Here is a 57,671-nt window from a genome sequence, read left to right as displayed (position 1 = left end):
AAATGTTTCGTTAAACATTGACTAGCTACTCTCCATGATGAAACAGAAAATTTCTCTTACTTGTTCAAATTGAACAACAATCGAAAGGATGATTCAATCATGCCGATTAATCAACAACATCAATTAGAAATCTTAAAAGATATTTTAATCAATCACCAAAGTGATTGCTGTGGAACAGTTTCTGAGTGCGAACAATTAGAACGGCTCATTCAATCATTGCTTGCAAATGATACTATAAACAGCGATGTAAAAGCAATGCTAAATGATGTATATTATTATAGTCAATCGGGTAAATATTCTCCTGATTTAGACAATCATATTTCTAATAATCAAGAGCAACTCACACAATGGATTTCTGGAATGGACAATTTTTCTTAATTCCTTACTCTGAAGCAAGTAGTTGCTGTAAATATTGATGCCAATATTCAGCTTCTGCTTGCTGTTTTTTTGTTGTATGCCATTGAACAGATAAAATAGTTTGCGCTATTACATACCACTTCATACGCTGAACCAATGATTCATTCATTGTAATCCCATAATACGCTAACCACTCGTCCCATTCGTGACGCGGAACATACCAATGTAATAACATGCCAAGATCGAGGGCAGGATCTGCAATAACAGCTCCGTCCCAATCAATTAAAAATAATTCATCTTCATCCGATAATAACCAATTGTTATGATTCACGTCACAATGACATACAACAAATTCATCATATTCAATATCCTTCAGTGTAGCTTTTAAATACCCCAGCCCTGTCTGAATTGTTTCATCCGTTCTTATGTCTCCTCTTAAAATAAAATACAATTGTTCTAATAACTCCTGTGCATGCAGTGGCTGCTTTCCAAGCCTTTGAATCATCTGTACAAGAGCTTTAGAAGAATGTATTTTCTTTAAAAGCTTCGCAACACGCTCTAATTTCATATCTTCTGGCTCTAGCTTCTGTCCGGGAAGCCATTTTTGGGCTGAAATTACATCACCGTTCGTTACCCTTCTTGTCCAAAGTAATTTTGGAACAATTCCCTCTGCTGACAATACCGCTAAAAAAGGCGATGTATTCCGCTTTAAAAATAGCTTTTGTTGTCCATTCTGCGCAATATATGCATCGCCCGTTGCTCCACCAGCTGGTATAAGACTCCACTCTTTTCCTAATAATTGTTCCAACCATTCCATATCCATTACCCGTTAACAAATCCTTATCTTTTATAGTTATGAAAAGAAAAACCGCAACATATTTTGAACATGTTGTGGATTCATATAAAAACGCCCATCACTTCGTTCCTTTATATTTTAAAGTGCGGGTTTCTCGTGCATCTTCACGAGCAGAGTTGACACAGTTTCCTACTGGTACAACCTCTTTATTCCATTGGCAAGCGCCTTTGGAACTACTTTTTAATCTATTCTACAAAGGCGATTACAATCCATTCATCTTCATCCTCAAAGACATGCTGAACATAGCCCTTGAGGACGATATCTTCTTGCTTGTTTTTTGGTAAAATAAAACTTGGCATAGGCCAAGAAATCAGGACAAATCATTTATCCATTCTTTTATATTTTACAAAACCAATCATACAATGACAACTTATCAAAATCGTCACCTTTGTCAATTCTACATTTATTACATTCTCATCGTCAAGTAGCGATTTGTCACATTATCGCCAATATATACGAGCTAATTGGGGCCATTTGGAATTCCCTTCCTTGAAACGAGGAAATTGGCTTTATATTTGCTTGTTCACTATCTGCTAATATGTGCCACATTTCATCTTTTGGCAGTGAAACCGTCTCACGTTGCAAGCCGTTATGAAATAAAACAACAATTTCTTTCCACTGGCCGAACTCTCCCACATTTTGCAAATGATAAGCAACAACAGTAGGAGGTGTTTGTAAAAATGTCATATGCTTCTTTATAAGGTCAGTTGCTGGTAAGCGAAACGCTCTATGCGTCTTACGAATTGCAATTAAGCCTTGTATATAAGCGATTGTTTCCATTTCCTTCTCTTTTTGATCCCAATCAAGTTGATTAATTTCATCAGGCGCATTATAACTATTTTCATTTCCTTTTTTCGAACGGTAAAACTCTTGTCCTGCATGTAAAAATGGAATCCCTTGCGAGAACAATGTCATTGCCGTCGCTAATCGATGACGCCTTTTTTGCACTTCTTCTGCTTCCTGGTTGCTACGCACGAGTTTATCCCACATCGTCATATTGTCATGACATTCCACATAGTTAATACTTTGAATTGGTTCTAAAAATAACCCTTCTCCTTTTTCATTTATAAGACTTCCTGCTAACACATATTGTAAATGTTTCAAATCTATACTTTCTCCAAAGGCAAAACCACGTCTACTTACATCGAACGTGCTACCTTTTATCGCATCACGAAATTGATCATTGAACTGGGCGATTCGTGGCATTTTATGTGCATTATGAAGCGTTGCTTTCTTGTCTACTGAAAGTGGTGTTTGCAAATCCCATCCTTCACCTAGTAGCAATGCATCATGCTTTATTTTTTTTACTTCCTTCTCTAGCTCATTCACCGTTTCAACATCTAAAACTCCCATTAAATCAAACCGAAATCCATCAACATTATATTCAGTAAGCCAATATAATACCGAATCGATTATAAATTTCCGCATCATTTTTCGCTCTGATGCTATATCGTTTCCAACTCCTGTTCCATTTGATGGCATACCATTCTCATCATGTCTGAAATAATATCCTGGTACAAGCTTTTCAAAAGATGATGTTTCTCTTTCATATACATGATTGTATACAACGTCCAAAATCACACGAAGTCCATGCTCATGAAACGTTTCAATACATTGTTTGCACTCCTTAATTCGGTTGTAGGGATCAGTAGGGTTACTTGCATATACTCCTGTTGGAGCGTTGTAATATAATGGGTTATAACCCCAGTTATACATTTCCAAAGGCTTCATTTCATCTACACCAGCAAAATGATGCAAGGGCAAAATTTCAACATGTGTAATTCCTAATTCTTTTATATAAGAAAAGGCCGTTTCCGTTCCAAGCTTCCCCTTCGTGTGCTCTTCTGTTAACCCCGCATATGTTCCCTTTTTTGTTACACCACTATTTGGATGTATGGTCGCATCACGAATATGAACTTCATACAAGATTGCATCCGTAACAGAATCTAATTTTGGTAACATATTTTGCCGCTTTATATATGTCTTTGCAGGATCAACTACAATTCCATATTTCCCATTCACTGATACAGATTTTACATATGGATCTACAGCTTCGTTCCATATTAAATTAATACAAACGAGAAATGTGTACTGTGCCCTTTCAAAATCTCCTTGTAAAACAGAGGACCAAACGCCATTCTCTCCTCTTTTCATCTCATGATCCGTATACTCTTTATCATTTTTATAAATTCTTACTTTGGCAAGCCTTGCAGTTGGTGCCCACATTTTAAACGTTGTTTTTTCCTTTTCATAACAAGCACCTAAATCGCTACCATCATAATAATATTTTTCATCAAATACATTCGTTCGAATAACCGCCCCAATTTGTAAATCGGTTTCCTCATTCCGCTCATCTCGCACTGTATAATACTTCCCCACATCAAGTGGATCTTCCATATAACATTCATACTTCATTGCATCTGGAAGAGAAATGATTTGAGCAATCTTAAGCTCCCATACATGATTCCCTTCCCGTATAAAAAAGGTCCGGCTTGTTCCATACGTATGCGGGAGCAAAATTGTAATTTTATTCATTTCATCTAAATAGGCTTCAAATGGACGCTTTACTTTCAGCATAAAAAATCACCATCATTCTCGAAATTAAAATGAAACTACACACAAGCTTACTACTTTTTATAGTATATTCACATTCATTAAGAAACGTTTTTACACTTTAAAGTTCTGTAACTTTATTTCATAAATTGGCTTATATTTTGGAGTTTGATGGACATGAGACTCGTACAATGTAATGGTATCAGCCTGAAACAATACTGTTTCCAATTGCTTCAGATTTTTAAGGTTAAATTTTTCTTCCCCAACCCACTTACGAGCAACGGTAATATGCGGATGATAAGGACGTGTTTCAAGCGAAAAACCGTTTCTTTCACAAATCGCATGCACTTGTTTCTGTACAGAAACTAATGCTTGATTTTCTTTTAATCCTGCCCAAAATATACGAGGGCTCTCTATTAGACCGAATGTAGAAAAATTGTGCAGCGCGAGATTTAATTCTGGTATATTCACAAGGAGTTGTAATTCTTTCTCTATTCCTTGCAATTGTTCCTGCGTCGCACTCCCTAAAAATGCAAGTGTAATATGATAGTCTTCCTTATGTACCCACGAGCGAAATGGTAACTTGTCCTTCATTACCTCTTTATAATTTGCCAGTATTTCTTTTACATGATTCGGCAAGGTAACTGCTAAAAAATAATGTGGTACCATTTACATCCGCTCCTTTTTTATTATTGTTGCTTTTCTTCTGTATCTCATTCCAATAATATAAAGAAATCCGCCCTCCCAATGGAGAGCGGTCACATATCATCATGCAATCAACCTATTTCGCTAATTCATAAATTGCCTGTGCGTAAATTGCTGTTGCTTTTAATAAATCTTCAATTTCAATATACTCATCTTTTTGATGGGCAAGTTCTTCTTTACCAGGGAATAGCGGTCCGAATGCTACACCAGCTTGTAACGAACGAGCATATGTACCACCGCCGATTGCTAATAGCTCTGCTTTTTCTCCTGTTTGTTCTTCATACACACGTTGTAATGTACGAATTAAAACATGATCTTTATCAACATGATGTGGACGTGAGTTAGAGTAATCAGCGACTTGGAATCCTTTTGCTCCAACATAATCTTTTAATTTTTGCACTGTTTCTTCAAAATTCGTCGTTACCGGATAACGTACATTTAATCCTAGATTTCCACCTTCCGCTTTCGTATAAGAAAGGCGACCTACATTGATTGTTAATGGTCCGCTAATTTCATCTTTATAAGCGATTCCTGCTTTTTCTCCAAGCGTATCGTTCGTAAATGTTTCTGTAACAAATGCTGCAAATGAAGCACCTTTATCATCAAGAGCGATCGTTGTTAAGAAGTTTGCTAGCAAGAGACCCGCATTTTCACCTTTTTCAGGAGTAGAACCGTGAGCAGAAACTCCTTCTACTTGTAACGTCACAGTATTTCCTTCTACATTTGCTTTACCTGTTCTCTTCTCAGCTTGTAAGTATTGTTCATATGTATTTTTAATCTTCCCTGCTTCTTCAGTCATAAGTACTGCTTCTGCAAAATCAGGAACCATATTTAAACGGCGACCTGAAGAGAATGAAACAAGCTCATATTCTCCGCCTTTTGTTTCGCTATTTTGTTGTACAACTTGTATATCAGAGATTCCTTTTTCCGCATTAATAATAGGAAAATCAGCATCTGGTGCAAACCCAAGCGTTGGCATTTCTTCATTTTTAAAGTAGTGATCAACACATTTCCAGTTACTTTCTTCATCCGTTCCTAAAATCATACGAACGCGTTTGGAAAGTGGTAATCCTAATTCCTTTACAATTTTCATTGCGTAATAAGCTGCCATCGTTGGTCCTTTATCATCAATCGCACCACGTGCAAAAATCTTTCCATCACGAATATCAGCGCTATATGCAGGAGTTGTCCAACCATCTCCTTCTGGTACAACATCAACGTGGCAAAGAATACCAACTAACTCTTCTCCTTGTCCCATTTCCAGATGCCCTGCATACCCTTCTAAATTTTTCGAAGTAAATCCGTCTACTTCCCCTTTCTGTAACATGAAGGATAATGCTTTTGCTACACCCTCTCCAAATGGTGCACCTTCTTTTGCCGTCTCTTCTTCCCATACACTTTTAATTTGCAAGAATTGCTGCGCGTCACGAATTAATTCATCTTTTCTTTTCTCAACTTCTTCTGTCCAATTAATTGCTGACATAACTCATTCACCTCTTCTATATTCTCTCTTTCATCATAGCAAACGAAAATCCGATATGCCAACAAGATCATACTCAATAACGAACAATTTTAATATTTCAGATAGTTCATATTAGTTTTTCTTTTATTTTTCTAAAAAAATTTGCAGGAATTTGGCGTTTTACGTAGAAATTTATGTGGTAGTTGATAGAAGAGACATAAAGAGTGTCAACTACCAATATTTTTCTATTTTATTATTTGTTAAACTTTTGTAAAATTTAACTAGGTTAAAGCATGAAATTTGTCAAGTGGAGTACAATGGAAGTAAGGACCTTCTTTCCTGAATGGGGTCAAAAAAACTAGTAGAGGAGTGGTTTTCTCTTGAAACCTACGACTACTCGTATGCTAACACGCATTAAATCAATTTATATGTACATCAATGAGAATGGTACGGTAACGACGAAAGACCTTGTAGATGAGTTCGGGATCACACCGCGAACAATACAACGTGATCTGAATGTGTTGCAGTTTAATGAACTCGTGTATAGCCCTTGCCGCGGTAAGTGGACAACAACAGGAAAGAAAGTGAGAATGACCTCATAACAACAAACAATTGTATCTAAAATATAATACATACCCCTTTCTGTGAAATCAGAAAGGGGTTCTTTCTATTTTTGGAATCGGCCTCAATCTTAATTATCCGTTTGAACTTGATATGTTTTTAACATTTCCACTTCTTCATCTGTTAATTCACGGTATTGACCAAGTTCTAATTCTTCATCTAACACTAAAGGTCCCATTTCTGTTCTCTTTAAGTAGACAACTTTTTTCTCTACCGCTTCAAACATACGCTTTACTTGATGGAATTTTCCTTCTGTAATGACAAGCTCAATTTCAGACACATCATCGCTTTTCAAAATCGTAAGCGCACCTGGCTTCGTTTCATAGCCATCATCTAAAATAACACCTTTTGCAAATTCTTCTACATCTTTCTCTGTTACAATACCAGCTACCTGTGCATAATATTTTTTCGGCACGTGTTTTTTCGGAGATAATAACTGATGCGCTAGTTTCCCATCGTTTGTTAGTAACAAGAATCCTTCCGTATCAATATCAAGTCTCCCAACTGGGAATGGATCAAAGATTGCATCTTCTAATTCTAATAAATCAACAACTGTTTCATGATTATCATCTTCCGTTGCCGAAATGACACCTTGTGGTTTATGCATCATTAAATATACAAATTCCTTATATTCAACAATCTCACCGTGAATCATAACCTCTTGTTCTTCTACATTCACATGGAATTTTGCATCTTTAACTGGCGTCCCATCAATTTTCACAACGCCGTCCTTTAATAATTTCTTTACTTCTTTTCTACTTCCATATCCCATATTTGCTAATAACTTATCTAATCTCATTCTTTCACCTTCTTGTATTTATCATAGAAAAGGGGACGTGTATTACGCCCCTTTTGATTTCATCTTTATTTTTAGCTTACCACCAAGCTTACGCTGAATCTTCTCTAAAGCTTCTCCGCCAAATACTCTTTCAAGTACACCTGTGCGCATTGCTAAAATTCCGTAAGTAAGGCCACCAATCCCTGCACAAACCGCAACTGTAATGAGTGCGCCAAAACGACTATCAGGCGAAATTACAAAGGATAGAAGTCCTTCTGTTAGTTTTACTACAACTACCATCACAAGTGTTAATACAGCAATTTGGAACGTTCTCTTATATACGACATCGAATGAATAGTGTGCATGTTTACGAATTTGTCTATTCGTATACCAAACGGAAGCTAAGAAACCGACAGCAGTTGCTAAAACGGCTCCAATTGTACCGAAGTAACGAATAAAGATTACGTTACATAAGAATTTCAAAATAACGCCCATACCAAGCGCAATAATTGCATGCTTTTGTTGGTTAATTCCTTGTAAGATTGCCGCAGTTACTGTAAATAAAGCAAATAACAATGCAACTGGCGCATACCACATAAGAATTTGTCCACCTAATGGATCCTTTTCATAAAACGCTGTATAAATTGGATACGCAAGCGTAGAAATACCAACTACCGCTGGTAATGTTAAAAACATATTTGCCTGGAATGTTTGCGTAATTTGTAGTTTTAAATAACGAAATTGTTTTTCTGTAAATGATTTTGTGATTGCTGGAACAAGCGTTAAACTAAACGCCGTTGCAAGCGACACAGGAATCATAATCAACTTATGCGTCCACATCGTAAAAATACCAAGTGCTCGCTCTGCAATATCTCCTTGTCCAATTGCTTGCATGATAGAGTTAAATGTTAATGTATCAATTTGTTGATATAACGGAATTGTTAATCCAATCACAACATAAGGAATGGCATATGCAAATAATTCTTTAAATAACTGAATTGTACTTACTGTTGATTCTGGAACAGTTTGTTCAATTACGTATTGATCGAGATGCTTTTTGCGTTTAAACCAGTACCAAATGAGTACACCGAGCGCTCCTACAGCTGAAACAAATGCTGCAAAAGTTGCCACTCCAACTGCTTCTGCTACTGATCCTCCTATTACTTTAATGACAATAAAACTACCCGCTAGTAAAAAGACAATGCGAATAATTTGTTCAATAATTTGCGAAACTGTCGTTGGTCCCATTGATTGATGACCTTGGAAGAAACCACGAATTAAACTCGCTGCAGGTACAACAATAAGCGCAAAACTTACAAGGCGAATAATCTGTGTAACTTCTTCTATATTATTGTGTACACTTTGTTTTCCAAGCATTGCTTCTGCAAATAATGGCGCAGACATGTAAAGAACTAGGAAGGAAAGGATTCCTGATATAATCATCATAACCATTCCCGAGCGGAACATTCTCCTACTCGTCTTATAATCTCCAAGCGCATTATATTTAGAAACAAATTTTGAAACAGCAAGCGGCACCCCTGCCGTTGCAATACTTAAAAAGATCGTATATGGAATATATCCATACGTATAGAGCGTTCCGCCTTCTGTGCCAACTAAGGCATGAAATGGAAAGACATAAATCATGCCTAAGAACTTAACTAAAAAAGTCCCTAACGTCACAATAAGCGTTCCGCGCAGAAATTTTGAATCGGACATAGATGATCCTCCTACATAATATAACGCTGAACTCTAACCTTTGTATTGTACCACAATTCTTTAGAGAAACAGTAACTCACTGAATTTTTCTTTTCTATGAAAACATGCTATTCTTTTAGGCAGGAAATGTAGAAAATGAGGTCGATATACTATGCATTATGATGTTATTGTCATCGGAGGAGGCCCTTCAGGATTAATGGCCGCAATCGGTGCTGCTGAAGAAGGCGCGCGCGTTTTACTTCTTGATAAAGGAAATAAACTTGGACGTAAACTTGCCATTTCTGGAGGCGGCCGCTGTAACGTAACAAACCGCTTACCGCTTGATGAAATTGTCAAACATATACCAGGAAACGGTCGCTTTTTATACAGCGCGTTTTCTATCTTTAATAATGAAGATATTATTACATTCTTCGAAAAACTTGGCGTGAAGTTAAAAGAAGAAGACCATGGCCGGATGTTCCCTGTCTCTAATAAAGCACAATCAGTTGTAGATGCTTTATTAACGAGACTAAACGAACTAGGCGTTAAAATCCGTACGAATACACCTGTTGAAACGATTGAATATGCAGATGGTCAAACAAAAGCAGTTGTCCTTCAAACAGGTGAGGTTTTGGAAACAAATCATGTCGTGATTGCTGTTGGCGGGAAATCTGTTCCTCACACCGGCTCGACTGGAGACGGTTACGCTTGGGCTGAAAAAGCTGGGCATACCATTACTGAACTTTTCCCAACAGAAGTTCCAATTACTTCAAGCGAACCATTTATTCGTGATCGTACACTACAAGGACTTGCTTTACGCGATGTAAACTTAAGCGTATTAAATCCAAAAGGTAAAGTTGTCATTTCTCATAAGATGGACATGCTCTTTACCCACTTTGGTATTTCTGGTCCCGCTGCTCTTCGTTGTAGTCAATTCGTTGTAAAAACGATGAAAAAATTTAAAATGCGCGCGGTAGAAATGAGCATCGATGCACTGCCAGAAGAAAATGGCGAACAACTCTTCCAGCACATGATGAAACAAATGAAAGAAGAACCGAAAAAAGGAATCAAAAATGTGTTAAAAGGATATGTTCCTGAGCGTTACTTCCTATTCTTATTAGAAAGAAACGGAATTGACGGTAGCGAGCAAGCTGGACAAGTTTCTCACGAAAAGATTCGTGCACTTGTGAAAGACTTCAAAGAGTTTAAAATAACAGTAAACGGTACGCAACCACTCGAAAAAGCATTCGTTACAGGCGGTGGTGTTTCTGTTAAAGAAATTTATCCGAAAGAAATGGCTTCTAAATTCATGAACGGCCTATACTTCTGCGGAGAAGTTCTTGATATTCACGGTTACACGGGCGGCTATAATATTACTTCTGCTCTTGTTACAGGCCGAATTGCTGGAACAACCGCAGGACAAAACGCGAAAATGCAGTACTAAAAAAAGAAGCACGAGTGGATTCTTTCCACTCCTGTTTCTTTTTTATTGCTTTATATAGCTTAGTAGCTTTATATTTTATAATGTTGAACAATCGAAACAAAGGGGAAAACATATGCGAAAAAAAGTCATGATATCTTTAATGTTAATGACGTTCCTTTCTGCTGTAGAAGGAACGATTGTTAGTACAGCAATCCCTCGTATAACGAGCGATTTAGCTGGCGTTGAACTTGTTAGCTGGGTATATGCAATTTATATGCTCGCAACAGCAGTCTCAACTCCAATCTATGGCAAATTAGCCGATTTATTTGGTCGTAAAAAAGTATTGCTCATCGGCGCAGCCATCTTTTTAATCGGTTCTGCACTATGTGGAGTCGTGACATCGATGGAACAATTAATTGTATTTCGTGCTCTTCAAGGTCTAGGCGCAGGCGCTGTTATGCCAATTACAATGACGATTATCGGAGACTTATACAGTGAAGCAAAAGATCGCGCAAAAGCGCAAGGCTGGATGAGTGCTGTCTGGGGCGTTTCAGGCGTTATCGGCCCACTAGTAGGTGGATTTTTAGTAGATTCACTTTCTTGGCGCTACATCTTTTTCTTAAACGTTCCATTTGGAATTCTTGCTTGCGCGATGATTGCCATTTCGTATAAAGAATCAATCAAACCAGCGAAACATCATATCGATTATCCTGGTGCAATTATTTTCTCACTAAGTACAATCGCGTTACTCTATGCACTTTTAACAGGAAGCAGTAAGCAAAACTGGGGAGATATTACAATTATTGGCCTCTTAATCTTTGCGGCTGTTTCATTCATTATTTTCTTATTCGTAGAGAAGAAATCTCCGGAGCCATTAATTCCGTTAGCACTTTTCTCTAACCGTACATTATCAACTGTAAATATTTTAACACTGATCGCTGGTGCAATGATTATTAGTATTACAATGTACCTGCCGATTTGGAGCCAAGGTGTATTAGGTAAAAATGCAACAGAAGCCGGACTTATTCTCATGCCAATTCCTGTTATGTGGACATTCGGTGCAATTTTCTCTGGGAATTTAGTTGGTAAGTTACAAACGAAACAAATCATTTTACTTGGAGCTAGCATTTTATCAGTCGCTACCTTCTTATTATTCATCTTATCAACTCATTCACCAGCATTTCTTATTTATATTGCAGTTGGACTCTTCGGCTTAGGAATGGGGCTCATTACACCAATTTATATGGTAACCATTCAAGCAGCTGTCCCTGCCCATACGCGCGGTACAGCAGTCGGCTTAAACACATTTATTAATACATTTAGCCAAACATTAGGTGCAGCTATCTTCGGAACAATCTTTAATACGATGATCCACGCACAAGGCATTAAAAATCTCGATTTAGTCTCCTCAGGCGGACACGGTGCAGCAACTAATGTAGTAACAGAATCTCAAGAGGCATTGGCTTCGAGCGTTCATGTTATTTATATGAGTACATTTGCGCTTGCACTTCTTACGCTATTTATTGGATGGCTTCTATTAAAGCCAGCTAAGCAGACCGCTGAACAGTAAAAAAAGAGGCTGATCGCTTATAGCGATCAGCCTTTTCAGCATATTGGGAAACAAGAGTCAGTAGACTCTTGTTTTTTTGTCATTATTTGTTGAAAGGTCGATATCTTTTGTCGAATCGTCGATATATTCTAATTTGCGCCGATATATGGTGAGAAATGGTCGATATATTGGAAAAATCGCTGATATAATTTCATTTACCAATTTACACCTTCACATTCCTCATATATATAACAACACTTACTTCTCATTCTCCACCACATATTTCAGCATAGACAATTTATTATTCCAAAACTGCTCATAATACGAAAGCCATTGTTGTAATTCCGCTAACGGCTCAGGCTGTAAGCAATATATCTTTTCTCTTCCAACCTTTCTTCCGCTTACTAATTTCGCTTCTGAAAGAATGTGAAGATGCTTCGCTACTGCTGTACGACTCATCGGAAAATGATCTGTTATTTTAGAAATCGGTAATTCTTGTTCTGTTAATAACCGGAGTACTTCTCGGCGCGTTGGATCAGCAATTGCTTGAAAGACGTCATATTTTGCTGCTGATGAGGACACTTAGCCTTCAACAACCTTTTTCAATTTTTCATTTACGATTGCTACCCAGCCGCCTGCCATTCTATCGCGAATGACAGAAGCTTTCTCGTTCGCTTTCGAAATCTTCTCATCAGACTGTTTCCATCCGCCGTGAATAAGGGTGAACTCCGTTTTGTCACCTAAATCCTTTAAAATGAACGAAACAACCCAGCCATCAGTATCCCACGAAAAAGATAGACGATGAGGCTCATCAATTTCTAACACTTTACATGGAGATGGTCCAAAAGGTGATTGTACATGAAACTCATGCCCTACCTTCGGCTCAAAGTCATTTGGCATAAACCAAGATGCAATTCCTTCCGCAGTAGATACTGTATTCCATACCTTTTGAATAGGCGCTTCAAAAACAACTGTTTGTGTAATATCTTGTAATGTATTTTGCTCGTTCATATTATGTCTCCTTTATTAGGCGTTAAAATACAATACCTTTTGGTTTCGCTTTTCATAATATAACACCTTTTGGTTTTATGTCAACTTATGTAATCCCTACTTAAAAACATAAAAAAGAGCTGACTCAGCAGCTCTTTTTTATGTTTTATATATAACCATCGCCGAAAAACAATAAATTTGATTTTCATCATCATTAATGGATACACCAACTTGATATTTAATATCTACAAATTGATTTTCATCAAGCTTCTTCAAAAACACATTTACGGAGTCTTCTAAGTCCTTCTCATGACTTTCATCGAACACCTTAACGCGAATCATGTTAACACCATCCTAGATCGCATGATTATTGCCACGGTGCGTATCTATGATGCGATAAAACTTACCATCTTCATATATATATCCGTCTTCTAACACATATTTCTTATCTTCAGTATAGACATAAAACTTACCTATCATAAATTTACTCGTATATAATTCTAAATAATTTGATTTGAATTTTGCTACTACCTTATTTGTAATATCAATTTTTATTGTGCGCCCCACCTTCTCTCCCTCCTTTAAAAAGAACGGATTTAGGTATATTGTATTAGCGATTTTACATTTTATGATTAAAAATAAGTGGATATGCTTTGCATTTTTCACCGAAAGCCCCTCAACTTCCCCTTAAAAAACACTTTATTTTTTTTAAGGGAAATGAGATAAAAATTTCACCTTAAAAATTATTGACACGGATATATATCGTATGTTAATATAATAAATTTGATATTTTTCTCCATATGTGTTATCATTAAGTGTAGTTACCACATATGGAGGTGGATGATTTGTTTCAAATTGGTGATAAAATTGTTTACCCTATGCACGGAGCAGGAATAATCGAAGCAATTGAGGATAAAGAAGTGTTAGGAAAAACACGTCAGTATTGTGTAATACACATGGTGATTAGCGATATGCAAGTGATGATTCCTATGGACAAAGTAGCAACTTCAGGCATACGTTATATTGTCGATAAAAACACATTAAACGATGTATTAGTTGGCTTCCATAATGGTGAAGCTGACTCCTCACTCTCATGGAAACAAAGATATACCATGAATATGGAGAAAATGAAAAATGGGGATCTCTCAGACGGCGCTGAAGTTGTTCGTGATTTAATTCGCCGCAATAAAGAAAGAGCATTAAATGCGAGTGAAAAGCAAATGCTAGATAACGCACGCAGAATTTTAATTAGTGAAGTTGCACTTGTGCAAAATGTTTCAGAAAATCAAGCAACAGATTTCTTGCAAGATACGATCAATCATTAATATGAAACTTATATATTCAAATTTAAAATAGCTGACGGCTATTTTTTTTTGCATACAAATTGAAGAGCTAATATACACCCTTTCTTTTTGATGGAAGAGAGGCTCCAGCCATGCGTGGAAGCGGTCAGATTCTCAAACCAATATAAACAACAGCATGACCCTAGTATAAAAACTAGAATCATGCTGCTTTGTTTTTCTCTCCTTTTAAGAAACAGTACAATCATTTCCTCTATTTATGATTCAACATCATTAACAGCTTCTCTTGACTATACATCCACACTGTAATAATTAAACATGCAAGCGCTACTTCTGACAGTGCCATAAATCCAATCGCATAATGGCCTGTTAGCTGGAATAGTAACGTTAAAATTAACGGCGGGAAAAATCCTCCTAAACCACCTAAAGCTGCAACGAGTCCGTTTACGACCCCTGCTTGCTCGGAAAAGTACATCGGTACAAGTTTGAAGATTGTTCCATTTCCAATCCCAGCGCAAAATGCGACGAGTAAACATCCAAATGTATATACATTCATGCTTGGCATAAACGATAAAATAATACCAGATAGTGTTAAACCGATGAATACAAAGATTAAAATTTTAAATGGATTAAATTTATCACCTAGCCAACCACCAATTGGGCGCATAATTGTTGCTAAGACGATGAATCCAGCTGTTCTCATACCTGCATCTACTTTTTCTAACCCAAAGTGAGATACTAAGAAGTTTGGTAAGTATACCGTAAAGGCTACGAATGAACCGAAAGTTAAGAAATAGAAAATACACAAGAACCAAAGTTTTTCATTTTTGTATACACCTTTTAACTGTTCCATTAATGGTGTGTTCACTTTTCTCTCATTACGATCACCTAGTAAAAAATTCAATAGTGCAAAAATAGCAAGTAAGATTAAAAAGGATTGAACAGTTGCTCTCCATCCAAATGAAGTCGCAATGACAGGTGCTAAGAAAGATGTAACTGCTGTTCCTACATTACCTGCCCCGTAAATACCATTTACAAAACCGTGACGCTCTTTCGGATAATACTTCGGTAAAGACGTTACACCTACAGAGAATACTGCTCCGCCAATCCCTGCAAATAAGCCACCAATAATTAAATCCATCATCGAATTCGCAATACTAATATAAAAGACAGGGAATAGTAAAATAATAAAACTTATAAAGAATAATTTTCTCGCTCCGTAACGATTGGTCCAATAACCAATTGGTATTCGAAGCACCGACCCTAAAATAACGGGTACTGCTGTAACAAGGGAAATTTGTCCTGCTGTTAACGCAATGTCTGCTTTAATAAATGGCATTAACGAAGATAAAATCACCCAAACCATAAAGCCAATAATAAGATTAGAAGTTTGTAAACCTAACTGAAAATTCGTACTTTTCATCCTTCTCGCCTCCTATTTTGTTCAATGTTTCACAATATATGTTAATTCCCTCCAGTCTAATCACGTACTTCCGTGATTAGACTGGAAAAAATCAACCACCGCTCACTGGCGGAATCAATGCAACAACATCACCAGATTGTATTTTGTCATCTGCATTTGCATATTCTTCATTAATAGCCACCATAAGTTGATCAGAAACTGCGATATGATGTTCTTTCTGGATCATATCCTTTAATTCTGCAACGGTAATATTTTCACAGTCTATTTTTAGCTCGTTTGTTCCGGCTTCTTCTTGTAAATGCGCAAATAATAATACTTGAATCATTTTCCCATCTCCTTTCCAGGTTCTCCATTTGGATAAGGTGTTTTTTCTAATTGATCACCAATCCATGAGTCTCCATCTTCCCAAAATTCTTTTTTCCAAATCGGAACAATTTGTTTAATGCGTTCCATGATGTATTCATTCGCTTCATACGCCGATTTCCTATGTGGCGTTGATACAGCAACAATAACGGCGATATCAGAAATTTGAAGTGTACCGATGCGATGTGTGATTGCAACATGTGTCTCAGGCCACTTCTCTTTCACTTCCTCCCCGATTTTGGCGAGCATTTTCTCAGCCATTGTCTTATAAGCTGCATATTCTAAATATAGTGTGCGGCGCCCTTTCGTAAACTCTCTTACCGTACCAATAAAAGTTGTCACAGCACCACATTCGCGGCGAATGACTTTCTTTGTAACCTCTTCAATCGAAATTGGTGTATCTATTACTTCATAATACGTCTGCGTCATCTTGCACCCCTTACTGTTTGTACAAAGTATTCCATATAAGCTTCTTCCTCTGTTATATGAAATGTTTTGTATGTTTCTTGTAAACTTTGCACAGCATCATTCCACGTAATAACCGCTATCACATTCTCTACTTTATCTAATAAAGTAATATCTTCATTTGACCGAAGCAAAACCACTTTTGGATAATTTTCGGCTTTATATCCTTCAATTAAAACCATGTCTACTTCAAAAAAATTATATAAGCGAATGATTTCCTGTAAAGGCCACTCCTTCCGAACAGAAGAGAGTGATAATAAACCTGCTCCTTCTACAGCGCTCACTACAGCACCAGCTTGCCTATGCCGTTCACTATCTTTTTGTGGTACTTCTGGATAGCCACCATGTCCGTGATGCTTAATTGTGGCAACTTTCATTCCTTCCCCTGAAAAAGCTTGAATCAGTTTCTCCGTAAGCGTCGTTTTACCGCTATTTTGATAACCAACTATTTGTAAGATTGGAGTGGTTCTGCCCACGGCCACTCACTTCCTTCGTTCGATTCTAGCAATAACACGGAAACCGTCATTCCCGCTTCGAATCCTCTCGTTCCTCCTGGTAGAACAATAAAAGCATTGCTATCTGCAAGAGAAGAAATCGCACTCGATTTATCAAGTCCTACTGGCATAACTTGCAATTGTCCATTAACAAACTCTACTTTTCCTCTTACAAATCGCGTAAATGGATTTGCCTTTGGAAAGTCTTTCTGTAAAATTGCATCTGCCCGATATGCATGTGGTTCTTTCACATGAAGGAACGTTTGAATAACTGGATGAACAAGTAACTCAAAACCGACATAACAAGCAGACGGGTTACCTGATAATCCAAATAACAATTTCCCATTTACTTCAGCTACTGTTGTGACACTCCCTGGCCGCATCGCAATTTTATTAAAAAGAACATTCGCCTGTAATTTTTCGTAAATCGCAGGTAAGTAATCGTAATCACCTACCGAAACACCACCTGTTGTGATTAAAATATCCACTTCATTCATCACTGTTTTCACTGCTTCATAGCAAGCTTCTAAATCATCAGCCAGCTGCCCATAATACTTAACGATTCCGCCTACTCTAGCAATTTGGGCTGCAATCATATAGGAATTACTATTTCTAATCTTTCCTGGCTGAAGAGGCTCATGTACTTCTAGCAGTTCACTTCCCGTCGTTACAATTCCGACAACAGGCGGTTTCACAACCTTTACTGAATTGTAACCAAACGTCGCTAATAGTGCTGCTACACCTGGATTAATCTTCGTCCCTTTATTCACAAGGATTTGATTTTGTTTCACATCTTCACCTGTAAACGAAACATTATCACCTGCTTGAAGGGAGCGCTTTAACTTCATATACGTTTTACCGCTAAGCTCAAATCCTTCCGTCAGTTCTAACATGACAACTGCATCACAACCTTTTGGAATGGCTGCGCCTGTCATAATTCGAATAGCCTCAAAAGCCTTTACTTCTTCTGTAAAGACTGAACCAGCTCCAATTTCTCCGACTACTTCAAACTCAACTGGATTGTTCTGACTTGCCTCTTTTGTATCTTCCGCTCGAATTGCAAATCCGTCATATGGAGAGCGGTCAAAGTGCGGTACATCATGATCTGCTACAACATCTTCTCCAAGAATTCTTCCGTAGCTTTCTGTAATAGAAACTGTTTCTATTTCTCCTTGCTGGGCGTATTTCATCACCCTTGCTACTGCTTCAGCAACTGGAATTGGTACTCGTTTTTCTAACATTGTTTTCACCCCATATTTGCAAAATATCACATCTTGGTTAAACTTTATATTGTACAATGCTAATCATAATAGCAATGACTTCAAGGAGGTACTCTATGTCTTCATTTACTCACTTCAATGACCAAGGCCGTGCAAAAATGGTCGATATTAGCGATAAGAAAACTACTGTGCGAACAGCAATTGCTTGCTCTAGCATCTTAGTTACGAAAGAAATTTATGATAAAATCTCTCACAACGAAATTGGTAAGGGCGATGTATTAGCCGTTGCACAAATCGCTGGTATTATGGCCGCTAAACGCACTTCTGATATTATTCCAATGTGCCACCCCTTACTTCTAAAAGGAGTAGATGTCTCCTTTGACTGGGAAACAGCGAAAGAACAATATCGTTTACTAATTGAAGTAAAAGTCAAAACAGAAGGTAGCACCGGCGTTGAAATGGAAGCTTTAACAGCAGCTTCTGCAACTGCTCTTACCGTGTACGATATGTGTAAAGCTGTTGATAAAGGTATGATTATTGGCGAAACATATTTACTTGAAAAAACAGGCGGGAAAAGCGGAGACTACGTTAGACATCCACAGTCCTAATCCCTTGAACCTAAAGGCTTTCCTTTAGGTTCAACCTATATATCTCGCATACAACCCTTTCGCCACCGTCATATCATTCGTCCCGTGAATAAATGCTCTGCCATCTGTAAATAAAACAAAACGATAGTCATCAACTAGAAACGATAATAAATAGGGCGTCATTTGTACATCTACACTTTTTTGTAAGCGCTTTTTAATTTCTTCTAAATTAAGAGTTTGCGGCACTCCCGGACGAATTTGAACCGTATTCCTGCCACATAATACTTCTGTTTTCATTTGTGATTCAAACGTTAAACTTGGGTACGTACGTAGTTTTCCGCAAGATGGACATTTGTCTTTTTTCTGCCTGTTCACTTTAAATGCCATATACTGATTGTTCCAAAGGTCAAATGACAACATCGTTTCACGAAGCGCTCCAAAATCTTCTACCAATATTTTAAGTGCTTCTGTCACTTGGTGGCTGACAACTAATTGGACAGCTGGCTGTATGATTCCCGCCGTATCACATGTTACCCCACTGGTCGGATGCTCCATCAAACAACGGAAACATGGCGTTTTCCCTGGAAGGATTGTATATGTGACACCGTAGCTACCAACGCATCCACCATATATCCAAGGAATATTGTATTTTTGAGAAATATCATTAATAAGAAGACGTGTCTCAAAATTGTCAGTCGCATCTAATATTAAATCCACACCCTTGATTAATTCCTCCATCTCTTGCACCGCTACATCCGTTATAACTGGTACGATTTCTACTTCCGAATTAATCTGCCTTAAGCGTTCAGCTGCTGCAATCGCTTTTGGCTTATACTGATTTGCATCTTCTTCTGTATACAACTGTTGCCTTTGTAAATTAGTCCACTCAACATAATCACGGTCAGCAATGGTCAATGTCCCGATTCCCGCTCGAACAAGCGCCTCTGCACTTGCTGCTCCTAGTGCACCTGCACCGATAATCAGTACATGCTTTTCTCTTATTTTTCTTTGCCCCGTCCCGCCGATTCCAGAAAATAATACTTGCCTTGAATAACGCTCCTGCACACGGCATCCCCCTTTCTTATCCTCCTATATAAGACATTTCAATTTTCGGACGGTTATTTGCGCTTTCTTCCGTCCGTTCATCAGAATACCGATCTTTTCGATATTCCCATATATTTTGCACAACCTGTAATAAATCTGTATCTGAAATACCTTCTCTAAGCAAACTTCTTAAATCGGTTCCTTTCGTTGCAAACAAACAATTATAAAATTTACCATCCGCCGAAATACGCGCTCTCGTACAGGAAGAACAGAAAGATTCAGAAACTGAAGTGATGAATCCAACTTCCACATCACTACCCACATAACGATAACGCTTCGCAACTTCCCCAAAGTAATGAGGATCTACAGGCTCAATTGGATATACTTGACTAATTTTCTCAATCAATTCTTGTTTCGTAATGACCTGTTCAAAATTCCAGCCATTCGTACTACCAACGTCCATAAATTCAATAAAGCGAAGCGGAATTTTCTGTTCTTTGAAATAAGCAGCCATCGGAAGAATTTGGCCATCATTCATTCCTTTTTTCACAACCATGTTTACTTTCACATCAAGACCGGCTTCTTTTGCTGCCGCAATCCCTTTTAATACAGGTTTTGTACTGATATTTCGGCCGTTAATTTCCCGAAACACATCGTCCTCTATCGCATCTAAACTCACATTCACTCGGTGTAATCCGGCTTCTTTTAACGCCTTTGCTTGCTTTGTTAAGTGAATCCCGTTTGTCGTAAGTCCAATATCTGTTAAACCGTCCAGTTTCGCAAGCCTTTGAATAAGCTTCGGTAAATCTTTGCGTAGTAACGGCTCCCCGCCTGTAAGTCTAATTTTCTTTACACCCATGCCTACAAATAATTTTGCCAATCGTTCAATTTCATCAAATGTAAGCAAAAATTCTTCTTGCAAAAATGCATAATCAGGCCCGAACACTTCAGCAGGCATACAATAGGTGCATCTGAAATTACAACGATCAATGACAGAGATGCGTAGATCTTGAAGCGGACGCTGCAAAGAATCTGTAATCTTCTCGCGCATCGTCATCCCTCCTTTTCTGCTAAATTCTATCTGTCTTCATTCTATTATAATATATTTTTAAACTGCGATGTTTTTGCTCAAGCTCTTTATTCACTTTCTATGTCTTTTAGTTGCCTCCATCATAAAAAAGAAGAAGAAAGTACGTTGTGATATTTCTCACATCGCCTTCTTCATTCAAAAATTCTTCACAAATTCGTTCAAATTTTATTCACATTTCAGTTACAATTACTTTATTTGCGCACGATACTCATTTCCCCACTCACGCATAAGTGCAATAATTGGTGTAAGAGACCTTCCGAATTCCGTTAAAGAATACTCCACTTTTGGCGGAACTTCTTTATATACTTCACGATGAATTACTCCAGCCGCTTCAAGTTCTCGAAGCTGCCTCGTTAGCATGCGTTGTGTAATGCCGGGCATCAATCGTACAAATTGATTAAAACGAATCTCTTTGGCATTCATTAAATGAAATAAGATAACTCCCTTCCATTTCCCACCGATTACATCTAACGTTATCTCAACCGAACAACGATTTACATCCTTCTGTTCCATTTTGTCACTCTCCATTAGTATACAAATTGATACTATATGCTAAAAATGTGCGTACTTACATCATTTATTTTACTATTGTAGAATCAATTTTGTAATCAACTTACTATAAAAAAGCAAATTATTAAAAGGTGGTTGTTTAAATGGAACATACAAAAGAAGAAATTTTAAAAGCTTATCAATTTAGACATGCATGTAAAGAATTTGATGTAAATAAAAAAATCTCTGATGAAGATTTTCATTTTATTTTAGAAACTGGCCGCCTTTCTCCAAGTTCATTTGGTTTTGAGCCTTGGAAATTTGTTGTCATTCAAAATCAAGATATTCGTAACAAGCTCCTCCCTGTAGCATGGGGCGCGCAAAAACAATTACCAACAGCAAGCCACTTTGTCGTTATATTAGCTCGTAAAAAAGAAGAAATGATTTATAACTCTTCCTATATTTCTAACTTTATGCAAAACATTCAGCAGCTCCCAGAGGAAGTCATAACAATGAAACGTGGTTTTTATAAGGAATTTCAAGAAAATGATTTCCAATTATTAGAAAGCGACCGCGCAATGTTTGATTGGGCTTCTAAACAAACATACATCGCCCTTGGTAATATGATGACTGCCGCTGCCCAAATCGGGATTGATTCTTGCCCTATTGAAGGATTCCAGCAAGAAAAAGTAGATGCGATTTTAAAAGAAGAGGGAATTATTTCAGATGATACATTCGGGGTGTCTGTTTTAGTTGCCTTCGGTTATCGCTTGGAAGAACCAAAACGTGATAAAACTCGTCAAACGATGGATATGATTGTGGAATGGATTAAGTAATGTAAAAGAGTGTCTACAAAAGACACTCTTCTTTCTAGTATGAAATGTGCGCTTGTTCACAGCTACATATGAACTTATCACCTATAATAGAAAGATATTTCTTGCATTTTCACCATGTTTACACCCACAATAAGAAGTAGACTGCTTTTAAAAGAAAGGTGATTGCTGTGACAAACCGTACGGCATTATCAGAAGATTTAAAGGAATTGCTTGCATCTGTTGAATATAAAATGCAGATTAATAAAGGAAGTTATATTTTTCAGGAAGGTGTGGAGGCAAAAGAACTCTATATTGTTCACTCTGGAAAAGTGCAGATTAGTAAAATTAGTGCTGATGGACAGGAGTTAACACTTCGCATTTGTTCAACTCACGATATTATTGGAGAGCTAACATTATTTACGGATAATGCAAAGTATTTATTAAATGCAAAATGCCTTGAAAATGTTGAGGTTGGCGTAATTAAACGAGATGCTTTAGAAAAAGAATTGTTCCAAAAACCAGCTCTTTCCTTCGAATTTATGAAATGGATTAGCGAACATTTAAGAAGAATGCAAACGAAATTCCGTGATTTAGTGTTACATGGGAAAAAGGGAGCTCTTTATTCAACTCTTATTCGTATGACGAATAGTTATGGCGTATTAAAAGAAAACGGAATCCTAATCGATCTCCCCTTAACAAATCAAGAACTTGCGAATTTCTGCGCAACTTCACGTGAAAGTGTCAACCGTATGTTAAACGACTTAAAAAAACAAGGAATTATTTCCATCCACAAAGGCAAAATCACGATTCATAATTTGCAATTTTTAAAATGCGAAATTGCTTGTGAAGATTGTCCTGCCTCTGTTTGTAGTATTGAGTAGCCTCTCTATTGGAGAGGCTACTCTTTGTTCTTTCTCCTTTACTCTACAAAAAAGAATCACTCTTCGATGTGAAAAATGTCACAACTTCCCAAAAAATGTTATAAAGTGAAACTTTAATCAGTAGTGGTTTTCTTCATCCCTCACTAATTATTAACCCTCACCAATCGGGATTTTACGGGCAATTGATCCTCCACCTATCTTCCTCTTTTTTCTCCTAATCTTGAGGCAGGGGTCTTACTGCCCGAAAAAAGCGCGATAAATCTGAATTTTGACAATCTGTTGAACTGTGATAGATATCACATCTCTATTTGACGCGCTCTCTTATATTGAAAGTAAGCAAGAGAGACGCAATAAAGGAGTGAACAGTATGAAGAAGAAACCTTCAGCATTAATGAAACGTTTAAAATATTTTTCTCCAATAGATCGTTATAACAATAACCACACGCAAGAAACATATGAAGATCGCGAATGGGAAAACGTGTATAGAAAACGGTGGCAACACGATAAAGTAATTCGTTCTACACACGGTGTAAACTGCACTGGTTCTTGTAGCTGGAACATTTACGTAAAGGATGGAATTGTAACTTGGGAAGGTCAAGAGCTGAACTATCCATCTACCGGCCCTGATATGCCTGATTTTGAACCACGAGGATGTCCACGTGGCGCAAGTTTTTCTTGGTACATTTATAGTCCACTTCGCGTGAAATATCCATATGTACGCGGTGTACTTTGGAATATGTGGCAAGAAGAACTACAAAATCACAAATCACCGCTAGACGCTTGGAAAAGCATTGTGGAAACCCCTGAAAAAGCGCGCGCTTATAAAGGGGCACGCGGTAAAGGTGGATTCATTAGAGCAAATTGGGATGAAGTGTTACAACTTGTATCTGCTTCTCTACTTTATACAGTAATCAAATATGGCCCAGACCGAAATGTTGGTTTCTCACCAATTCCAGCTATGTCGATGTTAAGCCACGCTGCTGGTAGCCGCTTTATGCAACTTATGGGCGGCCCGATGCTTAGCTTCTATGATTGGTACGCTGACTTACCTCCGGCTTCTCCGCAAATTTGGGGTGATCAAACGGATGTACCAGAAAGCAGTGACTGGTATAACTCTGGTTACATTATGACTTGGGGTTCAAACGTACCGATGACAAGAACGCCAGATGCTCACTTCTTAGCAGAGGTGCGCTACAAAGGAACGAAAGTTGTTTCCGTAAGTCCTGACTTTGCGGAATCTACAAAGTTTGCCGATGACTGGATTAGCGTAAAACAAGGTACAGACGGAGCACTTGCAATGGCAATGGGACACGTTATCTTACAAGAATTTTACGTCGATCAACAAGTGGAGTATTTCACAAATTACGCAAAACAATATACTGATTTCCCGTTCTTTGTCACATTAAAAAAACAAGGGGACCAATTTGTTGCCGATCGTTTCTTAAACGCAAATGATATTGGTCGTGAAACAAAGCTTGGTGAATGGAAACCTGTTCTTTGGAACGAAAATGCCAATGATTTTGCAACACCTCATGGCACAATGGGTTCACGCTGGGATAACGAAAAGAAATGGAACTTGCGTTTGGAAGATGAACAAACAGGCGAAAAAATTGATCCACGCCTTTCTTTACTCGGTATGGAAGATGCGGTTGGAACTGTACAAATTCCATACTTCTCTGATGAAGGAAACGAAGTGCTAGAACGTACAATTCCAGTGAAAAAAATCACGACTGAAGAAGGCGACATTTTCGTTACAACTGTATACGACTTAACGTTAGCAAACTACGGTGTGAACCGCGGCCTTGGCGGGCAAGAGCCGAAAGACTTTAATGATAATGTACCATTTACACCAGCATGGCAAGAAAAAATGACCGGTGTAAAACGTGAACTCATTATTCAAATCGCTCGTGAGTTTGCTCAAAATGCGGTTGATACAAACGGCCGCTCCATGATTATTGTCGGTGCTGGTATTAACCATTGGTTTAACTCTGATACGATTTACCGCGCAGTTCTAAATCTTGTTCTTCTCGTTGGTGCACAAGGTGTAAACGGCGGGGGCTGGGCACATTACGTTGGGCAAGAAAAACTACGTCCAGCAGAAGGTTGGCAAACAATCGCAATGGCAAAAGACTGGCAAGGTCCACCGAAACTACAAAACGGTACATCCTTCTTTTATTTCGTAACAGATCAATGGCGTTATGAAGATACACCAGTTGGACACTTAGCTTCGCCGATTGTCGGTAACTCACGCTATCAACATCATGGTGATTACAATGTGTTAGCTGCTCGTCTTGGATGGTTACCTTCCTATCCAACATTTGAGAAAAACGGAATTGAATTATATAAAGAAGCTGTCGCTAGTGGCGCAACAACACAGGAAGAAATCGGAAAATATGTTGCGCAAAAACTAAAAGAAAAAGAACTGAAATTTGCAATTGAAGACCCTGATAACAAAAATAACTTCCCGCGCAACTTATTCGTATGGCGCGCAAACTTAATTTCAAGTTCTGGTAAAGGACATGAGTATTTCTTAAAACATTTATTAGGTACAACAAATGGATTAATGAATGACGATAGTGATTCATTACGACCAGAAGAAATTAAGTGGCATGAAGAAGCACCTGAAGGAAAGCTTGATCTACTAATCAACTTAGATTTCCGTATGGCCGGAACAGCACTGTATTCTGATATCGTTCTTCCTGCCTCAACTTGGTATGAAAAACATGATTTAAGTAGTACAGATATGCATCCATTCGTACATCCATTTAATCCAGCAATCGGTTCACCTTGGGAAGCGCGCTCTGACTGGGATATTTTCAACTCCCTTTCGAAAGCAGTATCTAAGTTAGCGACAGAACTTGACCTTGAACCAATGAAAGAAGTTGTCGCAACACCACTTCTTCACGATACACCGCAAGAATTAGCACAGCCGCTTGGCAAGATTAAAGACTGGAGCAAAGGTGAGTGTGAACCAATACCAGGAAAAACAATGCCGCAAATTCATGTTGTCGAGCGAGATTATAAAACGATTTATGACAAGATGACAGCACTTGGACCAAACGCTGGCAAGCCAATTGGTACGAAAGGGATTTCTTGGTCAGCAGAAAAAGAATATGAACAATTAAAGAGTCGATTAGGCGTTATTCGCACTGACTCTATCGCAAAAGGATGCCCTGACATTAAAGAGGCCATCAATGCTGCCGAAGCAGTGTTAACTCTTTCTTCTACAACGAATGGGCATATGGCTGTAAAAGCATGGGAAGCTCTTGAAAAACAAACAGATTTACAGCTTCGTGATTTAGCAGCAGAACGTGAAGAAGAATGCTTCACATTCGAACAAATTACGGCGCAACCAAAAACAGTCATTACCTCTCCTGCCTTTACCGGCTCTGAAAAAGGCGGACGTCGTTACTCACCATTTACAACAAATGTTGAGCGTCTTATTCCTTGGAGAACAATAACTGGTCGCCAATCATTCTACTTAGATCACGATATGATGAAGGAATTCGGTGAAACAATGGCAACGTTCAAGCCAATTCTGCAGCATAAACCGTTCCGTAAATCACGTCCTGAAGTAGAAGGAAAAGAAATTACACTAAACTATTTAACACCGCATAATAAGTGGTCAATTCATAGTATGTACTTCGATTCCTTACCGATGTTAACACTCTTTAGAGGTGGCCCAACTGTTTGGATGAACAAAGATGATGCTGCTGAAGCTGGCGTGGCAGATAATGATTGGATCGAATGCTTCAACCGTAACGGTGTTGTTGTAGCGCGTGCTGTTGTAACGCACCGCATACCGAGAGGAATGGCCTTTATGCACCATGCGCAAGATCGTCACATTAATGTGCCTGGTACGAAATTAACGAGCAACCGCGGCGGGACACACAATAGTCCAACACGTATTCACGTGAAACCAACACATATGATTGGTGGATACGGCCAATTAAGCTATGGATTTAACTACTACGGTCCAACTGGGAATCAACGTGACTTAAACGTCGTAATCCGCAAACTGAAGGAGGTAGATTGGCTTGAAGATTAAAGCGCAAGTCGGAATGGTAATGAACCTAGATAAATGCATCGGCTGCCATACTTGTAGCGTAACATGCAAAAACACCTGGACGAATCGTCCAGGTGCTGAATATATGTATTTCAACAACGTAGAGACAAAACCTGGCATTGGTTATCCAAAACAGTGGGAAGACCAAGAAAAATATAATGGCGGTTGGGAATTAAAAAACGGTGAAATCCAACTGAAATCTGGTTCTAAAATGAAGCGGCTTATGAACATTTTCCATAATCCAGATCAACCAACGATTGATGATTACTTTGAACCTTGGAACTATGATTATGAAACATTAACAAACAGCCCGCAGCGTAAACATCAGCCAGTAGCTCGCCCAAAGTCAGCAATTACCGGCGAATTTATCGACAAAATTGAATGGGGTCCAAACTGGGAAGATGATTTAGCAGGTGGACATATAACAGGCTTGCAAGATCCGAACGTAAAAAAAATGGAAGAAGATATTAAAACAGACTTCGAAAATGTCTTTATGATGTATCTACCTCGCATTTGCGAACATTGTATGAATCCATCTTGTGTATCTTCTTGTCCATCTGGCGCGATGTATAAACGTGAAGAAGACGGGATTGTCCTTGTTGACCAAAATGCATGCCGTGCTTGGAGATTCTGTGTATCTTCTTGCCCATATAAAAAAGTGTATTTCAACTGGCAAACAAATAAAGCAGAAAAATGTACAATGTGCTTCCCACGTATTGAAGCTGGTATGCCAACAATCTGCTCTGAAACATGTGTAGGACGCATTCGCTATATCGGCGTTATGTTATATGACGCTGACAAAGTACAAGAAGCGGCTTCAGTAGAAAACGAAAAAGATTTATATGAATCTCAGCTTACTGTTTTCCTAGATCCAAACGATCCAGAAGTAGCAGCTGAAGCAAAAAAACAAGGGATTCCTGAAGACTGGATTAAAGCAGCTCAAGAATCACCAATTTATAAAATGATTATTGATTGGAAAATTGCCCTTCCTCTTCATCCTGAATATCGTACAATGCCGATGGTTTGGTATATTCCACCGCTCAGCCCAATTATGAATATGGTGGAAGGAACAGGAAGCAACTGGAAAGCAGAAGAAATTTTCCCGGCTATCGATAATATGCGTATTCCAATTCAATATTTAGCTAACTTACTAACAGCAGGAGATGAATCACACATTCGTCTCACATTGAAAAAAATGGCTGTCATGCGAACTCATATGAGAGCATTGCAAATAAATAAAGAACCAGATGAAGCTGTATTAGAAAACCTCGGTTTAACGAAAGAAGATGTAGAAGATATGTACCGTCTTCTTGCGATTGCAAAATATAAAGATCGTTTTGTCATCCCTACGTCTCATCGCGAACAAGTTGCAGATTTATATAGTGAACAAGGAAGCTGTGATCTTTCCTTCACAGGTGGTCCAGGTTCTTGTATGACAATCTCTTAAACAAAGGAGGAAACAATTATGAAACAGAGTTTACAAACCGCTTTTTCTTGTTCTTCCTTTCTTCTCTCCTACCCTGAACTAGGTTGGAGAGAAGCTTTACTAGAATTACAGGAAGAAATCCAAACGATTGAACACACAGAAATCCGAGCGTCGCTTACAACATTTATAAAACAAGCACTAGAAAAAACAAACGATCAACTCATCGATTCTTACGTATATACATTCGACTTTGGAAAGAAGACAAATATGTATCTCACCTACATGAACACAGGTGAACAAAGAGAGCGTGGTATTGAATTATTAGAGTTAAAACAGCATTATCAAAAAGCCGGTTTTGCCGTAACAGATAAAGAACTACCTGATTATTTACCACTTCTACTTGAGTTTCTTGCAAACGCGAATGAAGAAGATAGTGAACCAATTATGAGTAAATATATAAAAAATATACAAGCATTGCACGGACAGTTACAAGAAGCACGTTCCATGTATGAACCCATTCTTGCTGCTATTCTTCTTGCTATCGATACATGGGGAGTGCAAACGAATTAGAAAGGAGTGTCATAAAAATGATGGATCAATTTTTATGGGTGCTATTTCCCTATCTCATCTTCGCAATCTTTATCGGCGGTCATATTTTCAGATACAACTATGACCAATTTGGCTGGACATCAAAATCCAGCGAATTATTAGAAAAGAAAATGCTTAGAATCGGAAGTTTACTCTTTCACTTTGGCATTATGTTTGTAATCGGTGGACATATTATGGGAGTATTAATACCAGAATCTATATATAGCTCTCTCGGTATCTCTGAGCATATGTATCATAAAATAGCTATCGGATTCGGTCTTCCTGCTGGAATTGCCTCTATCGTCGGATTAGTGATTTTAATGTATCGCCGCTTTACAGTGAAACGCATTATCGCAACAAGTACAAAAGGAGACTACGTGGCTCTCGTTCTATTGTTCATTGTCATGTTAGCAGGCCTATCCTCTACATTTTTAAATATTGATGCAAAAGGATTCGATTATCGAACAACAATTGGCCCATGGTTCCGCAGCCTCTTTGTTTTCCAACCAAAGGCAGAATATATGGCAAACGTTCCTCTTTGGTTTAAAATTCATATCATTGCAGCAATGGGACTCTTTGCAACGTGGCCATTTACAAGACTTGTGCATGTATTTAGCGTTCCTGTGAAATATTTACGACGTAGTTATGTTATTTATCGAAAAAGACAGCCTGTCGATTCTAGCAAAGTAAAAATGTAATAAAAACAGCACCTATCTCATTTTCCAATGATTAGGTGCTGTTTTATTTACTCTATGCTAGTTTGTACACTAAAGTATGTTGACCTGCTGGGAGCCCCCATGTACTGCTACCCCTCGAGTCAATTGAAATATTTAAGTATACCTTATTATCTTTTAATGTAAATTCAATTTTACCAGAATGTGCCCATCCATCGTCATCAAAATGCAAGACTGCTTTATTATTTTTAAATGTTACAGTACCTTCCACTCCTGCATGGTGTATAACTCTTTTGTACGTATAACCTACACTAACTTTCGCCTTATTTCCAGATATAAAATCAACTGATGCACTTAAATGTGTTGGAATTCGACTCAAGTCCTCAGTATTTGGAACCTTAACATCACTCCAGAACCCCTCATATTGTGACAGATTCTCCACACGTACTGCATTCGGATTCCACGCACCATTACTTTCTAAGTAATACCATTTTCCATTCTCTTGAATCCAGCCTGTTTGCATTGCTCCGCTTCCATTCATGTAGTACCATTTTCCGCCAATTGCCTGCCAACCTGTTTGCATTGCTCCGCTTCCGTTAAAGTAATACCATACTCCACCGATTTGTTGCCAGCCCTTTTGCATTGCTCCGCTTCCATTCATGTAATACCATGTACCACCGATTTGTTGCCAGCCCTTTTGCATTGCTCCGCTTCCATTCATGTAGTACCATATACCACTAATTTGCTGCCAGCCGGTTTGCATTACTCCGCTTCCATTGAAGTAATACCATACCCCACTAATTTGCTGCCAGCCTTTTGCTTTCGTTCCACTTTGATCATAGTAATACCATTTTCCATTCTCTTGTTTCCACTTTTTATGATAATGATATTCTCCTGTTGCAAGTCCATATTTCCCGCAGTTTGTACGACAAGTATGTCCACCATTTTTGTCCAATCCACCAGGACTTGCATAGGCAGCTGTCGTTGATCCCATCACTGTTAGTCCAACTGCCATCGCTAAAATTTTCATTTTCTTTTTCATAACCCCATCCCCTTCTCTCCCTACTCTATATATCTATCAAGCATTATTATATGATAACTGCATGATAGTAATAAAGTGAATTTTTAATTAATTAGGATTTCTTCATCTCGCATTGATTATGAGCCTTCACGAACCAGGATTTTGCGGACAGTTAATGCGCGATACAGAGTCATTTTTACATATTCAACCATCTAATTCTTTGTATACTGAACGATTTCTCTACAAAATCATTCAATCATCGCAACCGCTTTTCTGTCCAAAATAGTTACTTCCATCAATAAATTCAGCATTTTTACCATTATCGTAAAAGATAGCCAATCGAATCTAGCAAAATAAAAATGTAATAAAAAATAGCACCTAATCCTATAAAGATAAGATAGGTGCTATTTTTTTAGTCATCTTCCACACTCACTGTACTATTTATTCGGATTCCAAGCACCATTACCTTCGAAATAGTACTTTACTCCATTAATAAGTTGCCAACCTGTTTGCATCGCTCCGCTTCCATTCATGTAGTACCATTTTCCACCAATCGCTTGCCAACCTGTTTGCATTGCTCCGCTTCCGTTGAAGTAGTACCATGTGCCGCTAATTGCTTGCCAACCTGTTTGCATTGCTCCGCTTCCGTTGAAGTAGTACCATGTGCCGCTAATTGCTTGCCAACCCGTTTGCATTGCTCCGCTTCCGTTGAAGTAGTACCACGTGCCGCTAATTGCTTGCCAACCCGTTTGTTTCACACCTTTTGTATTATAGTAGTACCATACAGAACCATTTTGTTTCCAACCCGTCTGCACGACTTTACCTTGTTGCATCGCACCGTTAGCGCCAATTATGTAACCATCAATCGTTGTATTAGCTGCCATTTGGCCATTATTGTAGAAATAGTACCATGTACCATTAATCGCTTGCCAGCCTTTCGCTTTCACTCCACTTTGATCATAGTAATACCATTTTCCATTAACTTGTTTCCAATTGTTATGATAGTGGTATTCTCCTGTTGCAAGTCCATATTTCCCGCAGTTTGTGCGACAAGTATGTCCACCGTTTTTGTCCAATCCACCAGGACTTGCATAGGCAGCTGTCGTTGATCCCATCACAGTTAGACCAACTGCCATTGCTAAAATTTTCATGTTCTTTTTCATAGTTTGTTATCCCCTTCTCTTATTCTATTTATTCTTCAATATTCATTATAATATAACGATATAAAACTGATAAATAGTTAATTTTTATAGATTATTAGTATTAAACTTTATACATACTTGTTCTAACACAAGTAAACACTGCCTCTTTACAAGTACAAAAAAGCGGAAATACAGATCAAGCGGAACCTGGCGATTACGCTTACGTATACATGTGAAAACCCTTCTGCTCGTAGCAGAAGGGTTTTCTATAAACCAGGCGCCGAATCAAAGTCATCCGTATTCGGTACAGCCTGTGCAATGCCAGTTGTATTCATACTGGGAACTGTATTTCCACCTGTTCCTGCAAGTGCTCCTTTCGTATACGTTGTAGTAATTGTATCTCCTGGCTGTAAACAAACCTTTGTTGTTGTTCCAATTACTGTCACAACGTCAATACAAGTTGGCCCAGATGCCCCACTATACGTCTTTGATGCAGTAAATGATGTATCCCTTAAATTATCTCCCGTAAATAGATTTCCGTAGTTATTAACAATGGTAAATTCTTTAATATTTGCCGGCATTATCAGTCAACCTTTCTTTTATGAACCTAATGTTAATTCACTTGTTTCTAATGGAGGAATAAAAACAGCCTCCCTTGCGACCGCTGCTGGCATACGTTTTCCATTCAAGAAAGTGGCAACACTTGAACCTCCCGAACCAGCATATATTTTTGCTGCAGCAAATGGCTCGATACTATAACAATCGCCTACATTTACCGCTCCTCGATTATTTATGATTTTAATCTTTCGAAGAAATGCACTCATAAGTAACCTCCCTTCTAAGAAAATGATTCTTTTGTACACTGTATGCAAAAGAAAAAAACTTGAAACAAACACGTTTCAAGTTTTCAGAACGAACTATTGAATTTCACCTTCATATTGCAGCATACCGCCAACCATATTTACCGTTTTAAACCCTTGCTCATTTAAATAGTGGCATACATTTTCACTACGCATTCCTGATCTACAAATAAATATATATTCATTTTCTTTATCAAAGAAATCAACCTTATTTGGGATATCACCCATTTTAATATGTACAGCCTCTGGAATTTTCCCTTGTGCTACTTCCTCATCTTCACGCACATCTACTAAAAATAATGTTTCTCCATTTTCTAAACGCTCTTGCACTTCTTCTGTTGTAATTGTTTTTACTTCCGTCATATGTCGTTCCTCCTTATATAGTTAAGCCTTAAATTAGTACATTTTTCTCTACTCATCTATTCATCACCAATTTTAGCATGCAACAGTACGAACGCAAAGAGTTGCAACTTTTCATAGCCCTATTCTTTTTCAATCCTTTTATCAATCTATCCCTTTACAAATACAACACTTACATTGTATTCTCAATATACTTGTTTTACGAAAGGAATCGATCGAAATGACACTTTTTCTATTCGTTATAGGTCTCATTTTTTTAATTCTTGCTATCATTTCACTCGGTGTATTTAATAAAAGAAAACCTTCACAATCCTCTCAAGAACGATCATTTATTTATCTACTGCTTAGTATAGCTTGTCTTGGCATATGCATTGCTACATACGTCTTTCGTTTAAAAATCTTCTAAAAAAGGTGCTTGCATAACAACTCGCACCTTTTTTATACATCGTTATCTATTCCTATCGATTTTTCATATATACATCAGCTTCTATCCATGGCTGAATCCTGTTTTATATACCTTTCCAAATCGTAAATCCATGTTGATTTACTGACACCTACATTCCGGCTATGAAAATAAAAACAGACTTACACTCATTTTCTCCTTTTCGTCTTACTCCGCATGGGGCTAAAAAAGGCACTGACCGCTTCTATCCATGGCTGTATCCTCTTTTCCAGCTAAAAAGAGAAGGTTTATTATATACTTTTTCACATTACAGAAACTCTTCTCTTTAAAAACTCCTCCACTTTCTTTTCAAATAAATGAACATCTAAAACACCGGCCATATGACCATTTATACTTTCAATCTCATAAACTTCCGCATACTTCCCTTGTTTTTGAAGTATTTCTACCATTTGATAATTGTAACGAGAAGGTTGCAGTAAATCTTGCTTACACGGAATCATAAGTACATCTGCCTCTATTTGAGAAATCGCTTCTTCTAAAGAAGAAAAACCGCGTGCAATATCATGTAATATCGTTGCTTTCGCTGTATACATCCATGAATTCGCATCAACAAATGCGATATTTTGACGTGTTAATGTATCTATATTTTCTTCAGACGATGTCAATGATGAGAAATTCTCATACCCTGCTGTTTCTATACTATTACGTGGAAATGTCGTTTCATAATAATGGGCATCAAATGCATTGATAAACATCATCTTACCAGCCAAATGTAATCCCTTTGTCGGTTGTTCCTCTCCGTAATCTCCACCCCTCCACTTCGGGTCTAACTGAATAGATGCAATCGCATTTTGGAGAACATTAACAGATGTTACAACCGGATTTTGCGGATTCGTAATGACACCAATCAGCCGCTCAACCATATCCGGATAATGAACAGCCCATTGCTGTGCAATCATCCCACCGGCTGATGGCCCCATTACCGCATGCAACTTTGTAATCCCCATACCCTGCACTAATTCTTTTTGTGCACGAGCTACATCTAAAAAGGTAAACAAAGGAAAGCTCATCCCATATTCTAATCCCGTTACTGGGTTGATTGATTTTGGTCCTGTTGTAATCACATAAGGATTTTTCACCTGCACATTACTAATATTATCGGTGCATATTACAAAATAACGGTCTGTATCAATCGCTTTCCCTGGCCCAATCAGTCCGTCCCACCAACCAGGAATAAGATCTTGTTCCGTATATTTTCCTGCCGCATGGCTCGTTGCACTAAAGTAATGACAAACTAAAATCGCATTTGATTTTTCTTGATTTAATTTACCGTATGTCTCATATCCAAGTTGAACCGGAATCTTCATGCCATTTTCAAATGTGAATTCTCTTAAATAAAAGCTTTCTTTTTTTACATACAGCACTCTTCCCCCTCCTTCATTGCATTACTTCTAGCACGTTCGCTCATGTATTCTGTTTAATACATAAACTGAAACTTTAATCAGTGGGGGTTTTCTTCATCTCCCACTGATTATTAGCCCGCACCAATCGGGCTTTTACGGGCGGTTTATCTCCCACCTACCTTCTTTAGAAAAGCGGAAGCGGCTCGTTCAAAATCGTAAGCCGCCCGCGCTCTAGGCGGAGAGGCGCTTTTTACCTCGTCCGAGGGAGCGAAACGNNGCTGGACATTGCTTTCGCCGAATTTTGAGATGGGAGTATTACTGCCCGTTAATACGGGATAAAAAGAAAAACTTCCTCTCAAAGGGATTTAGATATATGGTATAAAATTCCCTCTTTCCTCCTTAAATAAATGCATAATATGAAAAAATACCCACAAACTAACATTATCTAACATCACCAAAGAGGGAATTCATATGATATGGAAATGGTTACGTAAGAAAAAGAAAAAAAGCACTACCGCTTTAAATGAGACACCCCTGGATCAACAAAACCAAGCTAAACATCAAGAAGAAAATAAAAATCAAGGGTACCAAACGACTAAGCAAGAGAACGCACACCAACAGCTAGTCCAGATTAAGAAACAAGATAAAGAAAAACAGCATCAAACCGACAACCAAAACAAACAACAACACGTCCAAACTACTAACCACGACGAACAAAAACAAAAAAATGAAAATGATAAGACACAAACCGGCAATCAAAATAGCATTTATGATTTCAGTAAACCTAAGGAGACAAAGGTTCACTCTCTTCAAGATTTATTAGAAAATCTAAAAGCATCTAGTGATTTTGTGAGCTATCACACGTCAGATGATGAAGCAATGCCTTACTGGATTTCTTATTATCGGCCATCGCTTGATGGTGAAAAATTACAAAAATATTTAATGCCAGCTTTATTAGAGCGTACATACTCTACATTAGAAGAATTGAAAGAGCATATTCCAATGAGCGGGATTACGATTACAAACGATCTCCAAAAAATTGAAGATATGGTTTTAAAAGGACACGCTATCGTACAGTTACATCAACAAGATCAAAAATGTATCTTAGCAAATATCACAATTGATAATTATCGAGCGCCATCTATTCCATTAAATGAATCGACCGTTATTGGTCCACAAGAGGGGTTTGTAGAGGATATTGATACCAATATTAACTTAGTACGTAAACGCCTTCCGGTGTTAGCACTACAAACAAAAGAAGTGATCATTGGGACATTCTCTAAAACAAAAGTTGTCATCATGTATTTAGAGAATCTTGCTGAAAAAGACAGTGTTAATTATTTAGAAGAATCACTTCGTACAATTGAATACGATCAAATCAACGACAGCTCCCATATTCAAGAATTAATGGGAGAAAGATCAATCTTCCCACTATTTATTAATACAGAACGTACAGACCGAGTAACGACCGCATTAATTGATGGGAAAATCGCTATTTTTGTAGATGGTTCACCGAGCGTCTTACTCACTCCCGTTTCATACTTTGATTTTTTCGTTTCACCAGAGGATTACAACGTATCTTGGCTTTACGCTACATTTTCAAGATGTTTACGACTCGTTGCTGTTCTGTTTTCCATCTGCGCAGCACCATTATATGTTGCCATTTTGAGTTATCATTACGAATTAATTCCAAGCGATTTACTCGAAACATTAATTTTATCAAGAGCACAAGTTCCGTTCCCGCCCTTAATAGAAGCACTCTTTCTAGAATTGGTTATTGATTTACTTAGAGAGGCTGGGGCCAGACTACCAATGAAAGTAGGGCAAACGCTCGGTATTGTAGGCGGTATCGTAATCGGACAAGCATCTGTACAAGCAGGACTAACAAGTAATATTTTGTTAATCATTGTCGCCTTATCCGCATTAGCTTCCTTTATCACACCGATTTATAAGATGGGGAACGCAGTTCGCTTACTACGATTCCCATTCCTTTTATTTGCAGAACTAGGTGGCCTATTAGGAATTTCACTAGGTTTTATCTTTTTATTTACTCATCTATTCAGGCTTTCTTCTTTACAAAAACCATTCGCACTCTTGTATCCAGCAAGGCGACAATCACTAAAAGACTCTTGGATTCGCTTTCCGTTATCTATGATTGATACAAGGAATATTCAAGCAAGACCGCAACACGTAAAAAAATCAGCAAAAGGAATTTCAATAAAACATACATCTGATTTTGATGAATAAGAAACGAGGTGCACATATGAGTAAAGTCAAAACAAAATATCAAATATCTCCTATCTTTGTTTTCTTCTTGATTCATAGTGCACAATTTGGAGCTGGTGTTCTCGGGTTTGCCCGCATCATTGCCAAAGCTGCGGGCTATGACGCTTGGATAGGCGTTCTCATCACAGGAATCCTCATTCATATTCTCGTTTGGATGATGTATTACTTATTAAAAAATACAGAAGGCAACCTAATAGATCTTCATCAGCAAACTTTTGGAAAATGGATTGGTAATGGCATTAGTATTGTATTCATACTGTATTTTTTGGTTGGGAGTATATCCGTTGTTCGAACATATGTTGAGATTGTTCAAGTATGGATGTTTCCTACCGGCTCCACTTGGATGTTCACATTCTTTTTATGTTTATTAAGTTATTACATCATCTCATCAGGATTCCGCATCATCACTGGTATCTGTGTCGTTTCAATTAGCGGGACACTAGGTTATATTTTTCTAAGCCTATTTATGCTTAAATACGCACATTGGGAAAATTTACTCCCTGTTTTTACGCATTCGTTTCAGGATATTTTAAAAGCATCTCAATTATCAATTTATAGCATGATAGGTTTTGAAGTTTTTCTTATGATATATCCATTTGTAAAGAATCCGGAGAAATCTCATAAATTTGCACAATATGGTGTATTGTTTTCTAACATTTTATATTTATTTAGCACGATCTTGGCATTCGCTTTTTTTAGCGAAAAACAGTTATCTAAAGTAATTTGGTCTCAGCTTTCCATGACACAAGTTATTAAATTACCCTTTATCGAACGGCTAGAATACATTGCCATCTCCGGCTATGCCCTTGTAATTCTTACAAGTTTCATTCTTCCATTATGGGCTGCTACAAGAGGAACGCATGAAATCTTTCATGTAAAGCAAAAATACATTTTACTTTCTTTCATGTTCATTATAATTATTGTGTCACAACTTTTGACAAACAGGCATGATATCAACGATTTTATTAGTTATACTTCCAAAATTGGTCTTTGGCTTATATATGTTTACATCCCAATCTTATTTCTTATCGTGTGGGTGAAAAGAAAATGGAAAATATCAAGAGAAAACTAATTCTTCTTTTATGTATTTGTTTATTCACCATAACAGGTTGTTTGCAAAAAAATATTGTTGATGATGTTCAGTTGATTCAAGGGGTTGTTTTTGATACAGCAAAAAATAATAAAATAAAGGTAACATCGGTTTGTCCGGTGCAGCGAAAAGGAAATAAAGTACAGGTTTATGAAGGAATAGGAAATGCCGTTAAACAAGTAAAAGCTGATACTTCTTTGGAATCTTCTCAACCATTTGCAAGCGGACAAATGCGCGTTGCTTTATTTACTACAAGCATTGCTAAAAAAGGATTGTCGACCTCCTTTGATACACTGATTCGCGATGTCAGCATCGGAAACTCATTGTATGTTGGATTACTAGAAGGAAACGGACTTGAGCTGTTAAAAGGAAAATATTCAACTTCAGCTAATGTAGCTATCTACATAAAAAAAATGTTAGAACATAACATGCAAACAGGTCCCGTACCAACTGATAATTTATATTTAGGTGCATTTCGTTATTATCGTGAAGGCCAAGATTCTTATATGCCTATCTTAAAAAAGAGTAAAGACAAAATCAAAATCACTGGCATTGGACTTTTAAAAAAGGATACGTATGTTGGAAAAATTGATCAACAAGATATGTTCGTATTTAAGGGATTATTGGAAAAACATCGGTTAGATTCACACGAATTTAAAAGTAATAATGGATATGTAATGATCAATAATATACACTCCAAACCAACGTACATTGTAAATATAAAAGACGGCAAACCCTCCTTTTTAATTAAAGTCAAAATGGATGCACGCATTCTAGAACTTTCGAAACAAATAAATCTAGACAATAAAAAGAACACAAAAAAAATATCAAAAGAAGTTGAAAAGCAATTAAATGCTACAGCTACAAAACTCATCAAAAAATTTAAATCTCTAGATGTTGATCCACTTGGACTTGGAGCTAAATATAGACAAAACTATCGACCATTTAAATTAGAAGAATGGAAAAAAATGTACAAAGACGTTCCTATCACAGTAAAGTACGAGGTTGATATTACAAACTCAGGTGTAATTGAATGAAGTAGAACCACTCCTACTCATAATATACTTCCTCAAAATGTAAGATAATGATTGAACTCCTCTTCCGGGCATGATACAACGGAGAGAGGAGTTTTTATTTGTTTACTAGAGAGAAAAAAGATATTTACGGGGGAGCTTATGTCAAAAAAGTTAGTAAAGCCTATTTTATACGGCGTCTTATTTCTCAGCGTCTTTTTATTTGCTCATACATATTTAAAGAATGTTTCCTTTGCACGTTATTTACTTGTTGTCATACCAATGCTACTTGTGGGGATGTTTGGGATTGATCTTACTTTATCATTTTTAATAAAGAAAGAGGAATAGTAAAGAACATCTTATCTCGTATAAGATGTTCTTTTTAATAAACGATCTCCTTATGTTACAATAAAATTCGGCAGAGAACGAGAAAGGATGAAACAACATGACGAACGAAAAAGGTTTAGATAAAGGATATGAACTTGTCGCAAAAATGCACGAAGTATTTGGACATCCTGTTACAGATGTACCAACAAAACTAACTGAAGAGCGTGCAAAAATTCGTGCAAGCTTTATGCAAGAAGAACTAGAAGAATTTTTAGAAGCAGATACTGTAGAAGATCAATACGATGCGCTAATTGACCTTATTTATTTCGCATTTGGAACATTTGCAGAAATGGGAGTTCGCCCCGATAAAGGCTTTGAAATTGTAAACAATGCAAATATGGCAAAGCTATTCCCTGATGGAAAACCACGCTTCCGTGAAGGCGATGGGAAAATTTTAAAACCAGAAGGCTGGCAAGCACCAGAACCACAACTACGTGCTGAAATTGAGCGCCAACGTCAAGGAGCATTAGCAAAAGCAGGGAAATAATACGAAATAAGCTGGCTGTTCACAGAACGTTATATCACACCATTTTGTCGAAACGTCGATATATTTGAAAAGGAGCTCTCTTCACAAAGAGAGCTCCTTTTCTTATTTCTTCTTCTTTTCTGTTGGTTGGCTTTGTTTAGCGAAATTAGATGAATCATCGAAATTCGGTTGCTTTTTACCAGCATTATTACTTCTGCCTTTTCCCATATGTACACCCCCTACCGCTTACTATTCCCCAAAATAAAAAATCCCCTTGCTCCCAAGAGAATTTTTTAATCTGCTTCTTCATTCTATTAATGTCCAACATGCCCAGCATGCCCTGCCGCCCCTGCTGTTCCGGCAGTACTTCCTGCACTTCCCGCTCCACTATACCATATTTGTTGTTGCTGTTGTTGAGGGTGACCATGATGTTGGTGGTGACCATGATGTTGGTGGTGACCATGATGTTGTGTTTGATATAACACAGCCTGTGGATGAATGTGATGGTGTCCATGATGATGTACTTGTTGCTGGTGATGGCCGTGATGCTGATGATGACCATGATGTTGATGATGGCCATGGTGTTGGTGATGACCATGGTGTTGGTGATGGCCGTGATGTTGGTGGTGACCGTGATGTTGGTGATGTCCGTGATGTTGGTGGTGACCATGTATCATTTGCGGAAATGTACCTACTCCTCCTACTGCAATAGGAGCGATACCACCAAACCCTTGTTGTGGGCCAACCGGTACAGCAGGGCCAGTTTGTGCTCCGCCTACAAATGTTGGAAATGTCATTGGTGCCCCTCCCATGGCAGAAGGAAATGTCGTTGGCATACCTACTGGCCCCCCTCCATGTGCTCCGCCTACAAACGTTGGCATTCCTGTTTGCGATCCAGCAACTGATGTAGGAGATCCTCCCGGTGTTCCGCCCATCCACGGCTGCATTCCACCATACCCTTGCTCTTGTATTTGTGCGTGGCCGCCTCCTTCACCCATCATAAAACCGTGCGGTGCGTTATTATCCATCCCTTTCATTTCTTTCACCTCTTCTTCTCAATTTCGCCTACCTTTTTTATCATATTTCATATAAAGAAATAGGTGTTTGTCTATATGGGAATTCCGCTCTTCCTTCAGCTATCTCTAAAAAAAGAGCAGCCCTCAAAAGGACTGCTCTTTCGTATTAGTTTGCAACGATATTAACAAGTTTTCCAGGAACTACAATTACTTTACGAACTGTTTTTCCTTCGATTTGTTCTTTAATTGCCTCAAGTGCAAGTTGTTCCATTTCTTCTTTTGATGCGTCTTTTTTCATTGTTAGTTTTGCGCGAACTTTACCCATAACTTGAACAACGATTTCAACTTCATCTTCTACAAGTTTAGACTCATCAAATGTTGGCCAGCTTGCATATGTGATTGTTTCAGTGGATCCAAGTTTGCTCCATAGTTCTTCCCCGATGTGAGGTGCAACTGGTGCAATCATTTTTACGAAACCTTCTACATATTCTTTCGGAAGCGTTTCAGCTTTGTATGCATCGTTGATGAATACCATCATTTGAGAAATCGCTGTGTTGAAGCGAAGCTCTGCATAGTCTTCTGTTACTTTCTTCACTGTTTGGTGGTAAGCTTTTTCAAGATCTTTGTTTGGTGCATCAGTAATTTTCTCACTTAATTCACCGTTATCTTGAACGAATAGGCGCCATACGCGGTCTAGGAAACGACGAGCTCCGTCAAGACCATTTTCAGACCAAGCAATTGAAGCATCTAATGGTCCCATGAACATTTCGTAAAGACGAAGTGTATCTGCACCATGACTTGCTACGATATCATCAGGGTTTACAACGTTACCTTTTGATTTACTCATTTTCTCGTTGTTTTCACCTAAGATCATACCTTGGTTGAATAATTGTTGGAACGGCTCTTTCGTTGGAACTACACCGATATCATATAATACTTTATGCCAGAAACGAGCGTATAGCAAGTGAAGTACAGCGTGCTCCGCTCCGCCGATATAAATATCAACTGGAAGCCATTGCTTTACTTTTTCAGGATCTACAAGTGCTTCACTGTTGTTTGGATCGATGTAGCGTAGGTAGTACCAACAGCTACCAGCCCACTGTGGCATTGTATTTGTTTCACGACGACCTTTTTTACCAGTTTCAGGATCAACAACATTTACCCACTCTTCAATGTTAGCTAGTGGTGATTCACCTGTACCTGACGGACGGATGTTTTCTGTTTTCGGAAGAACTAATGGTAATTCCTCTTCTTTCACAGCTGTCATTGTGCCATCTTCCCAGTGGATTACTGGAATTGGCTCACCCCAGTAACGTTGACGACTAAATAACCAGTCACGTAGACGGTACGTTACTTTTTGATTTCCTGCGCTCGTCACTTCAAGCCATTCAATCATTTTTGCGATTGCTTCTTCTTTATTTAAACCATCAAGGAATGCTGAGTTTACGTGTGCACCATCACCTGTGTACACTTCTTTCGTAATGTCTCCGCCTTTTACAACTTCCTTCATTGGAAGATTGAATACTGATGCGAATTCATAGTCGCGCTCATCATGAGCTGGAACTGCCATTACAGCACCTGTTCCGTAAGTTGCAAGAACATAGTCAGCGATCCAGATTGGTAATTTCTCACCGTTCACTGGGTTTACTGCGTAAGCACCAGTGAATACACCAGTTTTCTCTTTCGCAAGTTCTGTACGCTCTAGGTCACTCTTCATTTTTACAGCATTAATGTAAGCTTCTACCGCTTCTTTTTGTTCCGCTGTTGTAATTTCTGCAACAAGTGCATGTTCCGGAGCAAGTACACAGTATGTTGCACCAAATAGTGTATCAGGGCGCGTTGTGAAAACTGTGAATTTCTCATCTGTACCATCGATATTGAAGTGTACTTCTGCACCTTCAGAACGACCGATCCAGTTACGTTGCATGTCTTTTAAGCTTTCTGGCCAATCTAGATCTTCTAGATCTTCTAATAGACGGTCTCCATAAGCAGTGATTTTTAACATCCATTGTCTCATCGGACGACGCTCAACTGGATGTCCACCGCGCTCACTCTTACCATCGATTACTTCTTCATTTGCAAGTACTGTACCAAGCGCTGGGCACCAGTTTACAGGTACTTCATCAACGTAAGCTAAGCCTTTTTCAAATAGCTGAAGGAAAATCCATTGTGTCCACTTGTAGTAGTTTGGATCTGTTGTATTTACTTCACGATCCCAATCATAAGAGAAACCTAATGATTTAATTTGGTTACGGAACGTGTTAATGTTTTTCTCTGTGAATTCAGCTGGGCTATTTCCCGTATCAAGTGCATATTGCTCTGCTGGAAGACCGAATGCATCCCACCCCATTGGATGAAGAACATTATATCCTTGCATACGTTTCATACGAGATAAAATATCCGTTGCTGTATATCCTTCTGGATGTCCTACGTGAAGGCCAGCACCTGATGGATATGGGAACATATCTAGTGCATAAAATTTTGGTTTTTCTGTCTCATCTGGCGTGCGGAATGTTTTATTTTCTTCCCAGTACGCTTGCCACTTCTTCTCAATTTCTTGATGATTAAAGCTCATGAGATATCCTCCATTCAAGTTATATTTATTTTCACCGCCTAAAATACAAAAAACCTCTCATCCCTAGAAAGGGACGAGAGGTTATAGATTCCCGCGGTACCACCCTAAATTAATGTAATAAAAGATGTTCGAAACGTCCGGTAAAGGTCGTTAAAGAAGCATCAATCTATACATTCGCTTAGATCCGTAACGTGGATAAACGGCAATTGCTACTTTCGTTCACAACTGCAACTCAAAGGCGAGTTCATAACGAAACGTGGATTGACTTGCACCAACCGTCAACTCTCTAAACCAGCTTCTATTACTACTACTCCTTCTCACTGTTATTAAACGTATGAGTTAATTTAAATATATTCTAAAACATGTTACATGTTCCGTCAAACTAAACTGCAATTTTTTCTTCTGCTGTTTCTTCAACCTTGACTCTCTTATCATACATACTCGTTGCGATAAGCGCTACTACAAGCATTACCATGATCGCGATAAACAATACTTCCATATTGTATAAGTCAACAATCGCTCCACCAACGACCGGTCCAAACATTTTTCCAACAGTCGCTGCACTATTTACAACACCTTGATAAAAACCGAGCTTATCATTTGGTGCTAAGATGTTTGCAATCGTCGGAACTGCTGGCCATACGAATAATTCACCAATTGTTAATGTCACCATTGCGACAAGGAACATCGTGAATTGCTGCGCTTGACTAAGTACAATAAATGACACGGCAAAAATACCGATTCCGATCATAATTTGCTGTTTTAAAGAACGCTTCATTGCGCGGATAATCATACTTACTAATGGCTGCGCACAAACAATCATTGCTCCGTTTATTGTCCATAGTAAACTATAATGACGCAGGCTAATATTTAATTCCTGCATATGCGTTGCAATCGCACCTTGCCATTGTACGTATGTAACCCAACATAAAGCATATGCTACACATACGATAAGAAGCGCCTTGAATCCCGGTGTAAGTGACCAACCTTTTTCCTTTTTAACCGCTGTTTGTACACTTGTTTCTTTCTTGTCTTCCATACCACGGAATCCAATAAAAGCAATTAAGAAGAAAATAAAGTATAAAATAAAGTTCGCTAAGAAAATATAATCAAAGCGGTAAGAAGCAACTAAACCACCGCACGCTGTCCCAATAGCGATTCCGACGTTTTGACCAACGTACATCGCATTAAACGCTCTTCTTCCGCCCTCTGGCCAAACCGTACCAACCATCGCGTACATCGATGGAAAGACCATTCCAGAACCGAAGCCAATTAATGCAAGCCACACAACATAAAGTGGCCAACCATGGAAGAATACAAGACCTAAAATTGATACGAGTGTAATGACAATCCCAACTAAAATTGACTTATATCCGCCCCACTTATCAAATAAAACACCCCCGAGTAAATTCCCAATTACCCCTGTTAACGAGTTAATCATCAACACCATTCCGGCCACAGATAAAGACTTCCCTAAATGATCATGTAAATAAATGGTGTTAAAAGGCCATAAAAAAGAAGCACCCGTGACGTTAATAATCATCCCAGCTACTAATAGCCATACTTTCCTTGGCATAGCTTCCCCTCCTATTCTGTTGTTTTTCGTTCTTATATATAACAGTAAAATTGTAGTCGTTTTTATATAGGAAGGCAACTAATTAATAGTTGGTGAAATTCTGATAATACAACTTTCTCTACAATGACAATTATGAAACAGTACCCCCTCTTAATCGTGTATACTAATTATAAAATTATCCTTCCTCATCTCACTTCTTACAAAAATAAGGTGGTGAAATAAATGGAATTTACTTTCGTTCAACTTCTATTTTGGCCTTGTATGATTGCTTCTATTGTTTTGTCTCTCCTTGGAATATATTTAAAAAAATCATCTCTTTTATTCGTCTCTGCAGCATTAATCGTCCCACTCTCGATATACTTAATAGACTTATTTTCAATAGGATCCCTATTGCTCCCATTGCTTTATGTATGTGCAGCACAAGCGATAAACAAGAAAAAAACTTGGTTAGCTACCTTATTTTCAATTCCGGTTTATACCATTATTGGCTGGGTTGGATACCTCGTACTTACTCAATAATATATGAAATAATAGTGCCTAGGGAAAAATCCGCCTCTAAATAGAAGGCGGATTTATTTTATAAAATATTCTTTTTATAATACTGATATAACTCATCTATATTAGAGCTAGATAATATGTCTACTGCGTTCTGAATTTCTTTCTCTTTCCAGTCCCACCATTTCATTTCTAGTAGGCGTGCAATGTCTGATTCTGTAAATCTTTTCTTGATGAATTTGGCAGGATTGCCGCCGATTAACGTATAGGGCTCAACATCTTTCGTGACAACCGATCTAGAGGCAATTATTGCACCATCACCAATTTTTACACCAGGCATAATCATCGCTTCTGTTCCAATCCATACATCGTTTCCGATAATTGTGTCACCTTTTGGTTTATAGGATTCAACAATCTTTTCTTGAAACGGATATACTGTAATCCAATTCGGATTATGATTGTGATTCCCACCCATCATAAATACGACTCCACTTGCAAAACAGCAATATTTCCCAATTTTTATTCTATCAACAATCCATCCGTAATCCTCCATTGGATTATACATTTCTTGAGATTGTTCATCTCCCCAAATATAGCGAACACAAATATCTTCAAACTCTCCACCTGCGTAATAACCAGCGTAATAAGAATGTTCTCCACCTCGATAAGGGGGTTTTTCACTCTATCTTTAAGAAATTGCATTTCTGTCCAGTGTTTAAATGGGTTTGTTTTCATTATAAATAGACCTCTTTCCTAAATGATGTTTTATATATGAAAAACATTTAGGAAAACAGTCAGACAGCTACATTTTTAAATTTTTTTAACCTTTTACACATTGAGATCTTCCTCCCGATAAGAAATTCTACCCTACATGATTTCTTATTGCAATTCACATTATACATTCTGAATATAAAAATACCGAGCACCCTATGCTCGGTATTTTCTAATTCTTAGTCCTCTTTCGGAAGAACAATTCCTTTATACAATTGAACTGTAATGAAGTAATAAATTGCGTAAATGACTACGAAAATAACAATTGGAAGCCAAATACGGAAGTACGGATCAATTAAGATAAATCCGAAAATATTCATACCAACTAATACGTGAACGATACCCACAATCGCTGGGAATAAGAACACTAAGAATAACTCTTTATAAATTGATTTTGTTAATAATTCACGGCGCACACCGATTTTACGAAGCATTTGGTAACGTGTAATATCTTTCGATGCACCAGATAGAATTTTAAACATTAAACAACTTGCCATCATCGCTAAAAACGCAATCCCTAGGAAGAAGCCCATGAATACTGTTCCGCTGGCAACAGTGTAGAATCCAGTATACAGTGCATGTTTACTTTGTAAACCTTCTTCTTTTACATTTTTATATTTATCTAGTTGCAACTCATCAAGTTTTTTCCATTCTTGTTTATATGTTAAGAAATTATCTACTTTTCCAAGTAGTGAAACGCCCTCTTTACCTTGCAGGCTATCATACATCATTTTATCAACAATTTTGATTGTATGGTCAGGGTGCACATAGAACGGTTCGATTGTACGGAATACTCCAAACCATGCTTCTGGAATTTCTTTCGCATCTGGATTGTTATTTGTATTTGAAACCGCACCTACCGGTAATTCTTCAGATACTGGTTTATATTTCATCACATCTTTTATTCCTTTAATATCTTGGCCTTCTTTTATATCCATGACTAGAGGACGATTTTTCTCTAAATCCTCTTTTAAGTAATAAACAAACTTATCATCTGTTTTATAACGATATTCATTTTTCTCTTTAAATGTAATACCGTCTAGTATTTTCTTTTCTTCAGCAGTTGGATTATGAATCGCTACATCGTAAACCGAAAATCCATCTACCATCAACATAACATTGTTTTTAAAAGCCATCCCACCAGAGATTGCTCCAGTTCCAAGCGCAACTAGCATCGCTACTGTCGCTAGTACTTTTGTTAAACTATTAATGCGGAAATTTAATTGTGCAAATGTAAAAGCATTAAGTCCTTTTTCACTGCGCTTTTTATTACTCTTTAGCTTTTTAATGATAAACGGCAGTGCCGCTCCAAATAACATGTAAGTTCCTGCTGTTGTTGTAATTAAGGCGATGATAATTCCCATCTCTCTTAATTTGCCCATATTAACCATAGAAGCATAACCAATACCTAGTAAAATAATCGCAAGAAACGCTACAACAACTGTCATTTTTCCTTTTACTACAACGCGTTCTGTTTGTGCATCTGCATGTACAAGTTGCAACACAGAAATACGTGATAATTTAATACTGTTCATAATAGCAGACAATACAAATAACACAAAGAAGAAAATGCAAGTCACTGTCATCGATGGAACATAAAATGGTTTATAACCGCTTCCTGCAAATTCTAACTGCTTCATTAACAATTGACCTATTCCTTGCGAAAGCCCTACACCAACCGCAATTCCAATTACTAAAGATGCTACTCCAATAATGATTGTTTCCATAAACATAAGCAAAGTAATCTTATGTTTCTTTGCTCCTAACATCATATACATACCGAACTCTTTTTGACGAAGCGATAATAAGAAAGAGTTCGCATATAAAATATAGAAAAATGTAATAATTGCTAGTAAGAACGAACCAGCTTGGAAGACAAATGTGATTGATTTAATAGCAGAATTAGATTCTAAAAATGCTTTATTCAATGCTAACGTTTGAAACATATAAAAAATTGAAATAGACATCACAAGACCAACAAGTAAAACGATATAATCTTTCAGCTTACTTTTTAGTCCTGACATCGAAAGCTTAAATAACATGCTTGAACCTCCTTTCTTACGCTTTTTGTGTACCTAGGTCTGCAAGTACATCTAAAATTTCTTTATAGAATGCTTCACGTGTACCACCGCGGTGAATTTCTTTATATAACTCGCCGTCTTGAATGAATAAAATACGCTGACAGTAACTTGCACTAAACGGATCGTGCGTTACCATCATGATTGATACACCTTGTTCTTCATTTAAGTTTGTCATCGCATCTAAAAGGCTTGTTGCATTTTTAGAATCAAGCGCTCCTGTTGGCTCGTCTCCTAAAATAATTGCTGGTTCATGCACAAGTGCACGTGCAGCTGCTGAACGTTGTTTTTGTCCACCAGATACTTCAGATGGATATTTTTGAAGGATTGCTAAAATTCCTAACATTTCCGCTACCTTTTCTACTTTTGGACCAATCTTACGAGATGGAACACCTTGAAGAGAAAGTGGCAACGCAATATTTTCATAAATTGATAGGTTTTCAAGTAAGTTAAAGTCTTGGAAAATAAAACCTAATTTTTGAGAACGGAAATCAGAAAGCTCGCCTTGTTTCATCTTCGTAATATCCACACCGGCAATTTCAACAACGCCGCCCGTTGCTTTATCTAACGTTGAAATGACATTTAGTAATGTTGTTTTACCAGAACCAGATGGTCCCATAATTCCAACAAACTCACCCTCTTGAATCGAAAATGATACACCTTTTAATGCATGTGATTGGCTTTCGCCTTTTTTACCGTACACTTTTTGGACGTTTTTTACGTCTACAACTGGTTTGTTCATATATATCCTCCTACACTTGTTTTTCCTTTTCTTATTTTGCGCCTTTCGGAAGATATCTGCTATTGGTTAACATTACATTTACCTTACATTTTTGTAAGACAACAAATAAAACCAGGTCATACTGCGACCTGGTTTACTCAGATTGTTTTGATTTTTGCGGTTGTCCCTTTTTACGATTACGCTGCTTCGCTTGTACAATTGGATCGAGTTCATTAGAAAACTCTGCGTTGTGCCCATTTTGTGTTTTTTGCTCTGGGTTGTTTTGATCTGAACGCTTTGCCACTTTCATTCACTCCTTATTAGTGCGGTGTAATAATCATTTGATGCTGCAATTGACGAACTGCCATACGGGCACGATTTAATTGTTCACGCTGTTCATCATTTGCGTGCTCTTGCATAACTTGTAAATCGTTATACGCTTGTTCTAATTGTAACTGTGCATCAGAATACTCCATTGTATTGTAATGTTCTTGTCTACTCCCGATATCTAATTGCTCTTTTGCATACTCAATTGCTTGCTCTGCTTGCGTAATATATGCTTCAAGTGATTGACGCTCTGCCATTATATAGCCTCCTTGCCTTTAATTCTCCTTTAGTGTGTCCCTTCCATATCGACCTTATGAGTATGTTATAATGGATTTTGTTTTTACATGTACGCTCTTAGATTTAGGAGGAATATAGGCATGAAGGTTCAAAACCCTTTTCCATATACAAATGACAATAAACGTTACCATACGTGGAATTATCACTTACGAAAAGAATTTGGCGAAAAAATCTTTAAAGTTTCATTAGATGCTGGCTTTGACTGTCCAAACCGTGATGGCACAGTTGCATACGGAGGATGTACGTTTTGCAGTGCTGCTGGATCTGGTGACTTTGCTGGTGATCGCCGTGATGATGTTATAACGCAATATCATGAAATGAAAGAAAAAATGCACACAAAATGGAAGGGTGGAAAGTGTATCGCTTATTTCCAAGCTTACACAAATACACACGCTCCATTAGAAGTATTAAAAGAAAAATTCGAACCACTTTTAGCAGAAAAAGATGTAGTTGGCCTTTCCATCGCAACTCGTCCTGATTGCTTACCTGACGATGTTGTTGAATACTTGGCTGATTTAAATAAACGCACGTATCTTTGGGTGGAACTTGGATTACAAACAGTTCATGAACGCACAGCAAACCTTATTAACCGTGCTCATGACTATCCATCCTATGTAGAGGGTGTAAACAAACTTCGTAAACACGGCATTAGAGTATGTTCTCATATTATTAACGGTCTTCCTCTTGAAGATTATGACATGATGATGGAAACAGCACGTGAAGTCGCTAAACTTGATGTACAAGGCATTAAAATTCACTTGCTTCATTTATTAAAAGGAACGCCAATGGTGAAGCAATATGAAAAAGGGCAATTAGAATTCCTTTCTCTTGAAGATTACGTAAGTCTCGTTGTTGACCAACTTGAAATCATCCCTGCAGAAATGATTGTGCACCGCATCACAGGTGACGGACCACCCGAATTAATGATTGGTCCAATGTGGAGCTTAAACAAATGGGAAGTATTAAATTCCATCGATGCGGAATTTGTCCGCCGCGGAAGTTGGCAAGGGAAATATGCACATGAGGTGAAACCAGTATGAAATTAGAACGTGTCCTGCCGTTTGCACGCACGCTTTTGCAAACGGCTGTTACAGAAGGCGACTACGCTGTAGACGCAACGCTCGGAAATGGTCATGATACTTGCTTTTTAGCAGAGATTGTTGGAGAAAATGGGAAAGTATTTGGATTTGATATTCAAAAAGAAGCAATTGAAAATTCAACTGTTCGCCTAAAAGAAAAAGGGGTAGAGGAACGAACTGTCCTGGTTCATGATAGCCATGATACGTTATTAGATGTCTTGCCTGAAGAAGCAACAGGAAAGGTAACAGGAGCCATTTTCAACTTAGGTTATCTTCCTGGCGGTGATAAACATATCGTTACAAAACCAAACTCAACGATCGCTGCCATCGAACAATTATTAGAAGTTATGGCACCAGAAGGAATCATCGTCCTTGTTATTTATCACGGACATCCAGAGGGACAAGTAGAACGCGATGCTGTTCTAAAATTTGCTGAAGAACTCGATCAAAAGCGAGCTCACGTCCTTCGTTACGGATTCATCAATCAACAAAACAATCCGCCATTTATCGTGGCGATTGAGAAACGCTAAATATATCGAACATCACTCCAATTATATCGGCGATTCGACAAAATCCGCTATAAAACAGACGTGCACATGTTGCACGTCTGTTTTTATTGTTACGTCTCAATATATACCATACTATATGGACACTCATTAATTGCACTATACCTTCTTCTCATTCGAAAAAAACGTTTTTAAAGAAGGAATATAGAATCAAAATCATGAATTTTAAAATTTAGATATTGAAATTTCTTTAAAAGGAGAATGAACAATGATCGGAATACTAGCAGGAATGGGGCCGAAATCAACAGGTCCATTCGTTGATACAGTCGTTGAGCAATGCCAAAAAATATACGGTGCAAAACATGATATGAACTTCCCTCATATGATGATTTATTCTTGTCCAACACCTTTTTATATCGATAGACCGATTGATCATAAGGCGATGGAACAAGCAATTATAACTGGTGCCCAAAAACTTGAAAGTACGGGTGTCGATTTTATTGCCATGCCATGTAATACCGCCCATCTATATTTTGATCAGTTACAAAATTCAGTGTCAGTTCCTGTTTTAAATATGGTAGATGAAACACTCAAAGAAATACCAAATCATATAAAAAGAGTAGCTCTCTTAGCAACTGATGCAACTATTCAATCTGGTATATATCAAGATGGGATTGCAAAACGTGATATGGATTATATACATAAAAATAGCTGGCAAACGACTATCACCCAAATTATTTCTAACATAAAAACAGGAAACATCAATAAAGCAAACGAATTATGGTATACACTTTGCACAGAATTATCTGAAGCAGTGGATGCCGTTATCGTAGCGTGCACAGATTTAAATGTCTTATCGAATACAGCACCATATAATTATTACTTAGTTGATTCATCCACTTGTCTTGCGCAAGCTGTTGTAAGCACATATTTATCCTTTCAAAAAGGATAAGGAGAATTTCATGAAGATGCCTTTTGAAATGGACTATGCATTCGATTACAAAAAGGAGATCAAGCGCTTATTCAATTTACGGAACTGTATATAAAATATTGTCCTTCTCTTTTATAAAATCAATCAAAAAAGACGTGCGACATACGCACGTCTTTTCTCATTCTCAAACTCCCAATACACCATTAGATATCTTTCTTACAACAGTGTTCAATACTTTTGAACAAAAAGATAATGCTGTAATCGCAATGATGATGAAAGCTACTGTTCTTAACCATTCAAATGTAATATAGCTTACGGCCCAATTCCCGCCATAATATATGAAAAGAAAGGCGATGAAAATTGCCACAACATAAGAAAGAGTAACCCCTAATAATTGTGTAACCGTTAATTTTTTATATGTTGCTTTCATTTCTTTTCTATATTTCCATGACACGTATACCAACAGTACTATAGAAAGAATTGAAAATATATTCCCCATACTTTCGCCTCCAAACTAACTTATTTTCTTCTTTTTATCACCGAGTAAAAAGAAAACATCTCCAATAATAATAATCCCTATAACAGCTTGCGCTATATAATCCATTATAGTTGGGCCACCCGCTCTATTTATCATCATATATATTCCCAGCAGGAATGACGCAGAAAGACATACTAGCAATGTAATTTCGATATGTTCATACAGTTTTTTTAAAAAATGTTTCATTGTTACCACTCCTTTATATGTATTTTACCATAAATTCCATATATAGGTTAGACGACTCATATGATATCCCCAAAGCAAATGGCTGCTTGTGGGGATATATTTTATACTGCAACCTGTTCTTCTAAATTTCGAACAAATATACTAGGGTCTGCATGTTGAATATGCTTTATCTTTATCCACTCCGTACCGTGCAAAATGGAAAGTTTCTTTCCAAACAAACTTTCTTTCACTTTTATAGTAGATATTTGATCAAATGCGAATTCTTCAAATAATGTATTTCCAGCGACATCAGGACCACAGAAAAAAAGCCTTTTATTTGTCAAAATCAGTACACCTGGCCGCATGACACTCCGATATAGGAACGTTTCTAAAGAACATTTCATGTACGATACAATATTTTCATCCTCATATAACTTCCCTTTTGCTTGTTCTAACATATTTTCCATACTACCACCGCCCTTTGAAATGACTATATTTCAATTATCCTAAAATTGGAATATAAAGTCAAAATACAATAGACGAAGTTTCCCAAACAAAATCAATCAAAAAAGACGTGCATCACATACACGTCTTTTCCTATTTCCATCACTGCGCTGTTTTCTTTCTATACATCTTCCCGTTCCAATAGAAGAAGCGTGAAGTGAAGCCTCCGTATTTCACAATGCGCCGTGCCATTTGCTGCATATTCTTTTGCTCTGATACCTTTTGATCAGATAAATAAATTCCAAGGAGCCCGCGGCTAATTAGGCGATGAAACTTCGCATGTGGTAAGTCACCGATATTCTTTTCTGCCTCTTCCACAAAGTGCTTTATTCGCTCTAATATGACTTGTTCATTTTCATAATAACTACAGAAATTTAAGTCCCCACCGACGCGATCTTCCTCTTGATCAATGAAATAATCAAGTAAAATATGAAGCCCTTGTACATATGGGAAATAACCTTGCTTAATCTTTGCAATATCTTCATCATGTAGTTCATCATGAAACGCATACGCAACAAGACAAAAAATTCCAAGTGTTGATCCGGCACATGCGGAAAATTCAAACCAACTCATTGGTGGTACATTTTCTTTATGAGCCTCAAACCATGTTTGCAAGCGCGGTTCTCGCTCTTCTAATTTCACATGCTTATGAATTTGCAAATCACAATAATAACAAGCAAGTTCATGAAGAATGGGGGCAATTTTATCATAATGCTTTGTTTTTCTTAGCACATCTTGGCATGTTTCAACAAGCTCATCTAAATAACCGCCATCATCTTGATCATCACGGTAACGATAGTAATTCGCGCCTTCACTTTCAGGTGTTAATGCAGTCAACATTGATTCATGTAGTGCAGCAAAATCATTCGGATCAAGCGATGTACTCCGATCACATAAGTTATCCAAGTAATCACTAATCGTCTGATACGCCACAATAAAACGAATACACTCCTCACGGTGTTCATTTGCGAGCAGCGCTAAAATCCCTCCGCCTTCACAATGAAACGTTTTATGTTCAATACTTGCAATTGCCTGATTATGAAGTTCATCATTCGGAATATGGTAGGCACGCTCTTTCCACATCGCTAGCTCATGGTGTACTACCGGAAACACATCACGGTATACTTTCGCCATGAGCGTTATGGGATTACTCGGTACGTTCACTTCTTCCTTCATCTCCTCTATTAAATGTCTAAATCATAATTTATTTGTTTCTATTATGTTATTTACATGTATTTCAGTAAATGCTTTGATATAGCTAAAAATTTCATCTCGCTCATATTCGTTTAATAGCTCATGGTAGCAATTCGGCCATTCTTTGTAGGCCTTATCACTAACCTTTAAGTTATCAAACCATTTACGGACACGTGTTTTATCTACAAGTTTATCCTCACACGCCTGCATTAGCAAGAGCGGAACGTCCGGAAATTCATCTATTTTGTCATGAGCGATTTGGATAGATTTTATCAATTCACTATACCAACGAACAGATACCTTACGCAAGAACAACGAATCATTTTCCATTGCATCACGAATTTCTTTATTCCTCGTTGACATTTCTACTGTAAGGTTTGTGGAAAATTGAAGTTTTGGCGTAAAGATATTTAACAACTTTGAAACAGCTCGAAGCGGAGCAGCAGGTGCAGCTAAAACACCTAGGCACGGTGAGCTTAATATAATTCCGTCTATATCTTCTCTCTTCGTTTCTTCCATCATTCGAATCACAATAAGTCCGCCCATACTGTGCCCAAATAAAAAAATAGGGAGCCGATATTTCCTTGCTTCTTTCACCCATAATTTTATTTCTTCTATGTATTCATCAAATGAGTCAATATGTCCTCTATTTCTTGAAGTTGTTCCATGAGCCGGAAGGTCCCCCATAACAACATGATACCCGAAATGAGTCCACATTTCTGCTAGCGCCTCATAACGTCCGTGATATTCCATCGCACCGTGCACAATTACGATTACCGCTTTTGCCTCTTCCGCTTCATAATTCCACATACGAAACTCCTCCATTTCGCTCTTTCCTGTAATTTGATACACTAAACTTAGTTTCTAGGAAAGGAAGGCTTTACATGATATATCCTTATAAAGATAAAAATCCGAAAATTGCGAGTAGTGCTTTTATCGCTGACTACGTTACGATTACAGGTGATGTTACTATTGGTGAAGAATCAAGCATTTGGTTTAATACTGTGATTCGCGGTGATGTTTCTCCAACAATCATCGGGAATCGAGTAAATGTACAAGATCAATGTACGCTTCACCAAAGTCCACAGTATCCGCTTATTTTAGAAGACGATGTTACAGTTGGACATCAAGTGATTTTACATAGCTGTACTTTAAAAAAAGATGCTTTAATCGGGATGGGGTCCATTATTTTAGATGGTGCTGAAATTGGTGAAGGTGCATTCATTGGTGCCGGTAGCTTAGTTTCACAAGGAAAGAAAATCCCTCCTAATACACTCGCTTTCGGTCGTCCGGCAAAGGTTATTCGAGAACTAACTGATGAAGATCGAAAAGATATGGAACGTATTCGTACACAATATGTTGAAAAAGGACAGTACTATAAGTCCTTGCAAAAATAATTCTACATAAATCCAAATTAAACCATTCTTTTCAGATGGGCAAGAGCATCCGGCCATGCATAGAAGCGGTCAGTGCCTTTTTTAGCCCCATGCCATGTGAAAACAGAAGGAGAAAATGAGTGCAAGTCTCTTACTGTTCTTCATAGCCTCAATATTATATGTGAAAAAATCAAATTGGATTTATATACTTGCTGCCACCACACTGGCAGCTTTTTTCGTTAAAACTCTAACATTTTCTTTACAAAACCTTATTATCCCCTCAATAAAATCTTATTAAAATAGAAGATAGCAGCTGAATATATATGTAAATGAGGAGGAGAGGTTTGATGAAGGTCAGCTCCTTATATAAAATAGAATGTTACATTTTCAAAGGAATTAACCGCTACTTCGATCAAAAAACATTAAATATCTTTTTCCGCACCATTACACATATCGGTGGTGCAATCTTTTCCATCTCGCTTGTCGTCTGTTTTCTTATCTTTTCGAAGGGGCTTTTACACACTGCCGCAATTGCAGCAGCGATTTCATTAGCACTGAGTCATATTCCTGTACAAATATTAAAAAGATGGTACCCACGTAAACGGCCCTATTTAACAATAGAAAATGCAAAATTCCCATTACATCCATTACAAGATCATTCATTTCCATCCGGTCATACAACAGCTGTTTTCTCTGTTTTCGTTCCCTTTATTTGCTATGATCCAAACTTAATATTTGTTTTACTCCCACTAGCACTATGCGTTGGACTTTCGCGTATTTATCTCGGACTTCATTATCCATCAGATGTATTTGTAGGTATGTGCCTCGGCACATGTTCTGGCATCATCTCTTTTTATCAATTTATTCCACTTTTCACGTAAAGGGGAGATTAGATGAAAATCGCCATATTTACTGATACATTTACACCGCAAGTAAACGGCGTAGCCAAAACATTAGATCGTTTAACCTGCTATTTTCAAAAACAAAATATTGCCTATTCCGTATTTGCACCGCAGCATACAGTAGAAGATGATTTCGTAGCCAACGTGAATAAACTAAGAAGTATCCCGCTAAAAATATTATATCCAGAGTGTCGATTCGCTTTTCCCACTCCTCGCATTAAGCGGGAACTGCTTAACTTTAAGCCTGATCTTATTCATGTTGCTACTCCTTTTA

General features: G+C 37.8%; 59 protein-coding genes, 2 pseudogenes and 1 other annotated feature (1 of these 62 only partly in view). Of the genes and pseudogenes, 24 read left to right on the top strand and 37 right to left on the bottom strand.

Annotation, left to right across the window (positions count from 1 at the left end; all coding sequences use genetic code 11):
- Nucleotides 1-99 precede the first annotated feature (99 nt).
- Entirely contained in the window at nucleotides 100-378 is a 279-nt protein-coding gene (locus CN373_RS13930; RefSeq protein WP_001122232.1) for a YtzH-like family protein, read from the top strand.
- Nucleotides 379-382: 4 nt separating this feature from the next.
- Here CN373_RS13930 and CN373_RS13925 read toward each other — a convergent pair whose 3' ends face one another.
- The 4 genes from CN373_RS13925 to pepV all read right to left on the bottom strand — a co-directional run bounded on the left by CN373_RS13925 (nucleotide 383) and on the right by pepV (nucleotide 5,954).
- Nucleotides 383-1,180 (bottom strand): phosphotransferase family protein, encoded by a 798-nt coding sequence (locus CN373_RS13925; RefSeq protein WP_000367058.1) that lies wholly within the window; start codon nucleotides 1,178-1,180, stop codon nucleotides 383-385.
- 468 nt (nucleotides 1,181-1,648) lie between these two features.
- A complete protein-coding gene (gene pulA, locus CN373_RS13920; RefSeq protein WP_000921767.1) occupies nucleotides 1,649-3,790 on the bottom strand; it encodes a type I pullulanase in 2,142 nt (713 codons plus the stop codon).
- Between the two features lie 90 nt (nucleotides 3,791-3,880).
- Nucleotides 3,881-4,435 carry an RNA 2',3'-cyclic phosphodiesterase gene (gene thpR / locus CN373_RS13915; protein WP_000248922.1) on the bottom strand — a complete coding sequence of 185 codons (555 nt, stop codon included), beginning with the start codon at nucleotides 4,433-4,435 and terminating at the stop codon, nucleotides 3,881-3,883.
- Nucleotides 4,436-4,547: 112 nt separating this feature from the next.
- Entirely contained in the window at nucleotides 4,548-5,954 is a 1,407-nt protein-coding gene (gene pepV / locus CN373_RS13910; protein ID WP_001274283.1) for a dipeptidase PepV, read from the bottom strand.
- Nucleotides 5,955-6,313: 359 nt separating this feature from the next.
- On the opposite strand from pepV, the gene CN373_RS13905 reads away from it, so the two are divergent.
- Nucleotides 6,314-6,535: a DeoR family transcriptional regulator gene (locus CN373_RS13905; RefSeq protein WP_000805512.1), complete on the top strand. Its 222-nt coding sequence runs from the start codon at nucleotides 6,314-6,316 to the stop codon at nucleotides 6,533-6,535.
- Between the two features lie 89 nt (nucleotides 6,536-6,624).
- Here the strand turns inward: CN373_RS13905 and CN373_RS13900 are convergent, their stop codons facing one another.
- Together CN373_RS13900 and CN373_RS13895 are read right to left on the bottom strand one after the other, a co-directional pair.
- On the bottom strand, nucleotides 6,625-7,353 hold the full coding sequence (locus CN373_RS13900; RefSeq protein ID WP_098359550.1) for a pseudouridine synthase: 729 nt from the start codon (nucleotides 7,351-7,353) through the stop codon (nucleotides 6,625-6,627).
- Nucleotides 7,354-7,395: 42 nt separating this feature from the next.
- Nucleotides 7,396-9,048, bottom strand: coding sequence for a putative polysaccharide biosynthesis protein (locus tag CN373_RS13895; RefSeq protein WP_098359549.1), 1,653 nt, complete (start codon nucleotides 9,046-9,048; stop codon nucleotides 7,396-7,398).
- A gap of 151 nt (nucleotides 9,049-9,199) precedes the next feature.
- Between CN373_RS13895 and CN373_RS13890 the strand changes: the two genes are divergently transcribed.
- Nucleotides 9,200-10,471 carry an NAD(P)/FAD-dependent oxidoreductase gene (locus CN373_RS13890; protein ID WP_098359548.1) on the top strand — a complete coding sequence of 424 codons (1,272 nt, stop codon included), beginning with the start codon at nucleotides 9,200-9,202 and terminating at the stop codon, nucleotides 10,469-10,471.
- Nucleotides 10,472-10,583: 112 nt separating this feature from the next.
- On the top strand, nucleotides 10,584-12,020 hold the full coding sequence (locus tag CN373_RS13885) for an MDR family MFS transporter (RefSeq protein WP_001227996.1): 1,437 nt from the start codon (nucleotides 10,584-10,586) through the stop codon (nucleotides 12,018-12,020).
- Nucleotides 12,021-12,257: 237 nt separating this feature from the next.
- Here the strand turns inward: CN373_RS13885 and CN373_RS13880 are convergent, their stop codons facing one another.
- From CN373_RS13880 to CN373_RS13865, 4 genes and pseudogenes are all read right to left on the bottom strand, one after another.
- On the bottom strand, nucleotides 12,258-12,581 hold the full coding sequence (locus CN373_RS13880; RefSeq protein ID WP_000098846.1) for an ArsR/SmtB family transcription factor: 324 nt from the start codon (nucleotides 12,579-12,581) through the stop codon (nucleotides 12,258-12,260).
- Complete coding sequence (locus CN373_RS13875; RefSeq protein WP_001005357.1) at nucleotides 12,582-13,010, bottom strand: SRPBCC family protein; 429 nt, start codon at nucleotides 13,008-13,010, stop codon at nucleotides 12,582-12,584. It lies immediately after the preceding gene.
- Between the two features lie 138 nt (nucleotides 13,011-13,148).
- Nucleotides 13,149-13,331, bottom strand: coding sequence for a sporulation protein Cse60 (locus CN373_RS13870; RefSeq protein WP_000621753.1), 183 nt, complete (start codon nucleotides 13,329-13,331; stop codon nucleotides 13,149-13,151).
- A gap of 1 nt (nucleotide 13,332) precedes the next feature.
- A pseudogene (locus CN373_RS13865) lies at nucleotides 13,333-13,556 on the bottom strand (DUF2553 family protein).
- Between the two features lie 263 nt (nucleotides 13,557-13,819).
- On the opposite strand from CN373_RS13865, the gene CN373_RS13860 reads away from it, so the two are divergent.
- Complete coding sequence (locus CN373_RS13860; protein ID WP_002058119.1) at nucleotides 13,820-14,314, top strand: CarD family transcriptional regulator; 495 nt, start codon at nucleotides 13,820-13,822, stop codon at nucleotides 14,312-14,314.
- Nucleotides 14,315-14,543: 229 nt separating this feature from the next.
- Here the strand turns inward: CN373_RS13860 and CN373_RS13855 are convergent, their stop codons facing one another.
- The 5 genes from CN373_RS13855 to CN373_RS13835 all read right to left on the bottom strand — a co-directional run bounded on the left by CN373_RS13855 (nucleotide 14,544) and on the right by CN373_RS13835 (nucleotide 18,276).
- On the bottom strand, nucleotides 14,544-15,713 hold the full coding sequence (locus CN373_RS13855; RefSeq protein ID WP_098359547.1) for a nitrate/nitrite transporter: 1,170 nt from the start codon (nucleotides 15,711-15,713) through the stop codon (nucleotides 14,544-14,546).
- A gap of 91 nt (nucleotides 15,714-15,804) precedes the next feature.
- Nucleotides 15,805-16,038, bottom strand: coding sequence for a molybdopterin converting factor subunit 1 (moaD, locus tag CN373_RS13850; protein WP_000616901.1), 234 nt, complete (start codon nucleotides 16,036-16,038; stop codon nucleotides 15,805-15,807).
- Nucleotides 16,035-16,505 (bottom strand): molybdenum cofactor biosynthesis protein MoaE, encoded by a 471-nt coding sequence (locus CN373_RS13845; RefSeq protein WP_000195324.1) that lies wholly within the window; start codon nucleotides 16,503-16,505, stop codon nucleotides 16,035-16,037. The genes moaD and CN373_RS13845 overlap by 4 nt, the downstream gene beginning before the upstream one ends.
- Nucleotides 16,502-17,023 (bottom strand): molybdopterin-guanine dinucleotide biosynthesis protein B, encoded by a 522-nt coding sequence (gene mobB / locus CN373_RS13840; protein ID WP_033664308.1) that lies wholly within the window; start codon nucleotides 17,021-17,023, stop codon nucleotides 16,502-16,504. Before mobB ends, CN373_RS13845 begins: the two co-directional genes overlap by 4 nt.
- Nucleotides 16,987-18,276, bottom strand: a complete 1,290-nt coding sequence (locus CN373_RS13835) for a molybdopterin molybdotransferase MoeA (RefSeq protein WP_098359546.1) — start codon at nucleotides 18,274-18,276, stop codon at nucleotides 16,987-16,989. Before CN373_RS13835 ends, mobB begins: the two co-directional genes overlap by 37 nt.
- Before the next feature lie 95 nt (nucleotides 18,277-18,371).
- Here CN373_RS13835 and moaC point away from each other — a divergent pair, with 95 nt between their 5' ends.
- Complete coding sequence (moaC, locus tag CN373_RS13830) at nucleotides 18,372-18,863, top strand: cyclic pyranopterin monophosphate synthase MoaC (RefSeq protein WP_000094152.1); 492 nt, start codon at nucleotides 18,372-18,374, stop codon at nucleotides 18,861-18,863.
- Nucleotides 18,864-18,893: 30 nt separating this feature from the next.
- Here the strand turns inward: moaC and CN373_RS13825 are convergent, their stop codons facing one another.
- The 3 genes from CN373_RS13825 to CN373_RS13815 form a co-directional block, all read right to left on the bottom strand.
- Nucleotides 18,894-19,907, bottom strand: coding sequence for a molybdopterin-synthase adenylyltransferase MoeB (locus tag CN373_RS13825; protein ID WP_001158149.1), 1,014 nt, complete (start codon nucleotides 19,905-19,907; stop codon nucleotides 18,894-18,896).
- Nucleotides 19,908-19,923: 16 nt separating this feature from the next.
- Complete coding sequence (gene moaA / locus CN373_RS13820) at nucleotides 19,924-20,937, bottom strand: GTP 3',8-cyclase MoaA (RefSeq protein ID WP_098359545.1); 1,014 nt, start codon at nucleotides 20,935-20,937, stop codon at nucleotides 19,924-19,926.
- 225 nt (nucleotides 20,938-21,162) lie between these two features.
- The gene (locus CN373_RS13815) at nucleotides 21,163-21,489 is read right to left on the bottom strand and encodes a winged helix-turn-helix transcriptional regulator (RefSeq protein ID WP_098359544.1); all 327 of its coding nucleotides are present in this window, start codon (nucleotides 21,487-21,489) and stop codon (nucleotides 21,163-21,165) included.
- Nucleotides 21,490-21,629: 140 nt separating this feature from the next.
- On the opposite strand from CN373_RS13815, the gene CN373_RS13810 reads away from it, so the two are divergent.
- The 6 genes from CN373_RS13810 (at nucleotide 21,630) to narI (ending at nucleotide 29,939) form a co-directional block, all read left to right on the top strand.
- A complete protein-coding gene (locus CN373_RS13810; RefSeq protein ID WP_000401381.1) occupies nucleotides 21,630-22,301 on the top strand; it encodes an NAD(P)H-dependent oxidoreductase in 672 nt (223 codons plus the stop codon).
- Nucleotides 22,302-22,468: 167 nt separating this feature from the next.
- Entirely contained in the window at nucleotides 22,469-23,161 is a 693-nt protein-coding gene (locus CN373_RS13805; RefSeq protein ID WP_000184982.1) for a Crp/Fnr family transcriptional regulator, read from the top strand.
- A 367-nt stretch (nucleotides 23,162-23,528) separates the two neighbouring features.
- Nucleotides 23,529-27,209 (top strand): nitrate reductase subunit alpha, encoded by a 3,681-nt coding sequence (locus CN373_RS13800; protein WP_000729044.1) that lies wholly within the window; start codon nucleotides 23,529-23,531, stop codon nucleotides 27,207-27,209.
- Complete coding sequence (gene narH, locus CN373_RS13795) at nucleotides 27,199-28,674, top strand: nitrate reductase subunit beta (protein ID WP_098359543.1); 1,476 nt, start codon at nucleotides 27,199-27,201, stop codon at nucleotides 28,672-28,674. The genes CN373_RS13800 and narH overlap by 11 nt, the downstream gene beginning before the upstream one ends.
- An 18-nt stretch (nucleotides 28,675-28,692) precedes the next feature.
- On the top strand, nucleotides 28,693-29,223 hold the full coding sequence (gene narJ, locus CN373_RS13790; protein WP_098359542.1) for a nitrate reductase molybdenum cofactor assembly chaperone: 531 nt from the start codon (nucleotides 28,693-28,695) through the stop codon (nucleotides 29,221-29,223).
- Between the two features lie 17 nt (nucleotides 29,224-29,240).
- Nucleotides 29,241-29,939, top strand: a complete 699-nt coding sequence (gene narI / locus CN373_RS13785) for a respiratory nitrate reductase subunit gamma (protein WP_098359541.1) — start codon at nucleotides 29,241-29,243, stop codon at nucleotides 29,937-29,939.
- 52 nt (nucleotides 29,940-29,991) lie between these two features.
- Here narI and CN373_RS25860 read toward each other — a convergent pair whose 3' ends face one another.
- The 6 genes from CN373_RS25860 to CN373_RS13750 form a co-directional block, all read right to left on the bottom strand.
- Nucleotides 29,992-30,957, bottom strand: a complete 966-nt coding sequence (locus CN373_RS25860; RefSeq protein ID WP_240519090.1) for a YHYH domain-containing protein — start codon at nucleotides 30,955-30,957, stop codon at nucleotides 29,992-29,994.
- A gap of 416 nt (nucleotides 30,958-31,373) precedes the next feature.
- A complete protein-coding gene (locus CN373_RS13775) occupies nucleotides 31,374-32,099 on the bottom strand; it encodes a YHYH domain-containing protein (RefSeq protein WP_098359540.1) in 726 nt (241 codons plus the stop codon).
- Nucleotides 32,100-32,344: 245 nt separating this feature from the next.
- Complete coding sequence (locus CN373_RS13770) at nucleotides 32,345-32,659, bottom strand: hypothetical protein (protein WP_098359539.1); 315 nt, start codon at nucleotides 32,657-32,659, stop codon at nucleotides 32,345-32,347.
- Between the two features lie 18 nt (nucleotides 32,660-32,677).
- Nucleotides 32,678-32,902, bottom strand: a complete 225-nt coding sequence (locus CN373_RS13765; RefSeq protein ID WP_001272216.1) for a spore germination protein — start codon at nucleotides 32,900-32,902, stop codon at nucleotides 32,678-32,680.
- Between the two features lie 93 nt (nucleotides 32,903-32,995).
- Nucleotides 32,996-33,301 (bottom strand): rhodanese-like domain-containing protein, encoded by a 306-nt coding sequence (locus CN373_RS13760; protein WP_000141217.1) that lies wholly within the window; start codon nucleotides 33,299-33,301, stop codon nucleotides 32,996-32,998.
- A gap of 702 nt (nucleotides 33,302-34,003) precedes the next feature.
- Nucleotides 34,004-35,125 (bottom strand): alpha/beta fold hydrolase, encoded by a 1,122-nt coding sequence (locus tag CN373_RS13750; RefSeq protein ID WP_000967609.1) that lies wholly within the window; start codon nucleotides 35,123-35,125, stop codon nucleotides 34,004-34,006.
- Between the two features lie 450 nt (nucleotides 35,126-35,575).
- Here CN373_RS13750 and CN373_RS13745 point away from each other — a divergent pair, with 450 nt between their 5' ends.
- The 5 genes from CN373_RS13745 to CN373_RS13725 all read left to right on the top strand — a co-directional run bounded on the left by CN373_RS13745 (nucleotide 35,576) and on the right by CN373_RS13725 (nucleotide 40,367).
- Nucleotides 35,576-37,351 (top strand): spore germination protein, encoded by a 1,776-nt coding sequence (locus CN373_RS13745; protein WP_098359537.1) that lies wholly within the window; start codon nucleotides 35,576-35,578, stop codon nucleotides 37,349-37,351.
- A gap of 16 nt (nucleotides 37,352-37,367) precedes the next feature.
- A complete protein-coding gene (locus tag CN373_RS13740; protein WP_098359557.1) occupies nucleotides 37,368-38,462 on the top strand; it encodes a spore germination protein in 1,095 nt (364 codons plus the stop codon).
- On the top strand, nucleotides 38,438-39,517 hold the full coding sequence (locus CN373_RS13735) for a Ger(x)C family spore germination protein (protein WP_000427740.1): 1,080 nt from the start codon (nucleotides 38,438-38,440) through the stop codon (nucleotides 39,515-39,517). Before CN373_RS13740 ends, CN373_RS13735 begins: the two co-directional genes overlap by 25 nt.
- A 138-nt stretch (nucleotides 39,518-39,655) precedes the next feature.
- A complete protein-coding gene (locus CN373_RS13730) occupies nucleotides 39,656-39,841 on the top strand; it encodes a hypothetical protein (RefSeq protein ID WP_000038787.1) in 186 nt (61 codons plus the stop codon).
- Between the two features lie 97 nt (nucleotides 39,842-39,938).
- The gene (locus CN373_RS13725) at nucleotides 39,939-40,367 is read left to right on the top strand and encodes an HAD family hydrolase (protein WP_098359536.1); all 429 of its coding nucleotides are present in this window, start codon (nucleotides 39,939-39,941) and stop codon (nucleotides 40,365-40,367) included.
- 293 nt (nucleotides 40,368-40,660) lie between these two features.
- Here CN373_RS13725 and CN373_RS13720 read toward each other — a convergent pair whose 3' ends face one another.
- The 3 genes from CN373_RS13720 to CN373_RS13710 form a co-directional block, all read right to left on the bottom strand.
- Nucleotides 40,661-41,383, bottom strand: coding sequence for a hypothetical protein (locus CN373_RS13720; protein WP_098359535.1), 723 nt, complete (start codon nucleotides 41,381-41,383; stop codon nucleotides 40,661-40,663).
- 145 nt (nucleotides 41,384-41,528) lie between these two features.
- Nucleotides 41,529-43,937, bottom strand: a complete 2,409-nt coding sequence (gene leuS, locus CN373_RS13715) for a leucine--tRNA ligase (protein WP_000009445.1) — start codon at nucleotides 43,935-43,937, stop codon at nucleotides 41,529-41,531.
- 66 nt (nucleotides 43,938-44,003) lie between these two features.
- Nucleotides 44,004-44,267: a binding site (T-box leader), on the bottom strand.
- Nucleotides 44,268-44,319: 52 nt separating this feature from the next.
- Entirely contained in the window at nucleotides 44,320-45,513 is a 1,194-nt protein-coding gene (locus tag CN373_RS13710; protein WP_098359534.1) for an MDR family MFS transporter, read from the bottom strand.
- Between the two features lie 222 nt (nucleotides 45,514-45,735).
- Here CN373_RS13710 and CN373_RS13705 point away from each other — a divergent pair, with 222 nt between their 5' ends.
- Nucleotides 45,736-46,032, top strand: coding sequence for a hypothetical protein (locus tag CN373_RS13705; RefSeq protein WP_000397232.1), 297 nt, complete (start codon nucleotides 45,736-45,738; stop codon nucleotides 46,030-46,032).
- Between the two features lie 58 nt (nucleotides 46,033-46,090).
- On the opposite strand, the pseudogene CN373_RS13700 reads toward CN373_RS13705, so the two are convergent.
- The 5 genes and pseudogenes from CN373_RS13700 to CN373_RS13680 all read right to left on the bottom strand — a co-directional run bounded on the left by CN373_RS13700 (nucleotide 46,091) and on the right by CN373_RS13680 (nucleotide 50,162).
- Nucleotides 46,091-46,743, bottom strand: a pseudogene (locus tag CN373_RS13700) (CatB-related O-acetyltransferase).
- Between the two features lie 215 nt (nucleotides 46,744-46,958).
- Entirely contained in the window at nucleotides 46,959-48,821 is a 1,863-nt protein-coding gene (locus tag CN373_RS13695; RefSeq protein ID WP_098359533.1) for an FtsX-like permease family protein, read from the bottom strand.
- A 16-nt stretch (nucleotides 48,822-48,837) separates the two neighbouring features.
- Nucleotides 48,838-49,599, bottom strand: a complete 762-nt coding sequence (locus CN373_RS13690; protein ID WP_098359532.1) for an ABC transporter ATP-binding protein — start codon at nucleotides 49,597-49,599, stop codon at nucleotides 48,838-48,840.
- Between the two features lie 133 nt (nucleotides 49,600-49,732).
- Nucleotides 49,733-49,882 carry a glycogen biosynthesis protein GlgD gene (locus tag CN373_RS13685; RefSeq protein ID WP_098359531.1) on the bottom strand — a complete coding sequence of 50 codons (150 nt, stop codon included), beginning with the start codon at nucleotides 49,880-49,882 and terminating at the stop codon, nucleotides 49,733-49,735.
- Between the two features lie 16 nt (nucleotides 49,883-49,898).
- A complete protein-coding gene (locus CN373_RS13680; RefSeq protein WP_098359530.1) occupies nucleotides 49,899-50,162 on the bottom strand; it encodes a YtzC family protein in 264 nt (87 codons plus the stop codon).
- Nucleotides 50,163-50,282: 120 nt separating this feature from the next.
- On the opposite strand from CN373_RS13680, the gene CN373_RS13675 reads away from it, so the two are divergent.
- From CN373_RS13675 to CN373_RS13665, 3 genes are all read left to right on the top strand, one after another.
- Nucleotides 50,283-51,242: a TIGR01212 family radical SAM protein gene (locus tag CN373_RS13675; protein WP_098359529.1), complete on the top strand. Its 960-nt coding sequence runs from the start codon at nucleotides 50,283-50,285 to the stop codon at nucleotides 51,240-51,242.
- Nucleotides 51,239-51,811 (top strand): class I SAM-dependent methyltransferase, encoded by a 573-nt coding sequence (locus tag CN373_RS13670; protein WP_000764502.1) that lies wholly within the window; start codon nucleotides 51,239-51,241, stop codon nucleotides 51,809-51,811. The genes CN373_RS13675 and CN373_RS13670 overlap by 4 nt, the downstream gene beginning before the upstream one ends.
- A gap of 244 nt (nucleotides 51,812-52,055) precedes the next feature.
- Entirely contained in the window at nucleotides 52,056-52,739 is a 684-nt protein-coding gene (locus CN373_RS13665) for an aspartate/glutamate racemase family protein (RefSeq protein ID WP_000579357.1), read from the top strand.
- Nucleotides 52,740-52,902: 163 nt separating this feature from the next.
- On the opposite strand, the gene CN373_RS13660 is transcribed toward CN373_RS13665, so the two are convergent.
- The 5 genes from CN373_RS13660 to CN373_RS13640 all read right to left on the bottom strand — a co-directional run bounded on the left by CN373_RS13660 (nucleotide 52,903) and on the right by CN373_RS13640 (nucleotide 55,929).
- Nucleotides 52,903-53,217: a hypothetical protein gene (locus tag CN373_RS13660; protein WP_098359528.1), complete on the bottom strand. Its 315-nt coding sequence runs from the start codon at nucleotides 53,215-53,217 to the stop codon at nucleotides 52,903-52,905.
- Nucleotides 53,218-53,232: 15 nt separating this feature from the next.
- Nucleotides 53,233-53,442 carry a hypothetical protein gene (locus tag CN373_RS13655; RefSeq protein ID WP_098359527.1) on the bottom strand — a complete coding sequence of 70 codons (210 nt, stop codon included), beginning with the start codon at nucleotides 53,440-53,442 and terminating at the stop codon, nucleotides 53,233-53,235.
- Between the two features lie 101 nt (nucleotides 53,443-53,543).
- Nucleotides 53,544-53,888 carry a PH domain-containing protein gene (locus tag CN373_RS13650; RefSeq protein WP_098359526.1) on the bottom strand — a complete coding sequence of 115 codons (345 nt, stop codon included), beginning with the start codon at nucleotides 53,886-53,888 and terminating at the stop codon, nucleotides 53,544-53,546.
- Nucleotides 53,889-54,027: 139 nt separating this feature from the next.
- A complete protein-coding gene (locus CN373_RS13645) occupies nucleotides 54,028-55,089 on the bottom strand; it encodes a tetraprenyl-beta-curcumene synthase family protein (RefSeq protein WP_001102451.1) in 1,062 nt (353 codons plus the stop codon).
- 33 nt (nucleotides 55,090-55,122) lie between these two features.
- Nucleotides 55,123-55,929 carry an alpha/beta hydrolase gene (locus tag CN373_RS13640; RefSeq protein ID WP_000267409.1) on the bottom strand — a complete coding sequence of 269 codons (807 nt, stop codon included), beginning with the start codon at nucleotides 55,927-55,929 and terminating at the stop codon, nucleotides 55,123-55,125.
- 74 nt (nucleotides 55,930-56,003) lie between these two features.
- On the opposite strand from CN373_RS13640, the gene CN373_RS13635 reads away from it, so the two are divergent.
- From CN373_RS13635 to CN373_RS13625, 3 genes are all read left to right on the top strand, one after another.
- A complete protein-coding gene (locus CN373_RS13635; protein ID WP_000640183.1) occupies nucleotides 56,004-56,516 on the top strand; it encodes a gamma carbonic anhydrase in 513 nt (170 codons plus the stop codon).
- A 326-nt stretch (nucleotides 56,517-56,842) separates the two neighbouring features.
- Complete coding sequence (locus tag CN373_RS13630) at nucleotides 56,843-57,376, top strand: phosphatase PAP2 family protein (protein WP_000868840.1); 534 nt, start codon at nucleotides 56,843-56,845, stop codon at nucleotides 57,374-57,376.
- 12 nt (nucleotides 57,377-57,388) lie between these two features.
- On the top strand, nucleotides 57,389-57,671 hold the beginning of the coding sequence (locus CN373_RS13625; protein WP_098359525.1) for a glycosyltransferase family 4 protein. Its footprint extends 860 nt past the window's final position; the window shows 283 of its 1,143 coding nt (coding positions 1-283); its start codon is at nucleotides 57,389-57,391; its stop codon lies beyond the right edge, outside the window.

Source organism: Bacillus cereus, assembly GCF_002561295.1.
GTDB lineage: Bacteria > Bacillota > Bacilli > Bacillales > Bacillaceae_G > Bacillus_A > Bacillus_A cereus_S.
Note: the sequence above shows the minus strand (reverse complement) of the source record. Positions and strands in the feature narration are given on the sequence as shown.

Bases quoted from the DNA above. Each gene is read 5' to 3' on its own strand.
- CN373_RS13900 (WP_098359550.1), bottom strand. From the start codon at position 7,353: ATGAGATTAGATAAGTTATTAGCAAATATGGGATATGGAAGTAGAAAA.
- CN373_RS13855 (WP_098359547.1), bottom strand. From the start codon at position 15,713: ATGAAAAGTACGAATTTTCAGTTAGGTTTACAAACTTCTAATCTTATT.
- moaA (WP_098359545.1), bottom strand. From the start codon at position 20,937: ATGCGCGAGAAGATTACAGATTCTTTGCAGCGTCCGCTTCAAGATCTA.
- CN373_RS13730 (WP_000038787.1), top strand. From the start codon at position 39,656: ATGTCAAAAAAGTTAGTAAAGCCTATTTTATACGGCGTCTTATTTCTC.
- CN373_RS13680 (WP_098359530.1), bottom strand. From the start codon at position 50,162: ATGGCAGAGCGTCAATCACTTGAAGCATATATTACGCAAGCAGAGCAA.
- CN373_RS13635 (WP_000640183.1), top strand. From the start codon at position 56,004: ATGATATATCCTTATAAAGATAAAAATCCGAAAATTGCGAGTAGTGCT.
- CN373_RS13665 (WP_000579357.1), top strand. From the start codon at position 52,056: ATGATCGGAATACTAGCAGGAATGGGGCCGAAATCAACAGGTCCATTC.
- CN373_RS13775 (WP_098359540.1), bottom strand. From the start codon at position 32,099: ATGAAAAAGAACATGAAAATTTTAGCAATGGCAGTTGGTCTAACTGTG.
- CN373_RS13760 (WP_000141217.1), bottom strand. From the start codon at position 33,301: ATGACGGAAGTAAAAACAATTACAACAGAAGAAGTGCAAGAGCGTTTA.
- CN373_RS13870 (WP_000621753.1), bottom strand. From the start codon at position 13,331: ATGATTCGCGTTAAGGTGTTCGATGAAAGTCATGAGAAGGACTTAGAA.
- narI (WP_098359541.1), top strand. From the start codon at position 29,241: ATGATGGATCAATTTTTATGGGTGCTATTTCCCTATCTCATCTTCGCA.
- CN373_RS13860 (WP_002058119.1), top strand. From the start codon at position 13,820: ATGGAGGTGGATGATTTGTTTCAAATTGGTGATAAAATTGTTTACCCT.
- CN373_RS13720 (WP_098359535.1), bottom strand. From the start codon at position 41,383: ATGAAAGGGATGGATAATAACGCACCGCACGGTTTTATGATGGGTGAA.
- CN373_RS13925 (WP_000367058.1), bottom strand. From the start codon at position 1,180: ATGGATATGGAATGGTTGGAACAATTATTAGGAAAAGAGTGGAGTCTT.
- CN373_RS13895 (WP_098359549.1), bottom strand. From the start codon at position 9,048: ATGTCCGATTCAAAATTTCTGCGCGGAACGCTTATTGTGACGTTAGGG.
- moaC (WP_000094152.1), top strand. From the start codon at position 18,372: ATGTCTTCATTTACTCACTTCAATGACCAAGGCCGTGCAAAAATGGTC.
- pepV (WP_001274283.1), bottom strand. From the start codon at position 5,954: ATGTCAGCAATTAATTGGACAGAAGAAGTTGAGAAAAGAAAAGATGAA.
- moaD (WP_000616901.1), bottom strand. From the start codon at position 16,038: ATGATTCAAGTATTATTATTTGCGCATTTACAAGAAGAAGCCGGAACA.
- CN373_RS13885 (WP_001227996.1), top strand. From the start codon at position 10,584: ATGCGAAAAAAAGTCATGATATCTTTAATGTTAATGACGTTCCTTTCT.
- CN373_RS13690 (WP_098359532.1), bottom strand. From the start codon at position 49,599: ATGAACAAACCAGTTGTAGACGTAAAAAACGTCCAAAAAGTGTACGGT.
- leuS (WP_000009445.1), bottom strand. From the start codon at position 43,937: ATGAGCTTTAATCATCAAGAAATTGAGAAGAAGTGGCAAGCGTACTGG.
- CN373_RS13660 (WP_098359528.1), bottom strand. From the start codon at position 53,217: ATGGGGAATATATTTTCAATTCTTTCTATAGTACTGTTGGTATACGTG.
- narJ (WP_098359542.1), top strand. From the start codon at position 28,693: ATGAAACAGAGTTTACAAACCGCTTTTTCTTGTTCTTCCTTTCTTCTC.
- CN373_RS13835 (WP_098359546.1), bottom strand. From the start codon at position 18,276: ATGTTAGAAAAACGAGTACCAATTCCAGTTGCTGAAGCAGTAGCAAGG.
- CN373_RS13845 (WP_000195324.1), bottom strand. From the start codon at position 16,505: ATGACGCAGACGTATTATGAAGTAATAGATACACCAATTTCGATTGAA.
- CN373_RS13675 (WP_098359529.1), top strand. From the start codon at position 50,283: ATGAAGGTTCAAAACCCTTTTCCATATACAAATGACAATAAACGTTAC.
- CN373_RS13630 (WP_000868840.1), top strand. From the start codon at position 56,843: ATGAAGGTCAGCTCCTTATATAAAATAGAATGTTACATTTTCAAAGGA.
- CN373_RS13725 (WP_098359536.1), top strand. From the start codon at position 39,939: ATGACGAACGAAAAAGGTTTAGATAAAGGATATGAACTTGTCGCAAAA.
- CN373_RS13695 (WP_098359533.1), bottom strand. From the start codon at position 48,821: ATGTTATTTAAGCTTTCGATGTCAGGACTAAAAAGTAAGCTGAAAGAT.
- CN373_RS13930 (WP_001122232.1), top strand. From the start codon at position 100: ATGCCGATTAATCAACAACATCAATTAGAAATCTTAAAAGATATTTTA.
- pulA (WP_000921767.1), bottom strand. From the start codon at position 3,790: ATGCTGAAAGTAAAGCGTCCATTTGAAGCCTATTTAGATGAAATGAAT.
- CN373_RS13670 (WP_000764502.1), top strand. From the start codon at position 51,239: ATGAAATTAGAACGTGTCCTGCCGTTTGCACGCACGCTTTTGCAAACG.
- CN373_RS13740 (WP_098359557.1), top strand. From the start codon at position 37,368: ATGAGTAAAGTCAAAACAAAATATCAAATATCTCCTATCTTTGTTTTC.
- CN373_RS13745 (WP_098359537.1), top strand. From the start codon at position 35,576: ATGATATGGAAATGGTTACGTAAGAAAAAGAAAAAAAGCACTACCGCT.
- CN373_RS13810 (WP_000401381.1), top strand. From the start codon at position 21,630: ATGGAACATACAAAAGAAGAAATTTTAAAAGCTTATCAATTTAGACAT.
- CN373_RS13735 (WP_000427740.1), top strand. From the start codon at position 38,438: ATGGAAAATATCAAGAGAAAACTAATTCTTCTTTTATGTATTTGTTTA.
- CN373_RS13890 (WP_098359548.1), top strand. From the start codon at position 9,200: ATGCATTATGATGTTATTGTCATCGGAGGAGGCCCTTCAGGATTAATG.
- CN373_RS13765 (WP_001272216.1), bottom strand. From the start codon at position 32,902: ATGAGTGCATTTCTTCGAAAGATTAAAATCATAAATAATCGAGGAGCG.
- CN373_RS13875 (WP_001005357.1), bottom strand. From the start codon at position 13,010: ATGAACGAGCAAAATACATTACAAGATATTACACAAACAGTTGTTTTT.
- CN373_RS13705 (WP_000397232.1), top strand. From the start codon at position 45,736: ATGGAATTTACTTTCGTTCAACTTCTATTTTGGCCTTGTATGATTGCT.
- CN373_RS13655 (WP_098359527.1), bottom strand. From the start codon at position 53,442: ATGAAACATTTTTTAAAAAAACTGTATGAACATATCGAAATTACATTG.
- CN373_RS13800 (WP_000729044.1), top strand. From the start codon at position 23,529: ATGAAGAAGAAACCTTCAGCATTAATGAAACGTTTAAAATATTTTTCT.
- CN373_RS13650 (WP_098359526.1), bottom strand. From the start codon at position 53,888: ATGGAAAATATGTTAGAACAAGCAAAAGGGAAGTTATATGAGGATGAA.
- CN373_RS13770 (WP_098359539.1), bottom strand. From the start codon at position 32,659: ATGCCGGCAAATATTAAAGAATTTACCATTGTTAATAACTACGGAAAT.
- CN373_RS25860 (WP_240519090.1), bottom strand. From the start codon at position 30,957: ATGAAAAAGAAAATGAAAATTTTAGCGATGGCAGTTGGACTAACAGTG.
- CN373_RS13815 (WP_098359544.1), bottom strand. From the start codon at position 21,489: ATGGAACAGAAGGATGTAAATCGTTGTTCGGTTGAGATAACGTTAGAT.
- thpR (WP_000248922.1), bottom strand. From the start codon at position 4,435: ATGGTACCACATTATTTTTTAGCAGTTACCTTGCCGAATCATGTAAAA.
- CN373_RS13710 (WP_098359534.1), bottom strand. From the start codon at position 45,513: ATGCCAAGGAAAGTATGGCTATTAGTAGCTGGGATGATTATTAACGTC.
- CN373_RS13640 (WP_000267409.1), bottom strand. From the start codon at position 55,929: ATGTGGAATTATGAAGCGGAAGAGGCAAAAGCGGTAATCGTAATTGTG.